Source organism: Streptomyces sp. NPDC044002 (assembly GCF_056434525.1).
Genome location: NZ_JBWKEZ010000022.1, coordinates 1 through 55,063 on the forward strand (window position 1 = coordinate 1; position 55,063 = coordinate 55,063).

Sequence of the window (55,063 nt, forward strand, 5' to 3'; positions counted from 1 at the left end):
ATCGAGGTCCGCTGGCGCGAAGCCCCCCCCCCCCCCCCCCCCCCCCCCTCCCTCCCCCCCCCCCTCCCCCCCCCCCCCCACCACCTCTTCGCCCGGGCCCTGGTCCGCCTGCTGCGGCCCTGACGGGCCGGGCTAGGGTGCCGTGATCACCACGCACCCCGGGAGGGTTCCTTGGCCACACCCCCGCCGCCGTACGGCGCCGGCCCGTACGGCCCGTACCCGCCACAGCAGGGTCCGTACCCGCGGCAGCAGGGTCCGTACGCCCCGCAGCAGGGTCCGTACGCCCCGCCGCCGGCGTACCCCTCGCAACCGGGCCCCTACGCCGCGCCGGCGGCGTACGCCGTGCCGCCGCAGCAGGCCGGGGCCGGCTGCCGGGTGTGCGGATGCTGGCCCGCGGCCCCCGCCACCGTGCGCGGCCACCAGGGACTGCTCGTGCTGATGCGGTTCCTCAGCCTGCCCGGGCCGTTCTGCCGCGACTGCGGCACGGCCACCTACCGCCGGATGTCCTCGGACACCCTCTGGCAGGGCTGGTGGGGGCCGCTGTCGCTGTTCATCACCCCGTTCACGCTGCTGCTCAACCTCGGACCCCGGGCGGCGTTCCGGCGCCTGGCGGAGCCGGCGGGCGGCTTCCGGCCCCCGCTGGACCCGGGGAAGCCGCTGTGGCGGCGCCCGCCCGCGCTGCTCCTGCTCGTACCGGCCCTGCTGGTCGCCGTCGGCATCCCGGCGCTCGTCGTGACGGGCCTGCTGATCCGCGAGGAGGCCCCGCCGGTGCTGGCGGTCGGCCAGTGCGTCCGCAACGCGGGCGACTGGAAGGACCAGGAGCTGGTGGTCACGGACTGCGGCTCGGCCCGGGCCGAGCTGCGGGTCAGCAAGCGGCTGACCGCCGGGGAGAGCTGCGCCGCGGGGGACTTCCTCTCCGACCCGAAGTACGGCGGCGACGGCTGGACCCTGAACTGCCTCACCCCGCTGCGCTGACGCGCGCCCGCCCCGCTCCCGGAGGACCCGGGAGCGGGGCGGGGGCACGAAAAGGGCCGCGGCTAGCGGATCGGCATGCCCGACAGGGTGCGGGCGATCACCAGGCGCTGGATCTCGCTGGTCCCCTCGAAGATCGTGTAGATGGCCGCGTCGCGGTGCATCCGCTCCACCGGGTACTCCCGGGTGAAGCCGTTGCCGCCGAGGATCTGGACCGCCTGGGCGGTGACCTTCTTCGCCACCTCGCTCGCGAAGAGCTTCGACATCGAGCCCTCGGCCGAGGTGAACGGCTTGCCCGCGACCGCCATCCAGGACGCCCGCCACACCAGCAGCCGGGCCGCGTCGATCTGGGTGCGCATGTCCGCGAGCTGGAAGGCCACCCCCTGGTTGTCGATGATCGGGCGGCCGAACTGGGTGCGGGTCTTCGCGTAGTCGAGGGCGACCTCGTACGCGGCGCGCGCCGTGCCGACCGCCATGGCGCCGACGGCCGGGCGGGAGGCCTCGAAGGTGGCCATGGCCGCGTTCTTCACCCGCTCGCCGCCGCCCGCCGCCGCCCGCTCGCGGGCCCGCGCGAGGCGCTCGTCGAGCTTCTCCTTGCCGCCGAGCAGGCAGGAACCGGGGATCCGTACGTCCTCCAGGACCACCTCGGCGGTGTGCGAGGCGCGGATGCCGTGCTTCTTGAACTTCTGGCCCTGGGACAGGCCGGGGGTGTTCGGCGGGACGATGAAGGAGGCGTGGCCCTTGGTGCCGAGCTCGGGGTCGACCACGGCGACGACGATGTGGACGTTGGCGATGCCGCCGTTGGTGGCCCAGGTCTTGGTGCCGTTCAGCACCCACTCGTCCTTGGCCTGGTCGTAGACGGCCCGGGTGCGCATGGCGCCGACGTCGGAGCCTGCGTCCGGCTCGGAGGAGCAGAACGCGGCGACCTTGACGTCGTCCGGGGTCCCGTACATCTGCGGGATCCAGGTGCCGATCTGCTCCTCGGTGCCGTTGGCGACGACCCCGATGGCCGCGAGGCCGGTGCCGACGATGGACAGGGCGATGCCGGCGTCGCCCCAGAAGAGCTCCTCCATGGCCATCGGGATGCCGAGGCCGGTGGGGTCGAAGAACTGCTGGGCGTAGAAGTCCAGCGAGTAGATGCCGACCTTGGCCGCCTCCTGGATGACGGGCCACGGAGTCTCTTCCCGCTCGTCCCATTCGGCGGCCGCGGGCCTGATCACGTCGGCGGCGAAGCCGTGGATCCAGTCCCGGACCTGCTTCTGGTCGTCGTTGAGCTCCATGGTGAACTCCGCCATGTCCCCTCCAGCTGTCTCACACGGTTACCGTTACTGCCGGTAACCCTCACCGTGGCCACAGTCTGTTACCGGCTGGTAAGCACTGTCAAGCGCCGCCGATTCGGTGACGGGGGTACGCGGGGTGTTACGTTGCGTGGGCGTCACGCACCATCGCAAGGGCGGGGAGAGAAACACGTCATGGAGACCAGTCAGCAGCCGGGCGAGCCGGGAGCGGGAGAACGCCGCCGGCGCGAGCTGCTCGAAGCGGCGGACCGCGTCGTGCTCAGGGACGGCCCCAAGGCATCGATGAACGCCATCGCGGCCGAGGCCGGCATCACCAAGCCGATCCTCTACCGGCACTTCGGCGACAAGGCGGGCCTCTACCAGGCGCTCGCCGTACGCCACACCGACGCCCTGCTCGACTCCCTGCGGGCCGCACTCGACGCCCCGGCCGAACGCCGCAAGCGGGTGGAGTCCACCCTGGACACCTACCTCGCCGCCATCGAGGCCCGCCCCCAGGTCTACCGCTTCCTGATGCACCCGGCCGAGGACTCCCAGAGCAGCGAGCGCGGCTTCGACGTCGGCCTGCACTCCGCCCCGCTGCTGCGCCGGCTCGGCGAGGAACTGGCGAAGGTGGTCGGGGAGCGGGTCGACCTCGGCCCCGGCCACGAACAGCTCGCCCGGATCTGGGGCCACGGCATCGTCGGCATGATGCACGCGGCCGGCGACTGGTGGCTCGGCGAGCGCCCCTGCGAGCGGGCCGCCCTGGTGGCCGGCCTCACCGACCTGCTCTGGGGCCGCCTGGCCACCGCCGGCAACCGCGAGGACGGCCCCGGCTTCTGACCCGCGCCGCTCAGGCCCGGGTCCCGCCCCACGGGGCCTTGGCGATGGCCCGGCGCAGCCGGCGGGCGCGCAGGCCGGTCACCCGGTCCGCGTAGACCGTGCCGTCGAGGTGGTCGCACTCGTGCTGGAGGCACCGGGCGAAGAACCCGGTGCCCTCCACGCGCACCGGGGCCCCGTCGGAGGTGACCCCCTCGACCACCGCCCGGTCGAAGCGGACGGTGCCCGCCTCCAGGCCGGGCAGCGACAGACAGCCCTCGGGGCCGCGGAACTCGTCGCCGTCCGCCTCGACCAGGCGGGGGTTGACTACGTGTCCCACATGGCGGACGTCCTCGTCGTCGGGGCAGTCGTAGACGAAGACCCGCAGCCCGGTCCCGATCTGGTTCGCGGCCAGCCCGACGCCCTGGGCGGCGTACATCGTGGCGAACATGTCCTCGACGAGCCGGTCGAGTTCGGGCCCGAAGTCGGTGACCTCGGCACAGGGAGAGTGCAGCACCGGTTCGCCCAGCAGGGTCATCGGGCGTACGGAACCGGTGGTACCGGGGAGGGGACGCTGTCGCATGGCGGTAAGGGTACGACGGGCGAATATATGAGGAGATCCGCGGCGACCTGGGGCGCCGCGGTCAAGGCCGCGGCCGGTACTGGATAGGCTGGGGCGACCGACGCTAGGAGGACAAGGGACGATGGCAGGCAACACGGAGCCGCTTTCGCCGCGGGCCAAGCTGGCCGTGACGGCGGGCAAGGCCGCGGCGGCGGTGTCGCGGGCCGCGGGACGCGGAAGCGGATCGGTGATCGGAGGCAAGGTCGCACTCAGGCTGGACCCCGATCTTCTCGGCGCGCTGGCGCAGCATCTCGATGTCGTCCTCGTCTCCGCGACGAACGGCAAGACCACGACGACCCGCCTGATCGCGGAGGCCCTGCGGGCCAGCGGTCCGGTCGTGTCCAACGCGCTGGGCGCGAACATGCCGGCCGGCATCACCTCGGCGCTCGCCGGCGGCTCGGACGCAAAGTACGGCGTCATCGAGGTGGACGAGAAGTACCTGGCCGGGGTGGCCCGGGACGTCACCCCCAAGGTGATCGCCCTGCTGAACCTCTCCCGCGACCAGCTGGACCGCGCGGCCGAGACCCGCATGCTCGCCGAGAAGTGGCGCGAGGGGCTCCAGGGCTCCAAGGCGGTCGTGGTCGCGAACTGCGACGACCCCCTGATCGTGTGGTCGGCGTCCTCGTCGCAGAACGTGGTGTGGGTGGCAGCCGGCCAGGAGTGGAAGGACGACGCCTGGTCGTGCCCCTCCTGCGGTGGCGTCATGCAGCGCCCGGGCGACGACTGGTTCTGCGGCGAGTGCGGCTTCCGCCGCCCCGCCCCGAGCTGGGTGCTCTCCGGCGACCACGTGCTCGACCCGCACGGCAGCGCCTGGCCGATCCACCTCCAGCTGCCCGGCCGCGCCAACAAGGCCAACGCCGCCACCTCGGCCGCCGTGGCCGCCGTGTTCGGCGTGCCGCCGCAGGTCGCGCTGGAGCGCATGTACCAGGTGCAGGCCGTGGCCGGCCGCTACGACGTGGTCAGCTTCATGAACCGCGACCTGCGCCTGCTGCTCGCGAAGAACCCGGCGGGCTGGCTCGAAACGTTTTCGCTGATCGACGGACCGCCCGCGCCGGTGATCCTCGCGGTCAACGCCCGCGGCGCCGACGGCACCGACACCTCCTGGCTGTGGGACGTGGACTACCCGCGCCTCGCCGGGCACCCGATCTTCGTGATCGGCGACCGCAAGCTCGACCTCGCGGTCCGCCTGGAGGTCGCGGGCCTGGACTTCCGCGTCTGCGAGACCCTCGACGAGGCCGTCCAGCTGGCACCGCCCGGGCAGATCGAGCTGATCGCCAACTACACGGCCTTCCAGGACGTGCGCCGCCGCGTCGGCAACTAGTACCCATACCTTCGAAGGACAAGAGCATGAGCGACAACAGCCTGCGTCTGGTGTGGGTCTACCCCGACCTGCTCAGCACGTACGGAGACCAGGGGAACTGCCTCGTCGTGGAGCGCCGGGCGCGCCAGCGCGGCCTGGACGTGCAGCGCGTGGACGTGCGCAGCGACCAGCCCATCCCGACCTCGGGCGACATCTACCTGATCGGCGGCGGCGAGGACCGGCCGCAGCGGCTGGCCGCGGAGCGGCTGGTGCGCGACGGCGGTCTGGAGCGCGCCGTCTCGAACGGGGCGATCGTCTTCTCCGTCTGCGCCGGGTACCAGATCCTCGGCAACGAGTTCGTCAACGACATGGGCGAGCGCCAGCCGGGCCTGGGCCTGCTGGACGTGGTGACCGTGCGCGGCGAGGGCGAGCGGTGCGTCGGCGACGTCATCGCCGACATCGACCCGCGCCTGGGCCTCCCGCAGCTGACGGGCTTCGAGAACCACCAGGGCGTCACGCACCTGGGCCCGTCGGCGCGGCCGTTCGCCCGGGTGACGATGGGCCGCGGCAACGGCACCGGCGACGGCACCGAGGGCGCGTACAACGACACCGTCTTCGGCACGTACATGCACGGCCCCGTGATGGCGCGCAACCCGCTGATCGCGGACCACCTGCTGAAGCTGGCCCTCGACGTGAACGCGCTGCCGGCCATAGACGACCGCTGGTACGACGCGCTGCGCGCGGAGCGCATGGCGGCGGCCACGCAGACCGCGTAAGGGCGCTCGCGCGCCTGCCGCACGGCTTCGGCTCCGGCTTCCGGCCCGGATCCCCTCGGGGGTCCGGGCCGGTGTGCGTTCGGCCGGTGTGCGTTCGTACGATCTTCTGTTTGTTCCGACCATCCTGTGGAGGATGGTTCAGTCCAGTGGGAAACCGCTTGTAGGGTGACGGGTAGTTCCAACCGGACGACGTGGTCCGGTCGTCGGCCCACGTTGCAAAGGTTCTTCCTGCCATGCGCATTGGTGTGCTCACTTCCGGCGGCGACTGCCCCGGCCTGAACGCCGTCATCCGTTCCGTCGTGCACCGCGCCGTCGTCGACCACGGCGATGAGGTCATCGGCTTCCACGACGGCTGGCGCGGCCTCCTGGAGTGCGACTACCGCAAGCTCGACCTGGACTCCGTCGCCGGCATCCTGGCCCGCGGCGGCACCATCCTCGGCTCCTCCCGGGTCCAGCCCGCGCACCTGCGCGACGGCGTGGAGCGGGCCCGCGGCCACGTCGCGGACCTCGGCCTGGACGCCATCATCCCGATCGGCGGCGAGGGCACCCTGAAGGCGGCCAACCTGCTCGCCCAGGGCGGCCTGCCGATCGTCGGCGTGCCGAAGACCATCGACAACGACATCTCCTCCACGGACGTCACCTTCGGCTTCGACACCGCCGTCGGCGTCGCCACCGACGCCCTGGACCGGCTGAAGACCACCGCCGAGTCCCACCAGCGCGTGATGGTCGTGGAGGTCATGGGCCGCCACACCGGCTGGATCGCCCTGCACTCGGGCATGGCGGCCGGCGCGCACGCCATCGTCGTCCCGGAGCGCCCGTTCGACATCGAGGAGCTGACGGCGATCGTCGGCGAGCGCTTCTCGGCGGGCAAGCGGTTCGCGATCGTCGTGGTCGCCGAGGGCGCCAAGCCCCTCCCGGGCACGATGGAGTACCAGGCGGGCGGCAAGGACCAGTACGGGCACGAGCGCTTCGCCGGCATCGGCAACATCCTGGCCGTCGAACTGGAGCGGCGCCTGGGCAAGGAGGCCCGCCCGGTCATCCTGGGCCACGTCCAGCGCGGCGGCACGCCCACCGCGTACGACCGGGTGCTCGCCACCCGCTTCGGCTGGCACGCGGTGGAGGCGGCGCACCGGGGCGAGTTCGGCATGCTGACGGCCCTGCGCGGCACGGACATCGTGATGGTCCCCCTCGCCGAGGCCACCTCGACCCTGAAGACGGTCCCGACGGACCGCTACGACGAGGCACAGACCGTTCTTTGACATCCTCCCCCTCGCATGTAAAGGGGATTCCTGCCTCACGCTGCCCGGCGGGCCGTCGGCCCGCCGGGTCTTCCACGATCAGCGGCAGCCGGGGTGAGACCAGCCCGGACGAGCATCACGCGTGCGGAGTTCTTGTCCCTCGGGGAGACGGCTCCGCACGCGGTGCACGTGTAGGTACGTTCCGACAGCGGGAGTGCGTGCTTGGTTCTCGCTCCGCACCGTCCGCAGTCCATGGTCGTGTGTGCAGGCTGCACCAGGTGGACGGCGCGACCGTACTTGCGGGCCATGTTTATCAGCTCGCGCTTGGTGGTGGCGATCGCCGCGTCGGCAGCCTTGCGGGCCATCGTCGACTTCGCGAGGAACGCCGGCCGGAAGTCCTCCACCGCCAGCTCGTCGAAGTCGTTGACGACCTGCCTGGCCCACCGTCGAGCCGTTTCCTGACGTTGCCGCGCGATCTTCTTGTGCGCCTTCGCGGCCTGCTGCGCAGCTTTCCCGTAGCCCTTGGAGGGCGCCCGGCCACGCGTGGGTTTCCTGCGGGCCATCATCCGCTGGCAACGGGCCAGCCGGCCGGCCGCCTTCCTCCCGTGTTCGGCGTGCGGCAGGTCGTGCGCATCACTGGTGGTCGTGGCCGTCACCTGCACCCCCCAGTCGATGCCGATCACCGCGCCCGTACCAGGCAGTGACTGCGCTTCGACCTGGACCACGAAGGACGCGTACCAGTGACCGACACTGTCCCGGTAGACACGGACGCTGGAAGGGTCGGAGGGCAGCGCCCTCGACCACACCACGGTGAGCGAGGTGCCGCCCGCCAGGTGCAGGCGGGAGTCCTTCAGCCGGAAGCCCCGCCGCGTGTAGTTCAGTGTCGGAGCCGCCACCGACTTCCTCTTGAGCCGGGGCATTCCCGCCCGCCGCCTCACGGGCGACCGTGCCTTCAGGTCCTTCAACGCCTTGGCCCGGGATGCAGAGAAGTCCCGGACGGTCTGCTGCTGCGGAACCGAACCGCCGGCACGCAACCACTCGTGCTCCGCACGCCAACGCGTCAGCATCCGGTCCAGCCCTGCGGGACCGCAGTTCTCCCCGGCCTTGTGCGCGGCCCGCGATGTGGCGACGCACTGGTTCCACACCCACCGACACCGGTCCCACTCGTCCAAGAGAGCGGTACGCGCAGCGGACGACATACGCAGCCGGAACGTGTACCGAGCGGTTCCGCCCCCTCCGCCCCCAGCAGATGCCGTCATGGCGCCAGCATGAGGCCGAGGTCCCGCCTCGCTGTCCGGAACCCCTCGACCTCACACGAACGAGTGATCGACCTCCGAGACCGCCCCCGGACGCGATCGCGTCCGGGGGCGGCATTACTGTGGTGGGGCGCCACAGTCAAGGGAGTGAAGGCATGGATCACAGCGGGCACGGCATGGACATGAACATGGACCTGCCGCCGTTCACTCTCGGGCGTGGGCTGGAGTTCTCCTTCGACGCCTTCTTCCTGTTCGGCTCGCTGCTGGGGCTCGCCCTGTACGGGTGGGGCGTGTGGCGGCTGCGCCGGCGCGGGGACTCCTGGCCGGTGGGCCGGACCGTCGCCTTCGTCACCGGTGTGCTGACGGTGATGCTGGTGATGTGCACCAAGCTGAACGACTACGGCATGGTCATGTTCAGCGTGCACATGGTCCAGCACATGGTGATCAGCATGGTCACCCCGATCCTGCTGCTGCTCGGGGCGCCGGTGACGCTGGCCCTGCGGGCGCTGCCGCCGGCGGCGCGCGGGCACAAGGGGCCGCGCGAGCTGCTCCTGATGCTGCTGCACAGCCGGTACATGCGGATCATCACCCACCCGGCCTTCACCATCCCGATGTTCATCGCGAGCCTCTACGCGCTGTACTTCACCCCGCTCTTCGACTTCCTGATGGAGAGCAAGGCCGGCCACATCGGCATGATGGTCCACTTCCTCGCCGTCGGCCTGATCTTCTTCTGGCCGATCATGGGCGTGGACCCGGGCCCGCACCGCCCCGGCTACGTGATGCGGATGCTGGAGCTGTTCGCGGGCATGCCCTTCCACGCCTTCTTCGGCATCGCCCTGATGATGGCGAGCGAGCCGATGATCAAGACGTACGCGAACCCGCCGGCCTCCCTGGACATCGACCCGCTACTCGACCAGCAGTGGGGCGGCGGCATCGCCTGGGCGTTCAGCGAGATCCCCTCGGTGCTGGTGCTGATCGCGCTGATCTACCAGTGGTACCACTCGGAGCAGCGGGTGGCGCGGCGCTCCGACCGGGCCGCCGACCGGGACGGCGACAAGGAGCTCGCCGCCTACAACGCGTATCTCGCCTCGCTCCAGCAGCGCGGCCAGTAGCGCGGAGCCCGCATCAGGCGCGACCATGGGGCATGACCGGATCCGTTAAGGCGATGGCCGTCACGACCTTCGCCGCTCTGGTGGCCGTCTCCACGTACTCGGTGGCGCTCGGCAGCAACGGCTGGCTGTGGTTCGGCTGGGTGGTGCTGGGGCTGCTCACGATGGGGCTGGCCGCCTCGCGCAGCGCCTGACCCTCCCGGCCCCGCGTTGACTGTCCGTAGGATGGCCGTGACATAGGGGCATCGACGGGAGCGGCCTGGTGTTCTACCACTTGCTCAAGCACGTACTGCTCGGTCCGCTGCTGCGGCTGCTGTTCCGGCCGCGGATCGAGGGGCTGGAGAACATCCCCCCGGAAGGCGCCGCGATCGTCGCGGGCAACCACCTGTCCTTCTCGGACCACTTCCTGATGCCCGCGATCCTCACGCGCCGGATCACCTTCCTCGCCAAGGCCGAGTACTTCACCGGGCCGGGCCTCAAGGGGCGGCTGACCGCCGCCTTCTTCCGCAGCGCCGGGCAGATCCCGGTGGACCGCTCCGGCAAGGACGCCGGGCAGGCGGCGCTGCGCGAGGGGCTCGGGGTGCTGGCCAAGGGCGAGCTGCTCGGGATCTACCCCGAGGGCACCCGGTCCCACGACGGGCGGCTCTACAAGGGCAAGGTCGGGGTGGCGGCCATGGCCCTGGGCGCGGGGGTGCCGGTGGTGCCGTGCGCGATGCTCGGGACCTTCGAGATCCAGCCGCCCGGCCAGAAGCTCCCGAAGATCCGGCGGGTCACGATCCGCTTCGGCGCCCCGCTGGAGTTCTCCCGGTACGCGGGCATGGAGGGCGAGCGGGCCGTGCTGCGCGCGGTCACGGACGAGATCATGTACGCGGTCCTGGGCCTCTCCGGCCAGGAGTACGTGGACCGGTACGCGGCCGAGGTCAAGGCCGAGGAGGAGGAGAAGCGGAAGAAGGCCCGGCGCTCCTCGCGCTGAGCCTTCTCCCGCTCGTCATAGCAGGTACTGCCGGGTCCTGACGGGTCCTAGCGGACGACCGCCGGGAGCTCCTCGTGCTGCGGCAGCGCGGCGGCCGGGGCCTCCGCGAGGGACTTCGCCGCGGCCGGGGCCGGGGGCACCGGAGTGGCGTGCGGGCCGCACTTCACGTCCTGGGCGTCGACCTTGCCGGTGAGCAGGTAGGCGTCCACGCGGGTGTTGATGCAGGGGTTCACCAGGCTGGTGACGCCGTGCGAGCCGGCGTTCTGCTCGGTGATCAGGCGCGAGCCCGCCAGGCGGCGGTGCAGCTCGACGGCGCCCTCGTACGGGGTGGCCGCGTCACGCTCGGACTGGACGATCAGGACCGGGGCGATGCCGCGCTTGGCGCCGACCTCGATCGGGGTGCTCTGCTTGGACTTCCAGGTCGCGCAGGGCAGGTTCATCCACGCGTTCGACCAGGTCAGGAACGGGTACTTCTTGTGCAGCTCGCTGTTGTCCCGGTCCCACTTGGCCCAGCTGGTCGGCCACTTGGCGTCGGCGCACTCCACCGCGGTGTAGACGGCGTTGGAGTTCTCCGAGGCGGCGTTGCCCTTGGTGTCGGACATGTCCGGGGCGATGGCCTCGATCAGCGGCTTCTCGTCACCGGCGGCCCAGGCGCTGAACGCCTGCGCGACCGGGACCCACGAGGAGTCGTAGTACGGGGCGCCCTGGAAGAAGCCGATCAGCTCGGCCGGGCCGACGACCCCGCCGAGCGGCTTGGCCTTGGCCTGGGCGCGCAGCTCCTGGTACTTGGCCTCGACCTTGGCGCGGGTGTCGCCGAGGTGGAAGACGGCGTCGTTCTTGGCGACCCAGTCCTGCCAGTCGTTCCAGCGCATCTGGAAGGCGACGTCCTGGTCCAGGTTGGCCTGGTACCAGATCTTCTCCTGCGCCGGGTTGACGACGCTGTCGACGATCATGCGGCGCACGTGGGTCGGGAAGAGGGTCGCGTAGACCCCGCCCAGGTAGGTGCCGTAGGAGACGCCGATGAAGTTGAGCTTCTGCTCGCCGAGGGCGGCCCGGATGACGTCCAGGTCGCGCGCGGTGTTCGGCGTGGTCATGTGCGGCAGCATCTCGCCGCTGCGCTCCTTGCAGCCGTCCGCGTACTCGGCGGCGAGCTTGCGCTGGGCGCGCTTGTCGGCCTCGCTGGACGGGACCGGGTCGGCCTTGGGGGCCTTGACGAACTCCTGCGGGTCGATGCAGGAGATCGGCGCGGAGTGGCCGACGCCGCGGGGGTCGAAGCCCACGAAGTCGTAGGCCTTGGCGGTGTTGACCCACAGCGGGCTCTTGGTGGTGATCCGGCGCGGGAAGCGCATGCCGGAACCGCCGGGACCGCCGGGGTTGTAGAGGAGGGCGCCCTGGCGCTCGTCCTTGGTGCCCGTGCTGACGGCACGGTCGACGGCGAGCTCGATGGTCTTGCCGAAGGGCTTGGTGTAGTCGAGCGGGACCTTGACCCAGCCGCACTGGATCGGCTTCTCGAAGCCCCAGTCGGCAGGACAGTCCTTCCAGTCGATGCCGGCGCGCGCAGCGCGGGCGGCGGCGATCTGGACGCCGATCGCCTCGGCACCGCCGTTGTCCCGGCCGGCCGGAGCGGCCGAGGCCGGCGGCGCGAGCAGCAGGCCCGCGGCCAGCGCACCGGTGATGAGAGTGGCGGCGCTCCCCAGCGTCGCATTGCGTATCACGTGGTTGATCCCCCTGGTCATGTGCCGCCCGGAGCGGCAGGTTTGGGACAGGGGGATCCTTTCGTCTGACCGGTACCCGGCAACAGAGCACGGTCTACTTCTTTGCCAACCCGATAACCGGAAACGTGTGTACCGCTGAGCGGTGTCCCATTGCCCCGCTTCTGTCCCCCCGTCACCACCCGTACGTGCGCAGCGCCGCGTCGAGGAGCTCGCGCAGCCGCAGCGCGTCCGGGGCGAGGGCCGTGACGAGCACTGCGGGTCCGGCCAGCGGGGTGGCGGCCGCGAACTCGCCCAGGACGGCTGCCCGGGGCGGGTCCTGTTCGAAGCGCGGGTCGACCACCAGGAGCTGGCCGAGGGCGCGGTGGCCCGCCGTGACGGCCGGGCCGTCCCAGCCGCCCGGTGCTCCGGGGCCGCAGGACAGCTCCTGGTCCAGCAGGGGCTGCCCGCCCCGGGTGACCGTGAGCCGGCTGCGCAGCAGGCCGGGGGGCTCGGCGCTGCGTCCCAGCACCTGTTCCTCGCGCAGCAGGAGGCGGGCGGCGGGGGCCAGTTCGGCGCGGGTGGTGGCGCGCAGGTCGCTGCCGCGCACGGAGACGAGCGGCTCCGGCAGCCAGCGCACCGCCGCACCGTCGGCCAGCTTCAGCCGTACGTCGTACCGCGCGGGCTCCGCGGTGCGGCCGGGCAGGGCCAGGGTGGCGGCCGCCGAGCGCAGGGCGAGGCGGGCGCCGGGTCCCGCCTCGGCCTCCACCGTGAGGTGGTCGCCGCCGAGGGGGGCGCTCATCGCGCCGACCAGCATCACTCCCGCCTCGGCGTCCTCGCTCCGGGTGCGGCGCAGGGCGAGCGGCCCCTCCCCGGCCAGCAGGGGCAGGGCGGTGCCGCCGCGCCCGTCGGCGGCGGCGCGGATGCGGGCGGTGGCGCGGAGGGAGGCAGGGTGGGGGGCGGCGGGGGGTGCGCTGGTCACCGTACGGCCCAGGCGGCGATCCGGCCGCGCACCCAGTCGGCGACCGGGGCGACGCCTTCGGGGCCGCGCAGGGACTGGAAGGCGACGGGCAGGTCGCCGCGCTGGGCGGCGGCGTCGCGGGCCATGCGTTCCAGGTCGGAGCCGACGTGCGGGGCGAGGTCGGTCTTGTTGACGATGAGGAGGTCGGCGGTGGTGACGCCGGGGCCGCCCTTGCGGGGGATGTCGTCGCCGCCGGCCACGTCGATGACGAAGATCTGGGCGTCGACCAGGCCCCGGGAGAAGGTGGCGGTCAGGTTGTCGCCGCCGGACTCGACGAGGATCAGGTCGAGGGGGGCGCTGCCGAGGAAGGCCTCTTCCAGTTCCTCCACGGCCTCCAGGTTGGCGGAGATGTCGTCGCGGATGGCGGTGTGGGGACAGGCTCCGGTCTCGACGGCGCTGATCCGCTCGGGGGGCAGGACGGCCTCGCGGAGCAGGAACTCGGCGTCCTCGCGGGTGTAGATGTCGTTGGTGACGACGGCCATGGACAGCTCGGTGCGCAGGGCCCGGCAGAGGGCGGCGACGGTGGCGGTCTTGCCGGAGCCGACGGGTCCGCCGAGGCCCACGCGCAGGGCGCGGCGGGTGCCGTCGGCGCGCTGCGGGGCGGCGGCGTGGGTGTGGCGGTGGGGGTAGGTCACGTCGTGGTCGAGGTGCACGGCAGGTCTCCTTGGGTACGGCGGTGGTCGGGAGGTTCAGGAGGCGAAGAGGCGTACCGCCCAGTCGGCATGTGCCTCCGCCGCGATTTCCAGCAGTGGTGAGGAGGCCGCGGGCAGTGCGTCCGCGCCCTCCGTGCGGGCGAGCAGGGCGGCCTCGGCCGCCCTGGCGGCGACGGCGTCGAGGTCGGGGGCGAGGCGGGCGAGGACGGCGCTGGCCTCGAAGGGGTCGAGGCCCAGCAGCCGTACCGTCGCCGTGGCCGGCCCGCTGACGCTCTCGTACGCCGCCACGTGCGCGGCGTCCAGGGCCCCGAGTCCGGCGGCCCGGGCGGCGAGGCCGAGCACCACGGGCTGGTGGGCCCCGCGCGGGAAGGCGGCGGCCAGCGCGTCGAGTTCGGCGGCGGGCCAGGTGGCGCGGGCGGCCCGCAGCAGCTGCCGGCCGAGCCGCCTGGCTGCGGCGCGCAGCGCGGGCGAGGGGGTGCGGGCGTCGGCGGCGGTGTCGAGCAGGGCCGGGTCGATGCCGAGGGCGGCGGCCGCGGCCAGACCGGCCGCGGTGAGCCCGGCGGTGTGCAGCCGGCCGCGGCAGAACTGCTCCAGGGTGGCGGCGTCGTGGATGCGGCCGGCCTTGCAGGCGGCCTCCGCCCCGCCGGAGTGGGCGTGCCCTCCGGCGGGGAAGCGGCCGTCCGCGAGCACGAGCAGCGCGGCGAGGCTCATCGTCGGGAGCCCCTCGGAAGTCGGGGGCCCATCAGAAGTCCGGGGCCCATCAGAAGAGGAAGTATCTCTGTGCCATGGGCAGTTCGGCCGCGGGTGCTGGCTCCACCGCCTCGCCGTCGATGGAGACGGTGAAGGTGTCGGGGTCGACCTGGACCCTGGGCATGGCGTCGTTGTTGCGCATGTCCGCCTTGCCGAGCTTGCGGGTGTTCTCGATGGCGGTGAACCTCTTGCCGAGGCCGAGGCGTTCGGGCAGGCCGTCGTCGAGGGCGGCCTGCGAGGTGAAGTTGAGGGAGTTGAGGGCGGGCGCGCGTCCGATGCCGCCGTACATGGGCCGGGGCAGGACCGGCTGCGGGGTGGGGATGGAGGCGTTGGCGTCGCCCATCTGCGCGTACGCGATCTGGCCGCCCTTGACGACGAGCTCGGGCTTGACGCCGAAGAAGGCGGGGGTCCACAGCACCAGGTCGGCGAGCTTGCCGACCTCGACGGAGCCGATCTCCCGGGCGAGGCCCTGGGCCACGGCGGGGTTGATCGTGTACTTGGCGACGTAGCGGCGGGCCCGGTGGTTGTCGGCGGGGCCGTCGCCGGGGAGGAAGCCGCGGCGCTGCTTCATCACGTGGGCGGTCTGCCAGGTGCGGAGGACGACCTCTCCGACACGGCCCATGGCCTGGGAGTCGGAGGAGATGATGGAGATGGCCCCGAGGTCGTGGAGGACGTCCTCGGCGGCGATGGTGGAGGGCCGGATCCGGGACTCGGCGAAGGCGAGGTCCTCGGGGACGGCCGGGTTGAGGTGGTGGCAGACCATCAGCATGTCGAGGTGTTCCTCGACGGTGTTGAGGGTGTGCGGGCGGGTGGGGTTGGTGGAGCTCGGCAGGACGTTGGACTCGGAGACCACGGTGATGATGTCGGGTGCGTGGCCGCCGCCCGCGCCCTCGGTGTGGTACGAGTGGATGGTCCGCCCGGCGATGGCCGCGAGGGTGTCGGCGACGAAGCCGGCCTCGTTGAGGGTGTCGGTGTGGATGGCGACCTGGGCGCCGGTCTCGTCGGCGACGCTCAGGCAGGCGTCGATGGCCGCGGGGGTGGCGCCCCAGTCCTCGTGGATCTTGAAGCCGAGCGCTCCGCCGCGCAGCTGGGAGAGCATGCCCTCGCGGGACATGGTGTTGCCCTTGCCGAGCAGGCCGATGTTGACCGGGTAGGCCTCCAGCGCCGCGAACATCCGGGCCAGGTGCCAGGGGCCGGGGGTGACGGTGGTGGCCTTGGAGCCCTCGGCGGGGCCGGTGCCGCCGCCGACGAGGGTGGTGATGCCGGAGGCGAGGGCCTCGTCGACGACGGTCGGGGAGATGAAGTGCACGTGGGCGTCGATGGCGCCGGCGGTGAGGATCTTCCCGTTGCCCGCGATGATCTCGGTCTCGGGGCCGATGACGAGTGCGGGGTCGACGCCGTCCATGGTGTCGGGGTTGCCGGCCTTGCCGATGCCGCAGATGCGGCCGTCCGCGATGCCGATGTCGGCCTTGACGACGCCCCAGTGGTCGAGGACGACCACGCCGGTGATGACCGTGTCGGGGGCGCCCTCGGCGCGCGTGGTGCGGGCCTGGCCCATGGACTCGCGGATGACCTTGCCGCCGCCGAAGACGGCCTCGTCGCCGGAGTTGCCGGGTCCGCCGCTGAGGTCCCGTTCGATCTCGACGAAGAGGGCGGTGTCGGCGAGCCGGATCCGGTCACCGGTGGTCGGCCCGAAAAGGTCGGTGTAGGCCCGGCGGGAGAGTTCAGCCATCGAGCGGCCCTCCGGTCTCGCCGCGCAGTCCGGGCACGGTGCGCAGTCCGCCGATCGGTACGAGTTCCACGGCGACGGGGATGCCCGGCTCGAAGCGGACGGCGGTGCCGGCGGCGATGTTCAGGCGCTGCCCGTGCGCGGCCCGCCGGTCGAAGTCGAGGCCGGGGTTGGCCTCGGCGAAGTGGTAGTGGGAGCCGACCTGTACGGGCCGGTCGGCGGCGTTGAGGACGGTGAGGCGGGTGACGGGGCGGCCCTCGTTGAGGCGCACCGGGCCGTCCCCGTGGACGATCTCGCCGGGGATCATGCTGCTGCTCCCCCTCAGACGATCGGGTCGTGGACGGTGACGAGCTTGGTGCCGTCGGGGAAGGTGGCCTCGACCTGGACGTCGTGGATCATCTCGGGGATGCCCTCCATGACCTCCGCCCGGGTGAGCACGGTGCGGCCGGACGCCATCAGCTCGGCCACGGTCCGCCCGTCGCGGGCCCCTTCGAGGAGGTGCGAGGTGATCAGGGCGACGGCCTCGGGGTGGTTGAGGAGGACCCCGCGCGCCCTGCGCTTCTCGGCCACGTCGGCGGCCACATGGATCAGGAGTCTCTCTTGTTCATGTGGTGTCAATTGCACCTGTATCACCAAGCTTCCGGGACATGGTCGTCGTCGCGCCGGGGAGTGACCGTACCGGCCGTCAACACGTTGTTGACCTGCGCTTATCCGTGCCAAGCGTCTCTTGCCCAACACAGGACGAGGCTTTCCGTCCCGATCACCACCGCTTTACCGGTGCGTGGGTGATCATTGGCGGAAGAGCGAGGACCATACCGTAGGGGCCGTACTTTTCCGCCGAGTTAACCCACGTTTCGGGAAGGCACTCGGTTCAACGCGGTCCCGGTTCCGAGGGTGCGGTTCGTATACGGGGTACGGCCGGCGGGCTCGGGTCAACAGCCCCTGAGGGTGCGCGCGGAGGCGTCGGCGGGCCAGGGCAGGGCGATCCACACGGTCTTGCCGCCGTCCTCGGTGGGGGTGACCGAGAGACGGCCGCCGGCCTCGGCCGCGAGCCAGCGGATGATGACCATGCCGCGGCCGTTGTCCTGCTGGACGGCGGCGGGGAGCCGCTTGGGCCAGCGCGGGTGGCTGTCCGTCACTCCGACGCGCAGCCATTCCTCGCGTTCGAGGCGGACGTCGACGGTGAAGGTGGGCGACTGGCCGAAGGTGTGCTGCACGGAGTTGGTGGCGAGTTCGGAGACGATGAGCCGGACGGTGTCCGCGGTGCCCGCGTCCTCGGGCAGTCCCCAGTCGCTCAGTACCCGCGCCACGTAGCGTCGGGCGGCGGCCACCGACACCGGATCGCTCGGCAGAGTGACGGATGCTTCCAGCTGATCTGCCATGGCGACGTCCCTTTCCCACCGGGACGGAGCCGCCCCGGATCTACGCTGAGCGCCAGAGTGCCACCCATCGTGCCGCCGTTTCCGCCGTTCCCCCAAGATATGCATATATCTGTCGCTCAATGCGGTGAACTCTGCTACGGAAGAGCGTATTTGGACGGCAGACTGGTGCGAGGTGTGCCGGTGGAAGGAGAGCGGGTATGCAGCACGGTCCCGCGGTACGTCGGCGCAAACTCGGCGAGGAGCTGCGCGCCCTGCGCGACCGCTCCGGGCTCACCAGTGGCGAGGTGGCCCGCATCGTCGGCTGGCACCAGTCGAAGGTCAGCCGGATCGAGACGGGCCGCAGCGGTGTGAAGACGGAGGACATCCGGCTGCTGCTGGACGCCTACGGGGACGCGGTGAGCGCCCAGCAGCGCGCGCTGCTGGAGGCCCTGGGCGCCTCGGCGGCCGGTCCGGCGGCGAGCGGGGACGCGGCGCGGGGGCGGCAGTGGTGGCACGACTACCGGGGCCTGCTCCCGCAGGAGTACCGGGACTTCATCAGCCTGGAGGCCGGAGCCCGGTCGGCGCGGACCGTCGAGCTGTCGGTGGTGCCGGGGCTGCTCCAGACGCCGGACTACGCGCGGGCGGTGACCCGGGCCGCGCTGGGCGGGCTGCCGGAGCCGAAGGTGGACGCGCTGGTCGACGTACGGCTGGCCCGGCAGGCGGTGCTGCGGTCCGATCCGCCGCTGGAGCTGAGCGCCGTGCTGGACGAGGCGGTGCTGCGCCGGCAGATCGGCGGACCGGGGGTGATGGAGGAGCAGCTGCGGCATCTGGTGGAGGTGGCGCGGCTGCCCCAAGTGCGGCTTCAGGTGCTGCCGTTCACCGTGGGGGGCCATCTCGGCCTGACCGGACCGTTCGTAATTTTCTCATTTCCGAACATCGCCGATCTGGATGTGGTGGTGCTCGACCATTTGACGAGTAGCCTCTATCTGGAGCGGAAGGAAGACCTAGAGGCGTACAGCGCCGCGTTCCGCACCATCCAGGCGCACGCCCTCCCGCCCCACGACTCGTCGGATCTGATCAGCTCTATCGCTGACGACGCGTAGAAGGAGGCACCCCCGTGTCCGCAACCCCCTTATCCACCAGCGGACTTCTGAACAGCGCGCGGTGGCTGCGGAGCAGCCGCAGCACCGGAATGAACAACTGCGTGGAAGCCGCCGCCCTGACCGGCGGCCTGCTGGCCGTCCGCGACTCCAAGCGGACGGACGGCCCGGCCGTGCTCTTCACCGGGCCGGCCTGGGACGGCTTCCTCGCCTCCGTAAGGGCGGACGTGCACGTGTGACGTGACGCCTAGCGGTCCGTGGCCCCGGCCGGAGCGGTCCCGAGGACCGTGCCGACGGCCCGGCTGATCTCGTCCCCCGTGAGATCCGCCCGAGCCGTCAGCCGCAGCCGGGAGATGCCGTCCGGCACCGACGGCGGACGGAAGCACCCCACGGACAGACCTGCCTCGCGGCAGTCGGCGGCCCAGCGCAGTGCCGCCGAAGCCGACGGGGCCCGAACCGACACCACGGCCGCGTCCGGCCGGGCCGCGGTCAGGCCGGACGCGGTGAGCCGCCCGTACAGCTCGGCGGCCACCTCCCGGACCCGGGCCGCGCGCTCCGGTTCCCGCTCCAGCAGGCGCAGGCTCGCCAGCGCCGCACCGGCGGCGGCCGGGGCCAGCCCGGTGTCGAAGATGAAGGCGCGGGCCGTGTTGACCAGGTGCCGGATGACCTTGGCCGGCCCCAGCACCGCGCCGCCCTGGCTGCCCAGTGACTTCGAGAGGGTCACCGTGGCGACCACCCCCGGCGCGCCCGCGAGCCCGGCGGCGTGCAGCGCGCCGCGGCCGCCCTCGCCCAGCACCCCCAGCCCGTGCGCGTCGTCCACCACCAGCGCGGCGCCCTCGGCCCGGCAGGCGGCGTGGTACCCGGCGAGCGGGGCGGCGTCCCCGTCGACGGAGAACACCGAGTCGGTCACCAGCAGCGCCCGGCCCCCGTGCCCGGCCAGGCTCTTGCGGGCCGTCTCCGGGTCGCCGTGCGGGGTGACCTCGACCTCGGCCCGCGAGAGCCGGCAGCCGTCGACGATGGAGGCGTGGTTCCCGGCGTCGGAGACCACGAGCGTGCCCCGGCCGCTGAGCGCGGTCACGGCGGCCAGGTTCGCGGCGTATCCGGACGAAAGCACCAGAGCGGACTCGAAGCCCGTGAACGCGGCGAGCTCCCGCTCCAGTTCGGCATGAAGTTCGGTCGAGCCCGTGACCAGGCGCGATCCAGTGGCACCGGCACCCCAGCGCTCGGCCGCGGCACAGGCACCCCGCACGGTCTCCGGGTGCCGGGACAGCCCCAGGTAGTCGTTGCTCGCCAGGTCCAGCAGGGGCGAGGAGGCGGGCCTCGGACGCAGGGTCCGCACCAGCCCGGCCTGCTCTCGGACGCGCTCCGCGCCGTCGATCCAGGCGAAGACGTCCTCGGGTTGCGGGGTGTGCTGGGTCATCGGCGGTCCTCGCGTCGCGTCTCGCGATGTGTCTCGCGTTTTGTCGGCAGTCGACAGATCTGCTCGACCCTATCCGCCGTGACGCGAGGGGCTGGTGTGGCGATCCACACACCTCCTTCCGGCCATGTTGTCCGATCTCTCCTTGGCCGGGAGTGGTCGCGTGGGACAGGATCGGGCGCATGGACCTGCTGAACACCCTGGTGGAAAAGGGACTGCGGCGCGAGCTGCCGACCCGCGAGGAGGCGCTCGCCGTACTGGCGACCTCCGACGACGAACTGCTCGACGTGGTGGCCGCTGCCGGCAAGGTGCGCCGCCAATGGTTCGGGCGCCGCGTCAAGCTGAACTACCTGGTCAACCTGAAGTCGGGGCTCTGCCCCGAGGACTGCTCGTACTGCTCCCAGCGTCTGGGGTCGAAGGCCGAGATCCTCAAGTACACGTGGCTGAAGCCGGACGAGGCCTCCAAGGCGGCCGCGGCCGGCGTCGCCGGCGGCGCCAAGCGGGTCTGCCTCGTGGCCAGCGGCCGCGGTCCGACCGACCGTGACGTGGCCCGCGTCGGCGAGACGATCGCCGCCATCAAGGAGCAGAACGAGGGCGTCGAGGTCTGCGCCTGCCTGGGCCTGCTCGCCGAGGGCCAGGCCGAGAAGCTCCGCGAGGCGGGTGCGGACGCCTACAACCACAACCTGAACACCTCCGAGGCCACGTACGGCCAGATCACCAAGACGCACACCTACGCGGACCGCGTCGACACGGTGCAGAAGGCGCACGCGGCGGGCCTGTCGGCCTGCTCCGGCCTGATCGCCGGCATGGGCGAGAGCGACGAGGACCTCGTCGACGTCGTCTACTCGCTGCGCGAGCTGGACTCGGACTCCGTCCCGGTCAACTTCCTGATCCCCTTCGAGGGCACCCCGCTGGCCAAGGAGTGGAACCTCACCCCGCAGCGCTGCCTGCGGATCCTCGCGATGGTCCGCTTCGTCTGCCCCGACGTGGAGGTCCGGATCGCCGGCGGCCGCGAGGTGCACCTGCGCTCGATGCAGCCGCTCGCGCTGAACATCGCCAACTCCATCTTCCTCGGCGACTACCTCACCAGTGAGGGCCAGGCCGGCCAGGCCGACCTCGACATGATCGCGGACGCCGGTTTCGAGGTGGAGGGCGCCGGTACGACCACCCTGCCCGCCCACCGCGCCGACGCCGCGGCGGCCGCCGCCCCCGCGGGCGGCATGTGCGGTTCCTCCGCCGGCGGCTGCGGCTCCGCGGCCGGTGCCGAGGCCGAGGACGGCGCCGGTGCCCACGGCTGCGGCTCCGCCTGCGGCGGCTGCTCCGGACACGCCGCGCAGGCCCCGGCGCCCGCCCAGGCGGAGGCCGGAGAGGTGCGTTCGGACCTGGTGGCGGTGCGCCGCCGCGGCGCGGGGACGGACATCGCCCCCAATGCGTGACCGGTTCCCGCTGCACGACCCGCTCGACCCCTCGTCGGACACGGCGGACCTGCTCGCCCTGGACCGGCAGCACGTCTGGCACCCGTACGGCCCGATGCCCGGGCGGCAGGAGGCCCTCGTGGTCTCCTCCGCCTCGGGGGTCCGGCTGCGGCTCGCCTCCCCCGCCCAGGGGCGGGAGGAGCTGGTCGACGGCATGTCCTCCTGGTGGTCGGCGATCCACGGCTACAACCACCCGGTGCTCAACGAGGCCGCGGCCGCGCAGCTGGGCCGGATGTCGCACGTGATGTTCGGCGGGCTCACCCACGAGCCCGCCGTCCGGCTGGCCGCCCGGCTGGTGGAGATCACCCCGGCCGGACTGGAGCACGTCTTCCTCGCCGACTCCGGGTCGGTGGCCGTCGAGGTCGCCGTCAAGATGTGCCTGCAGTACTGGCGTTCGCTCGGCCGCACCGGCAAGACCCGGCTGCTGACCTGGCGCGGCGGCTACCACGGCGACACCTGGCAGCCGATGGCCGTGTGCGACCCCGACGGCGGCATGCACGAGCTGTGGCAGGGCCACCTGCCCCGGCAGGTCTTCGCCGACGCCCCGCCCGGCGGCTTCGACACCCCCGTGGACCCCGCGTACGCGGACCACCTGCGCGCGCTCGTCGCCGCGCACGCCGACGAACTGGCCGCGGTGATCGTGGAGCCGGTGGTGCAGGGAGCGGGCGGCATGCGCTTCCACCACCCGGGCTATCTGCGGGTGCTGCGCGAACTGTGCGACGAGTACGGGGTCCTGCTGATCCTGGACGAGATCGCGACGGGCTTCGGCCGCACCGGCGCGCTCTTCGCCGCCGACCACGCGGGCATCACCCCGGACGTCATGTGCCTGGGCAAGTCCCTGACCGGCGGCTACCTCACCCTCGCGGCCACCCTGTGCACCGAGCGGGTCGCCGACGGGATCTCGCAGGGCGAGGTCCCGGTACTGGCGCACGGGCCCACCTTCATGGGCAACCCGCTCGCCACGGCCGTGGCCCTGGCCTCGATCGACCTGCTGCTCGGCCAGGACTGGGCCGGCGAGGTCAAGCGGATCGAGGCGGGCCTGCGCGAGGGCCTCGCCGAGGCCTCCGCCGTGCCCGGGGTCAAGGACGTGCGCGTGCTCGGGGCCATCGGCGTGATCCAGCTCGACCACCCGGTCGACGTGTGGGCGGCCACCCGCGCGGCGGTCCGCGAGGGTGTCTGGCTGCGCCCGTTCCGCGACCTGATCTACACCATGCCCCCGTTCGTCACCGGCGACGCCGACGTGGCCCGGATCTGCCGCGCGGCCGTCGCAGCGGCGCAGGAAGGCTGAGATGTCCGTAGTCGTCGTGTCCGGTACCGGCACGGAGATCGGCAAGACTGTGGTCACCGCGGCCGTCGCGACCGCCGCCCTGGCCGCCGGGCGTTCGGTGGCGGTGCTCAAGCCCGCCCAGACCGGGGTCGGCCCGGACGAGCCCGGGGACGCCGCCGAGGTCGTGCGGCTCGCCGGCCCGGGCGTGACGGCGCGGGAACTGGCCCGCTACCCCGAGCCCCTGGCCCCGGACACCGCCGCGCGGCGCTCCGGGCTGGCGACGCTGACCCCCGCCGGGATCGCGGAGGCGGCCGCGCGGCTGGCCGCCGAGCACGACCTGGTGCTCGTGGAGGGCGCGGGCGGGCTGCTCGTGCGCTTCGACGAGGAGGGCCGCACCCTGGCGGACGCGGCGCGGCTGATGGCGGCGCCGGTGCTGGTGGTGGCCCCCGCGGGGCTGGGCACGCTGAACGCCACCGACCTGACCGCGGAGGCCCTCGCGGCCCGGTCCGTCAGCGCGCTCGGGGTGGTGGTCGGCAGCTGGCCCGCCGCGCCCGACCTGGCCTCCCGGTGCAACCTCGCCGACCTCCCCAAGTCCGGGCTCCCGCTGCTGGGGGCCGTGCCGGAGGGGGCCGGCGCCCTGGAGCCCGCCGCCTTCCGCGCGGCCGCGCCGGGGTGGCTGGGCGCGCCGCTGGACGGCACCTGGTCGGCGGAGTCCTTCCTCGCCGAGTGGCCCGCCTGAGGTGACCCGGCGGCGGGGTGCCGGTGGCGGGGCCGGGCCGCCGCTTCAGTGGCCCCCCGCCGGCTCCCTGCAGCCGCCCTCCAGGTAGACGCCGTGCGCCTCGGCGCGGGCGGGGGCCGGGGAGGGGCCCGCGGTGGCGGGGGCCTGCGCCCGCCCCGACACGCAGGGGCCGGCGCCCGGGAGCAGCAGCGCGAAGCCCGGTCCCTGGACGGAGTTCCCCTCGTACACGTCACCGCTGCCGGCGGGGTAGCCCAGGCCGCGCAGCAGCGCGGTCAGTCCGGCGGGGTCCGTCACGGGCGCGGCGGCCAGCTTCGCCCTGATCCGGGCCGCGTGGGCCTCCCCGCGGCAGCGGGCGGCGGGGCTCAGCTCCGTCTGCTGCCGGTACGCGTGGTTCTCCGCGTACTTGCGCGACTCCGGATCCGCCGGCGCGGCACCGTCCCCGGCGGCGCCGGAGGCGGCGGCGGCCGTCGGCGAAGCGGTGGCGGTGGCGCAGCGCGCGGCCACCTCCGCGAGGAACGCGGCGTTCGGGTCGGCCGCGGGCGCCTCGGCCCGGGGCTCCGGCGCCGGCGCCGGGGCGGAGTCGCAGCCGGCGAGCAGGAACGCCGCGGCGGCGAACGCAGCAGCGGCGAACGGGGCGGCGGCCGCGCCCCGGAAGGGGGCCGTACGGGATGTCAAGGTTCCGATCCTCCTGTGCGCGGCCCCAAGTGCGGTGCCCGGAGGCTCGATTATGGCCTCCGCCGCCCGGCCGGAGACGGTTTCGGGACGGGGCCGGGTGGGGAACAGCCCCGAGGGGCACGCGCAGCCGTGTCGTCCGTCCGCCGCCCGTCCGCGCCCGGAGGCCCGCCATGCCCAGCCCCGCCCCCGATCCGGTCCACCACCCGTACTTCGCCCGGTTCTACGCCCGCGCCAGCACCGCCGCCGAGACCCGCGCCGGCATCGGCGCCCTGCGCCGGGAACTGCTGGAGGGGGTCTCCGGGCGGGTCGTCGAGATCGGCGCGGGCAACGGCCTGAACTTCGCGTACTACCCCGCCGCCGTGTCCGAGGTCGTCGCCATCGAGCCGGAGCGCACCCTGCGCCGGCTCGCCGCGGCCGCCGCGCTGCGCGCCGAGGTGCCGGTGGACCTCGTACCGGGCGTCGCCGAGGCGCTCCCGGTCAAGAGCGAGGCCTTCGACGTCGCGGTCGCCTCGCTGGTGCTGTGCACCGTACGCAACCTGCCGCGCGCCCTCGCCGAACTGCACCGGGTGCTCCGCCCGGGCGCCGAACTCCGCTTCCTGGAGCACGGGCTGGCTCCCGGCCCGGGGATGGCGGGCGTCCAGCGGGCGCTCGACCGGACGGTGTGGCCCCGCCTGTTCGGCGGCTGCCACACGGCGCGCGACCCGCTCGCCGCGATCGAGGCGGCCGGCTTCCGGATCGCCTCGCACCGCTCCTTCCGCCTGCCCGAGCGCGGCCCGGCACTGCCCACGTCGTACTGCGTCATCGGCTCGGCACGCCGCCTGGACGGCTGAACCGCCGGGCCGTTCCCGTACCCATTCCGGCGGACCGGCGGTCAGACGCGCCCGGCAGGCACCACAATCGAGCCGGAGCCGTGTCGGGAGCGGAACGTGCGGAGGGGGAACGCGTGGCACACGGGGCGCAGCCCGGACAGCTGGTCAACCACCGGTACCGGCTGGTCCGGGCCCTTGGGTCCGGCGGGATGGGGCGGGTCTGGAAGGCGCACGACGTACAGCTCGACACCCATGTGGCCGTCAAGGAGCTGCTCCTTCCCTCGGGGCCCTCGGCCCCCGACGCGGCGGACCGGCTGGAGCGCGCCCTGCGGGAGGCCCGCAGCGCGGCCAGGCTGCGCGACCACCCGAACGTGGTCACGGTCCACGACGTCGTCCTCGTGGGCGGGGTGCCGTGGATCGTGATGGAGCTGGTCAGCGGCTCGACGCTGCAGGAACGCCTGCGGGTGGGGCAGCGGCTGCCGGTGGAGGACGTCGCGGAGGTGGCCTCGGCGCTGCTGAAGGCGCTCGGCGCGGCGCACGCGGAGGGCATCGTCCACCGCGACGTCAAGCCGGCCAATGTGATGCTGACCGAGGACGGGCGGATCCTGCTGGCCGACTTCGGGATCGCCCTCAACGAGGCGGACGACGGGCTGACCGGAACCGGTGTGGTCATCGGTTCGATGCCGTACCTCTCGCCGGAGCGCGCCCGGGGTGAGAAGGGCGGCGCCCCGAGCGACCTGTTCTCCCTGGGGACGACCCTGTACGAGGCCGTCGAGGGCGTGTCGCCGTTCAAGCGGGAGACCAAGGTCGGCTCGCAGTACGCGGTGGCGCACGGGGCCGTCCCGCCGCCGCGGCACGCGGGGCGCCTGGAGCCTCTGATCATGGGGCTACTGGAGCGGGACCCGGACGCGCGGCTGACGGTGGCCGGGGCCCTGGAGCTGCTCGCGCCGCCCGCGCCCACGGAGCCCGCGTCCCCGCCGCCCGCGCCGAAGCCGACGGAGCGGCCGGAGCCGCGGCCCGCACCGGCACCCGCGCCGGGGGGCCGTGCCGCCGCCCGCCGCCGCGCCAGGACGGCGGCGGGGCAGGCGCCGTCCCCGCCGCCGCGACGGGCCCCGCGCGGCCTGGCGCTGTTCGCCGTGGCGGCGGTGCTGATCGCCGGGGGCTCGTACGCCGGCTACCAGTGGACCCGGACGCAGTACTTCGTCGGCGTGAACGACGGGCACGTCGCGGTGTTCCGGGGCATCAGCCCGAAGCTGGCCGGCATGGCCCTGTCGGAGCTGGAGACCGATCACCCCGAGATCGAGCTGCGCTACCTGCCGCCGTTCAAGCGCAAGCAGGTCGAGGCGACGATCACGACCGACGGTCTCGACGACGCGCGGGCCCGGGCGGCGCAGCTCGGCCTCCAGGCCTCGGCCTGCGCCAAGAGCGCCGGGGAGAACGGGGAGGACTCCGTCCTCACGGAGGAGGAACGGCCCCTGACGGCCCTGTGCGCCAGTTGAGCCGCCCGGCCGGATCGCCTACGGGGCGACCTTGCCGATGCCTCCCGGGGCCTGTGCGGCGCGCCGGTCGATCTGCCACAGCTGGCCCTCGCGGTTGCTGACGTAGATCCAGCCGCCCTCCAGCGCGAGCCCCTCGCAGGTCCCGAGGCCGGAGGCGACCACCCGGTGTGCGCCGTCGGCGAGGGTGATCTCGTGGAGGAGGCCGTTCGCGTGGTCGATGGTGTACGCCCGGCCCGCGCCGTCGAGTTCGACGCGGATGGTGCGCGCCCCGGCGGGGAGGGTGGCCACCACGCGGGCGGCGCCGCCGTCCAGGGTGATCTCGTACAGCTTGGCGCCGTTGTCCTTCTGGCCCACGTACGCCTTGCCCCTGCCGTCCAGGGCCACTCCGGCGATGCCCTGTCCGAGGCCGGTGGCGATCGTGGTCTTCCGCCCGCCCGGCAGGTCGACGGCGATCAGCTGCCCGTCGGTCCAGCTGGTGACGTAGGCCCTGCTCGCCGCCGCGTCGAGCGCGACGCCGTAGGCCCCCGGCACGTCCGCGACCTTGCGGGAGGTGCCGTCGGACAGGTTCACCGCGAGCAGGCGTCCGCCCGCCCAGTCCGTGGTGTAGGCGGTGCCCTGACCGTCGGTCGCGACGTCGCCGATGTCGCCCAGGGCGCTCGCCGCCACGCGCTGGGCGCCGGTGTCGGCCTTCACGGCGGACAGCCGCTGGCCGCCCCGGTCGGCGACGTAGAGCGTGCCGTTCGCCGGGTCGGCGGCCACCCCTTCGGAGATGCCCAGCCCGGTCGCGACCAGGGTGTGGCTGCGCTTGTGGGAGATGAGCTTGGACAGGTCCTCCAGTTTGGGCATGTCCTCGTCGCTGATGCTCACCCTGGGCGGTCCGAAGGCCTTCGCGGTGGACAAGGCCATCCCGGATGCCGACGCCGGGTCCTGGGTGACCTGGAGTTGCGCGGCGGCCGCGGCGCGGGTGCTCTGGAAGAGCGGACCGAGGAAGCCCATGACGTCGAACGCCCCGTGGGCGGTCTGGCGTACGAGCCAGGGGTCGCGTTCGCTCTCCAGCCGGCGCGCCTCTTCCGAGACGCTCCCCGCTCCCGGGGTGTCCTTGCCGAGCTTCTGGCCGGCCTGGTCGGCGGAGCCGGCCTGGTCCCCGCCGTTGTCGAAGATGTTCTTGAAGGACATGGTCTCTCCCCTAGAGCGGCTGCGGCTGCGTCTGGTAGTCGAGTACTTCCGGCTGGAACACCCGGTGTTCCCCGGCGCGGACCACGACCCTCTCGGCCGTCCCCTGCTGCATGAAGCGCTTTCCCTCGTCGGCCAGGTCGAAGCGGCTGGAGTCGAGGGCGGCCTCGCCGAGCTTCCAGGCCAGGACCTTGGAGTGCCTCGGCTCGGCGCCCTGCTTGGCCGTCTCCTTGACCTCGACCGGCTCGGGGTAGTGCAGGGCGACCCAGCCGCCGAAGGTGACGGGGAACTCGTAGTCGAACTGGCGGACCTCGCGGCGGGTCGTGGCCATGACGTCGGCCCGGCTGCTGATCTCGAAGCTCACCGTCGACACGTGCTTCCATTCGGTGGTCAGCGAACCGCTGACGGAGCCGGTGATCCCGAGCGCGAGCTCGCCCCACAGTTCCCCGGTGCCAGTGACGGAGCTGGTGGCGGTGGTGGTGCTCGTCGCCTCGGTCTGCGTCTCCGTGTTGACGCCCTGGTTGTCCTTGCTGTTGAGCAGGGTGGTCTTCTGGTACTGCTTCATCTCCATGCTCTTCGCCAGCTGCTGCTGGAGCGAGGCGATGGACTTCGCCCCGAAGGTGAGCTTCACCTCCCCCTGGAGCGACCAGCTGATCGTGTTCGAGATCGTGAACTCGACGGTGTCCGTCACCGTGATCACGATGGGGTCGGTGCCGTTGACGTACGTCTGCTTGGACACCATGTCGGGCGGCGGCTGCCGGATGTCGGCGCGCTCCTCGATGACGGGGACGCCGACGTTCATGAAGGCGCGCCAGCCGCGCTCCTGTGCCGTCGGTTCGTCCGTGGGGAACGTGCCGTAGCGCTCCTTGTTCAGTGAGAACCCGATGGGGTCGAGCGGCTCGCCCCCGCCCTGGCGGTTGCGCCTGAACGCGCCGCGGCGCAGGTTGCGTTCCAGGATGCCGACGGCCCTGGCGGCGATGTCGAGCTCCTGCTGGTTCTTCGTGGTCAGCGGGTGCCGCATGAACACGTCGTTGATGTAGGCCGTGCCCACGTCGTTCCTGGCGCTGCCTTGCCCCATGCCCCGTTCCCCTCCCTGTGTGGTCGACCGGTGACGCTACGCAACCGGAGGAGGGGTGGGCAGGGGCCGGAAGTCGCCACTGGGCGACAACCGGACAGATGCCGCCGACCAGGCATTCGATCATGCCGGGGCGCGGGCGCGGCAGGGGCGGCCGGCCGCCCCGGGTGCGTGTTTGCATGATCCACTGAGGCCGGGGTCCGGGGCGCCGCGCGGGGCCGGCGGCCCGGACGGGTCCGCAGCGTGTCCGGATCCGTGCGCCCGGGGCCGACCGGGCGTAGCCGGGGCGGCGTTTCCGGCTCGAATTGGCCCCGGCCGCGCGTTCGAGGGGCGGGGGCCCGACACCCGGGGCGGATCAGGGGCCGGCCGGGGCGTTCACCCGGACGGCCGTCCGGGCGGCGGCGGGTCAGCCCGCGAGCGGCTTGACCCAGCGGGTCCAGATGTCCTCGGGGCCGTAGCCGGCCGCCCGCCACGCCCCGTGCGCCTGCCCGTTCCCGTCGAGCACCATCGCGTCGGCGCGGCGGCCGCCCAGCGCCGCGAACCGCTCTTCGGCGGCCGCCAGCAGCGCGGAGCCGATGCCCTGCCGGCGGTGGTCCGGGTGGACGGCGAGCCGGTACAGGTGGCAGCGCCAGCCGTCGAAGCCCGCGATCACGGTGCCGACGAGCTCGCCGTCGCGCCGGGCGAGCAGCAGGGCCTCGGGGTCGCGCGCGTGCAGCCGTTCGACTCCGGCCAGGTCGTCGCTGATGCTCGCACCCTTGGCGGCGCCCTTCCAGAAGTCCAGGACGGCTGGCAGGTCGGGGGCCGAAGCGGGGATGATGTGCACATCGTTCATTCCGGGATCCCACCATCCGCGCCAGCTCGCCCAAAAGGATGACCCCTTCCCTTTGCCTTTCCTTTACCATGTGGTGAACGGTTTCCCCGATCCACGACGAAAGGTGTGAGCGTCCGCCCATGGGCGAGCCTCCCAGTCACCGACATCCCGGTACGCGACATCGCGCGGCCCCCCTCCTCCTGACCGAACATGGGACGGAGGTGAACGACCGATGACCGAGGTACTCCTGCTCATCGTGGCGCTGCTGCTCTGTCTTGCCTGTGGAGTGTTCGTCGCCGCCGAGTTCTCGCTGACGACCGTCGAGCGCAGCGAGCTCGAACGGGCCGTCGAGCGGGGCGAGCGCGGAGCGGACAGCGCCCTGGCCGCGGTCCGCAGCCTCACCTTCCAGCTCTCCGGAGCGCAGCTCGGCATCACCGTGACCGGCCTGGTCATCGGCATGATCTCCAAGCCCTCGATCGCGGCCCTGCTCACGGGCCCGTTCCAGGACATGGGCCTGTCGGCCGGCGCCGCGTCCTCCACCGCCCTGGTCCTCGGCACCGTCCTGTCGACGGTGGTCCTGATGGTCGTCGGCGAACTGGTCCCCAAGAACTGGGCGATCTCCTCGCCGCTGGCGATCGCCAAACGCGTGGCGACCATGCAGCGGGTCTTCTCGCGCGCGTTCAGGCCGCTGATCAGCCACCTGAACACCACCGCCAACCACATGGTCCGGCGCATGGGCATGGAGCCCGCCGAGGAGCTGGCCTCCGCCCGCAGCCCGCAGGAGCTGGTGGCGCTGGCCCGGCACTCCGCCAAGGCCGGCGCGCTGGAGAAGGACACCGCCGAGCTGTTCGTGCGGACCCTGAACCTCGCCGACCTGATCGCGGAGAACGTGATGACCCCGCGCGTCCAGGTCACGGCCCTCGACGTGCACACCACCGCCGAGGACGTGGCCAACGCGACCATGGCCACCGGACTGTCGCGCTTCCCCGTCTACCGGGGCAGCCTCGACACCGTGGTCGGCATCGTCCACATCAAGGACGTACTGGCCCTGCCCGCCGCCGAGCGGCACCGCCATCCGGTGTCCCGGCTGCTGCGCGAGCCGCTCCTGGTACCCGAGTCGCTGACCGTGGACCGGCTGCTGGACCGGCTGTCGGGCAGGCAGACGATGGCCGTGGTGATCGACGAGTACGGCGGCACGGCCGGAGTCGCCACGCTGGAGGACATCGTCGAGGAGGTCGTCGGCGAGGTGCGCGACGAGCACGACCCGCACGAGACCCCCGACCTGGCCCCGGCCGGCACGGACGAGGCGGGCCGCACCCTGTACTCGGCCGACGGCGCCGCGCGCACCGACCAGCTCCGGCGGATCGGCCTGCGGGTGCCCGAAGGCCCCTACGAGACCCTGGCCGGGCTGATAGCCACCGAACTGGGCCGCATCCCGGCCGTCGGCGACCGCCTGGAGCTGGACGGCTGGCGCCTGGACGTGGTCGACGCCAGCGGACGCCGGGCCGCCCGCGTGCTCCTGCACGAGCCGGCCGGACCGGCCGGCGGCGAGACCGCGGAGGAGACCCGATGACCGCGATCCAGCTGCTGATCGGCCTGGCGACCCTGGTCGTCAACGCCTTCTTCGTCGGCGCGGAGTTCGCGCTGATCTCGGTCCGGCGCAGCCAGATCGAGCCGTACGCAGAGCAGGGCGACCGCCGGGCCCGCGCGGTGCTGTGGGGCCTGGAGCACGTGTCCGCCCTGATGGCGGCGGCGCAGCTCGGCATCACCCTGTGCACCCTGGTGCTCGGCGTGGTGGCCGAGCCGGCCATCGCGCACCTGCTGAGCCCGCTGCTCGACGCGCTCGGGGTGCCGTCCGGAGTGACGCACGCGATCTCCTTCGTGATCGCCCTGGCGCTGGCCACCTACCTGCACATGCTGTTCGGCGAGATGGTCCCGAAGAACGTGGCGCTGGCCGAGCCGGTACGCACCGCGCTGGCGCTGGGGCCGCCGCTGGTCGCCCTGACCCGGGGGCTCAAGCCGGTGATCTTCGCGGTGAACGCCTTCGCCAACGCCCTGCTGCGGCTGCTGCGGGTGGACGTGAAGGACGAGGTCGCGGCGACGTTCTCGGACGACGAGCTGGCCCGGATGGTCAAGGACTCCAGTGACGCGGGGCTCATCGACGACCGGGCGAGCGAGCGGCTGCACGACGCCCTCGAACTGGGCCGGCGCCCCGTCACGGACGTGGTGCTGCCCGTGGACCGCGTCGTCACGGCCCGGCAGGGGATCACCGCTGCCGCTCTGGAGGCCCTGTCCGCCGAGTCGGGGTACTCCCGCTTCCCGGTGGTCGACGCCCGGCAGCGGATCCTGGGGTACCTGCACGTCAAGGACGCCCTGGACGTACTGGAACGGGACGAGCCCTTCCCGCTGTCCGCGCTGCGCCCGATCGCGCAGGTACGGGCGGAGACCCCGCTGGACGACGTGCTGACCGCCATGCGGCGCAGCCGTACGCACCTGGCGGCGGTCCTCGGGGCGGACGGGGCGCTGGCGGGGCTGGTGACGATGGAGGACGTGCTGCGCGAGCTGTTCGGCCGGCCCGCCTCCACGTAGGCCCTACCGCGCGGTAGCATCGCTCCGCCATGGAGATGAATGCGCCATACACCAGTTTCGTCGCGGTCGGGGACTCCTTCACCGAGGGGATGTCCGACCGGCTGCCGGACGGCTCCTACCGGGGCTGGGCCGACCTGCTGGCCGCCCGGCTCGCCGCGCGCGAGCCGGGCTTCCGCTACGCGAACCTGGCGGTGCGCGGCAAGCTGATCGGCCAGATCGCCGAGGACCAGGCCCCGGCCGCCGCCGCGATGGGCGCGGACGTGGTGACCCTGGTGGGCGGTCTCAACGACGCGCTGCGCCCCAAGGTGGACATGGGCCGGGTCCGGGCGCACCTGGAGGGCGCGGTGGAACTCCTCGCCCCGTCGTGCAAGCACCTGGTGCTGATGCGCTCGCCCGGCCGCAACGGACCGGTGATGGAACGCTTCCGGCCGCGCATGGAGGAGCTCTTCGGCATCCTCGAAGAACTCGCCGCACGGCACGGGGCGCTGCTGGTGGACCTGTACGGGGCGCCCGTGCTCGGGGACCCGCGGCTGTGGGACGTCGACCGGCTGCACCTGACCCCGGAGGGCCACCGCAGGGTGGCCGAGGCCGTCTGGCAGACTCTGGGACTGCCCGCCGAGGAGGACTGGCGGGCCCCGCTGCCTCCCGCCACCGCGCCGGGCTGGCCCGTGCGCCGGGCCGAGGACCTGCGTTTCGCCCGGCAGCACCTGCTCCCCTGGATCGGGCGCAGGCTGACGGGCCGCTCCTCGGGGGACGGCCGCCCCGCGAAGCGGCCGGAGCTGCTGCCGTACGGGACCCCACCGCTCTCGTAGCAACCCACAATCCCGAGGGCTGCCCCTACCTGCGTAAACGCACAGCCCCGGCCCAAGTAGAATCCCTACACGTGACTGCCAAGCCCCGCATCCCCAATGTCCTGGCCGGCCGCTACGCCTCCGCGGAGCTCGCCGTCCTGTGGTCCCCCGAGTACAAGGTCACGCTGGAGCGGCGGCTGTGGCTCGCCGTGCTGCGCGCCCAGAAGGACCTCGGCATCGAGGTCCCCGACGCCGCCCTCGCCGACTACGAGCGCGTCCTGGAGACCGTCGACCTCGCCTCCATCGCCGAGCGCGAGAAGGTCACCCGGCACGACGTGAAGGCCCGGATCGAGGAGTTCAACGCCCTCGCCGGCCACGAGCACGTCCACAAGGGCATGACCTCCCGCGACCTCACCGAGAACGTCGAGCAGCTCCAGATCCGGCTCTCGCTGGAGCTGGTGCGCGACCGCACGGTCGCCGTCCTGGCCCGCCTCGGCAAGCTCGCCGGCGAGCACGCCGAGCTGGTCATGGCCGGCCGCTCCCACAACGTGGCCGCGCAGGCGACCACGCTGGGCAAGCGCTTCGCGACCGCCGCCGACGAGCTGCTCGTCGCCTACGACCGCCTGGAGAACCTCCTCCAGCGCTACCCGCTGCGCGGGATCAAGGGCCCGGTCGGCACCGCCCAGGACATGCTGGACCTGCTGGGCGGCGACGCCTCCAAGCTGGCCGACCTGGAGCAGCGGATCGCCGCCCACCTCGGCTTCGCCCAGGCGTTCACCTCGGTCGGCCAGGTCTACCCGCGCTCGCTGGACTACGACGTGGTCTCGGCCCTGGTGCAGCTGGCCGCCGCCCCCTCCTCGATCGCGAAGACGATCCGCCTGATGGCCGGCCACGAGCTGGTCACCGAGGGCTTCAAGCCCGGCCAGGTCGGCTCCTCCGCGATGCCGCACAAGATGAACACCCGCTCCTGCGAGCGCGTGAACGGCCTCATGGTCATCCTGCGCGGCTACGCCTCGATGACGGCCGAACTGGCCGGCGACCAGTGGAACGAGGGCGACGTCTCCTGCTCCGTCGTCCGCCGGGTGGCCCTGCCCGACGCGTTCTTCGCCTTCGACGGCCTGCTGGAGACCTTCCTGACGGTCCTCGACGAGTTCGGCGCCTTCCCGGCCGTCGTGGCCCGCGAGCTGGACCGCTACCTGCCCTTCCTCGCCACCACCAAGGTGCTGATGGGCGCGGTGCGGGCCGGTGTGGGCCGCGAGGCCGCGCACGAGGTCATCAAGGAGCACGCCGTGGCCTCCGCCCTGGCCATGCGCGAGCAGGGCGCCGAGCGCAACGAGCTGCTGGACAAGCTGGCGGCCGACGAGCGGATGCCGCTGGACCGTGCGCAGCTGGACGCCCTCATGGCCGACAAGCTCTCCTTCACGGGTGCCGCGGGCGACCAGGTCGCCGCGGTGGTCTCCCGTATCGAGGCCATCGCCAAGGAGCACCCGGAGGCCGCCGGTTACGCTCCGGGGTCGATCCTCTGACCCCCGACGAGCTCGAAGCCGCCCGCGGCCGCGTCCTCCCGGACGTGGTCGCGGGCGGTCTGCGTGTGCTGTTCTGCGGGATCAATCCGGGTCTCCTCTCCGCCGCGACGGGCCACCACTTCGCCCGCCCCGGCAACCGGTTCTGGCCGGTCCTGCACCTGTCGGGCTTCACCCCCCGCAGGCTCGCCCCCGAGGAGCAGCAGGAGCTGCTGACCTACCGCCTGGGCATCACCAACGTGGTCGCCCGGGCCACCGCCCGCGCCGACGAGCTGAGCGCCGAGGAGTTCCGCGAGGGCGGCCGGATCCTGACGGCCAAGGTGGAACGGCTGCGCCCCCAGTGGCTCGCCGTGGTCGGCGTCACCGCCTACCGCACCGCCTTCGCAAGCCGTAGCAACCTGCATGTGACACTGGCCGCCTGACCTGCGGACACGCGGAAGCCCCCACCGCGTCGGTGAGGGCTTCGCGAGGCACACGTTGACTTCGGGGCGGCCAACTCCCCTTCTGACAGCGCCGCAGACTGCTCTGTCCCGACTTTCCAGCTACGCGAACTGGATGCTGTGCGGAACCGGTTCGCCGAAGTCCCTCACACTGTGGGGGGTGAGCGGCGAGCCGAGGACGTCCTCACAACCATGGTCTGAGTACACGGTGGCCACACTGCCCGTGGCGTTTTCGACATGCGTCGCTCCTGACACCAGAAGGAAGCATTCACCGCTTGCGGGGTTCTCGGTGGTGAAGTCGTCACCATTTACATTGACATAGTGGAGCGTGCCATTAGCAGCACTGGCTGAGGTGGGGACAGCCACGGCGAGTGCAACCACTCCGAGAGCGGCAATGAGGGTGCGGCGAAGACGCATAGGGGCAACTCCGTGCATGGTGGACTGAGGACGTCACGAACCTACGCACGGTTCTCCCCTTTCAATCAGGTCGCGTCTGATGTAACGATTCCCCGTCATTCTTTCGGGCCACCCACCCCTCAGCGGGTGTCGGAGTTCTTCGAGTTGAGGTTCACCACGTCCCTCACGCCGACGTTGTTGCAGTCGAGGGCTTGCGCATTGACGTCGATCGGAACCACTGCATTGATGGCGCCATTGACCAGGGCGACCAGAGGGTTGGCAGGCTGTGCGTTGTTTGAGGTGGTGGTCGACCCCGTTTGACCGAAGCTACACGTATTGGTCAGGTCGTCCGTGGCGGTGCCGATCGCACTGGCCAGAGTCTGATCGGCGTGTGCCGTGGCAGAAAGCGGCAGTGCGACCGTACTGAGGGCCACACCCAAGAGTAAGCGTTTGGTCCTGTTCATGTCCTGCCAACGATCACCGCTCGTCAGGGGTTACGCCGGCCCCTTCCGTACCGTCCACCACGTTGCGGCAGCTGAGGAAGGTACGGTCGTCACCCACGACATGCCGTTGCTGTCTTCGCCCTCGCCAGGACGTACCGCGATCGCCCGGACTCGCCGCGCCTGTCTCGATGCCCGGGGCCGTATTCCGAGCCTGGCCGGCGCACCCGGTCGGGCGTGCATCACCGTCAGTGCGACTCCAGTCGGCCTTCGCAAGTCGTAGCAACCTGCGTGTGATGCTGCGTACGTGACCTGCGGGAACGTATAAACCCCGCCGGAGGGTGCGGGCCAGTGCCCGCCACGTCGTCCCAGTATTACGAGGCAGCTCCGCGTCTCACTTCAGGGCGGGAAAGGTGACAGAGGCACTACGCACCTCTGGCTGCACCTGCTTCTTCTCCTGCCCCTTGTCGCTCCCCTTCGCGGGGCTCTCCGGCACGGCCTTGCGCGGGGCTTTCAGAGGCTTCTTCAGTTGCTTCTTCGCCACGGCGACGCTCCTGACTCCCGGGACTCTCAGCGTGTCACCGACGCAATCCGCTCGCATGCCGTACAGGTCGGCCCATTGGGACACCATCACACCAAGGCACCCCGCCGACTGATCACTGGTGCCGAGGTAGCCGCTTCACAGGCCGGAGTGGCACGGGATCAGCTGCTGACCACCCAACCAGGCATGGCCGGCTCACTCACCGCCCCATCCACCACGTCCCCGCGATTCCCGCGCCCGTCGTGACGAGGCCGACCAGCCACGCCGGGAAGCGAGAAATCGTCAAGTGCAGTCCGCCGCAACGAAGTTCAAACTGTGGGCGCTGTCGAACTGTCTCAGTTCGCTGGGTCATTCCTCAATTCAAGCACCCTTCACCCCCATCCCGTCACGGTCCGCATCTGTACAATTCCAGGGTTGCAATTTTGACACTCTGGACAGCGACACGACGTCATGGAGTCTTGCCAGTTCCGATCGGACTTGGTAAAAGCGCACTTGACGCGAAGGGACTTCGCTGGTCAACGGCATGGAGACGGCTGGGTCGTCGTGCCAGAGCGGGCCCCGCCAGCCAACCACGACGTGGATCGAGGACTCGGCGAAGGTGCCGTCCCTACCGGCCGCCGAGGGGACAGGGCGTCCGCGACGACAGCACCCCCTCCACCAAGTCCCCGACCCACGCCGCCCCTGGTAGATGGGTGAGTCACGGCCTCTGCCAGGTCGCCCACGACCTGCAGCCCGGCTGGTTCCGACTTCTGCGACTGCGCAAACCAACTGCCCGGACACCCACTCGGGCGGCGCCACACGCATCGCCCACGGCGTCCCCGATGAGGACGGCACGTCACCCGATTCGAAGGAGGTGTTGGTCGAGGCTATGACGCATCGATGCCGTGCAGCAGCGCGCCGAGTCCCCGAAGTGTGCGGGGCCGAAATCTCTGGCCCCCGCACCAGGGCAGGTCGCGGTCTTTACCGGGCACGGAGTGGGGAGTCTGGGTAGGACACGGCGGCACCTCCTGGCGGGCCTGTGCGCAGGAACGGCATGTCGTGGGTGACAACCTCACCTTCCTCGACTATCGGCACGGCGGTGGACAGCACCGAAAGCCCTGAGCTGCCCCGGACATGCGGACTCGGATGGAGAGGCACCATCGTCAGTGCGGCTGTGGTGGCCGTTCGGGGAGCGGAAGGCCGTGATCGGCCCCCAGGAGCGCACCATCGGCGCCACCCGGATCTGGGCCCTGCCCAACCCCAGCGGGCTGAACGCCCACTGGACCGCCGAGTCCATGGCCGAGGAGTACGCCCGCCTGCGTCTGGCCGCGAGCTCCGAAGGCCCCTGAGTCCCGCCGCCGGCTACGGCGGGTCGACGACGGTGACCCCTGCCATCAGCATGAGGGGGAACTCCTTGTCCCATTGGGCGACGCAGACCACCAGCCACCTGTCCCCGGCCCGCCACAGGTGCACATGGTCGGTGATGTTGCACAGCTCGTCCCACGGTTCCGGTATCTCCTCCCCGTCGAACCCCCGGTCCAGCAGCGATCCCAGGGCGAATATCTGAGGCGGCCCCCACCGGTGGGTCACCGCCTGCGTGATCGCCGCGTACTCGGCGCTGATCTGGTCCTCGGCCTCCTCCCACCCGGAGCCGTCGTCGTCCCAGAAGTCCCGGGTCCGGCTGAGCTGGACCAGGTGGTGACCCGGGCCCGCGCTCTGCTCGCCGGACACGGCCGGCCCGGACGGGAACTCCCGCGTTCGCAGCCGGTCGATCGTGTCGAGATGGTCTGCCGTGGTCATGCCGTCAGTATCGGGCGGGCCACTGACAACTGGCCCGGCGTCACGCGTCGCGCCGCCGCACGGCCAGCCAGCCCGCGGCCAGGGCGGCGAGGGCCCACAGCCCGGCCACCGCGAGACCGCTCCAGGGCCCCAGCGACCCGTCCGCGTGCGCCCTCATCACCGTCTGGCCCGCCCGGTCCGGCATGAACTGCATGGCCCCGCCCGCGACCTGACCCACCACGAAGGGCACGATCAGCAGGAAGGGTATGAGCAGGCTCATCACCAGGGTGCCGCTGCGCACCAGGGCTGTCAGGCCGGCCGACAGCAGGGCGATCAGGGTGAGGTAGGCGCCGCTGCCGAAGACGGCGCGCACCGTCCCGGGGTCGCCGAGGGACAGGGCTTCGTCCCCCATGAACGCCTGCCCGGCGACGAAGGTGACGAGACCGGTGACCTGTCCGACGACGAAGGCAAGTCCGGCCACGGCGGCGGCCTTGGACAGGTACAGCCGGGTCCTGTTGGGCACGGCGGTCAGCGAGACCCGCAGGGCGCCGGCCCGGAACTCGCCCGCGAAGGCGGTCGCGCCGAAGGCGATGGCCGCTATCTGACCGAAGTTGATGCCGAAGAATGCTCCGAGCAGGCGGTCCTCTCCCATGGCTCCGGGCTCGGAAGTGCCGATCGCGGCGGCGGTGAGGACGGTGACGCCCGCGGTGGCGGCGAAGACGGCCACCAGCGATCCGAGGACCGCGCGGGCGGACCGTATCTTGATCCATTCCGAGTGCAGGACGGGGACGGTGGGCAGGGCGGCGGCGGTCACGGCAGTGGCTCCCATCGGGGTCAGGCGGCGGTGGCGGAGTAAGGGGTGCGGTCGGCGGTGAGGTCGAGGTAGGCCTGCTCCAGTGAGGCCCGCTCGTCGGAGAGTTCGAGTACGGCGATGCCCTCCCGGGCGGCGAGGGACCCGATCCGTTCGGCCTGTACGCCGTCGACGGTCCAGCGCCCGTCCTCGGCGGCGGCCATGCGCAGGCCATCGCGGGCCAGGGCGGCCGCCAGCCGGTCCGGCTCGGCGGTCCGCAGCCGCACCCTGGGCGCGCTGCGTGCGTCGATGAACTCCTGGAGGGGGGTGTCGGCGAGCAGTCTGCCCTGCCCGAGGACGACGAGGTGGTCGACGAACGAGGCGGACTCGGCCATCAGGTGGCTGGAGACGAAGACCGTGCGCCCCTCGGCGGCCAGGCTTCGCATCAGCTCGCGGATCCAGATGATCCCTTCCGGGTCGAGGCCGTTGGTCGGCTCGTCCAGCAGCAGGACTCCCGGGTCGCCCAGCAGGGCGGCGGCTATGCCCAGGCGCTGGCGCATGCCGAGTGAGAAGGTGCCGATCCGGCGGCGGGCGACCGCCGCGATGCCGGCCTGTTCGAGGACCTCGTCCACCCGGGCGGCCGGGATGCCGTTGCTGACGGCGAGGGCGAGGAGGTGGTCCCGGGCCCTGCGCCCGGCGTGGGGCGCCTGTGGGTCGAGCAGGGCGCCCACCTCGCGCAGCGGGGTCCGCAGGTCGGTGAACCGGCGCCCGGCGATGGCGGCGCTGCCGGCGGTGGGCCGGTCCAGGCCCAGGATCAGGCGCATGGTGGTGGACTTGCCGGCGCCGTTGGGCCCCAGGAACCCGGTGACCCTGCCCGGCAGGACGTCGAAGGTGAGGTGGTCCACGACCCGTCGGGTGCCGTGGTCCTTGGTCAGTTCGCGGATCTCGATGCGGTTCATGGCTCAAGATTCGCCGTCCGCCCCGGTCCCCTCCCTCCCCCGTGCGGGGGTGCCGTCTCCCCCACGTGGGGGAGACGGCACCGGCCCGTGCGCTGCCACGATGGGGGCATGATCCGACTGCTCCGTGCCCCGTTCCGGCCGGTGACGTACTCGCGCTGGCTGCACCTGTGCGTCCCGGTGCTGCTGCTCGCCCTGTGGATGTTCATCAACCCGCGCGCCCCGTGGATGCCGCTGCTCATCGTCATACCGTTCGGGTTCGTGCCGTGGGTGCGGCTGGCCGAGGGGCTCCAGGCGCAGTTCCTGCTCACCCCGCAGGACCGTGGCGACGAGGACGGCCTCATCGGCACCGCCCCGTCGGCGCGTTGGGCGGACCGGTGGCGGACCGTGCTGTGGCTGGAGATACGCCTCGTCGTCGCCGGTGCGGCCATGTTCGCCACGGTGTGGCTGCCGGTCCAGGCCATCGAGCTGATCGCGATCGCCCTCGGGCATCCGCTCGGCTCGGACCTCGCCGTGCCGTTCACCCCGCCGCGCTGGGCGGCGGCCCTCCTCGTGCCGGTGCCGTTCCTGCTGCTCGTCCTGATCGTGGTCCTGCTCGGCGAGCTGATCACCACCATCGCCCGGCGCCTGCTGGGGCCGTCGGCCGCCGAGCGGCTGACCGCGCTGGAGGCGCGGACGGAGCAGCTGCTGGAGCGGACCCGGATCGCGCGCGAGCTGCACGACTCCATCGGGCACGCCCTGACGGTGGCGGTGGTCCAGGCGGGTGCCGCGCGGGCCGCGGGAGACCCCGAGTTCACCGACCGCGCGCTGAGCGCGATCGAGGAGACCGGCCGGGCCGCGCTGGAGGATCTGGAACGGGTCCTGCTGGTGCTGCGGGAGTCCGCGCAACCGCCGTCGCAGCGGCCGACCCTGATGGAGGCGGACCGGCTGCTGGAGTCGGCCCGCGCCTCGGGGGCGGAGGTCGACGCCCGGCTGACGGGCCCGCTGGAGAAGTTGCCCGGACCGGTCACCCGTGAGGGGTACCGGATCCTGCAGGAGGCGCTCACGAATGTGCTGCGCCACTGCGGTCCCGTTCCCGTCCGGGTGCGGGTGGACATGGCCGCGGGCCGGCTGGAACTGGAGGTGACGAATCCGCTGCCGGAGCGTCCGTCCGTCACGCGGGGCGGCGGGAGTGGTCTGCGGGGCATGAGGGAGCGGGCGGCGCTGCTCGGGGGCGAGGCCGAAACCGGGCTCCACGAGGGTGGTTGGCGGGTGTGCGCGCGGCTTCCGCTGGAGCGAATACCCTGACCGGATGCCGGTTACCGTACTGCTCGTCGACGACGAGCCCCTGGTGCGCGCGGGTCTGCGTGCCGTCCTGGAGGCCCAGCCCGACATCGAGGTGGTGGGTGAGGCCGCGGACGGGGCGTCCGTCATCCCCCTCGTGCGGCAGCTGCGGCCGGACGTGGTGGCGATGGACGTACGGATGCCGCTGCTCGACGGGATCGAGGCGACCAGGGCGGTCCTGCGGTCGGTGGACTCGCCGCCGAAGATCCTCGTGGTCACCACCTTCGAGAACGACGAGTACGTCTACCAGGCGCTGCGCGCCGGAGCCGACGGCTTCCTGCTGAAGCGGGCCCGCCCCTCGGAGATCGTCCACGCGGTGCGGCTCGTGGCCGAGGGCGAGACCCTGCTCTTCCCCGCGGCCGTACGGGCCCTCGCCGCCGAGTACGGGAACCGGGCGGCCCGAGCGGTCCTGGAGCGGGCCGCGCTGACGGAGCGGGAGGAGGCGGTGCTGCGGCTCATGGCCCGGGGGCTGACCAACGTGGAGATCGCCCGCGAGCTGATCGTCGGGACGGAGACCGTGAAGTCCCATGTGAGCGCGGTCCTGGGCAAGCTGGGGGCGCGCGACCGGACCCAGGCGGTGATCGCGGCGTACGAGTCCGGCTTCGTCTCGCCGGCCTGAGGCGGGAGCCGGTTCCCGTCGGCGGGGGGCCGCTTCTCGCCGCCGCGCCGGAGGCGCAGTACGATCCGCCTGACAAGGTCGTTAGCTGGGAGGACACACGTTGGGGCAGCTGACCGGCGGGGATCCCTCTCTGCTCCGGCGCATCAATTCGGCCGTGGTGCTTCGCGCGCTGCGGGCGGCCGGATCGCCCACGCTCACCGACCTCACCCGGGTGACCGGGCTCTCCCGGCCGACCGTGGAGGGGGTCGTGGAGGGGCTGATGGGCACCGGCCTGGTGGTCGAGGCGGTCGCCGAGGAAGGCGCCCGCCGCCAGGGCCGGCCGGCGCGGAGGTTCCGTTTCCGCGCCGAGGCGGGGCACCTGCTCGGCGTCGAGATCGGCTCGCACCGGATCGCGGTGCTGTTGTCCGGGCTCGACGGGCGGGTCATCGGGGCCGGCACCAAGGACGTCTCGGAGACCGCTTCGGCCGATGAGCGTCTGGAACGCGTCAGGACGGCGGTCGCCGATCTGCTGCGCCGGGCCGGTATCCCCCGCGACTCGCTGCGCGCGGTCGGTGTCGGCAGCCCCGGCATCGTCGAGGCGGACGGGACGGTCCGCCTGGGCACGGCCCTGCCGGGCTGGACGGGGCTGCCGCTCGGCGAGCGGCTGCGGCGTTCCTTCCGCTGCCCGGTCCAGGTGGAGAACGACGCCAACGCGGCGGCGCTCGCCGAGCACTGGAAGGGCGCGGCGCGCGACATCGACGACATGGTGTTCGTGATGGCCGGGCTCAGCCCGGGCGCCGGTTCGCTGATCGGCGGCAGGCTGCACCGGGGCTTCGGCGGGGCGGCGGGCGAGATCGGCGCGCTGCACCTGCTGGGCCGGGAGGCGACCCCGGAGCGGCTGCTGTCGACGACGGGCGAGCCCCTGCACCCCCTGGACGAGCCTGCGGTCGCCGAGGTCTTCGCGATGGCCAAGCGGGGCGACGAGCGGGCGGTGGCCGCGGTGGACCGGTTCCTCCAGCGGCTGGTGCACGACGTGGCGGCGCTGGTGCTGGCGATGGACCCGGAGCTGGTGGTCGTGGGCGGCTGGGCGGCCGGACTGGACGGGGTCCTGGAGCCCCTGCGCCGGGAGCTGGAGCGGTACTGCCTGCGCCCGCCCCGGGTGGCGCTGTCCATGCTCGGCGAGGCCGCCGTGGCGACGGGCGCCCTGCGCCTGGCCCTGGACCACGTGGAGGAAGAGCTCTTCGCGGTCGAGCGGACGGTCACCGCCCGCCGCTGACACGGCGGGGAACGCGTCCGGGTACGGAAAACCCCGGGGCCGTGGGGCTCCCGGGGTCCGTGTGCGGGGCGGTCAGGAGGCGGCGCGGGTCTCCGTGATCTCCACGCCCGAGTCACCGAAGGTCAGGCGGCAGGTGTCGGCGCGGTACGTGGCCACCGAGACGGCGGCGGTGCCGGCGGCGGTGAAGTAGCGGGTGGTCACCAGGAGCACGGGCGCGCCGGGCAGCCGGTCCAGCTCCTTGGCGTCGTCGGCGCGGGCGGAGCCCAGCTCGACCGAGCGGTCCTGCCCCTCCAGGGGGAGCCGCTGGAGTTCCCGCATGACGGCGCGGGCCCGGGCGGGGCCGGTGGGGGCGTCGATGGCGGAGAGCCCGGGCACGGAGGCGGCGGGCACGTACAGCAGCTCGGCGGCGACGGCCTGGCCCTGCGTGACGCGGGTCCGGCGCACGGTGTGCACGGGCTCGTCGGCGGCGGTCCCGAGGACCCCGAGGACGGCGGCGGCGGGGACGGTCTCGACGGCGTCGACGGCCTCCCAGCCGTCGGCGCCCTCGCCGGGCCAGCCCTGCTGCGCGCTGCCGACGGCGACGCCCACGCGCGGCGGGGCCACGGTGGTGCCGACGCCGCGGCGGCGCTGCAGGCGGCCTTCGAGTTCGAGCTGCTCCAGGGCCTGGCGCAGGGTGGCTCGGGCGACTCCGAAGCGCGCGGCGAGCTCACGCTCGTTCGGGAGGACCTCGCCGACCGCGAAGTCCTGGTCCAGCGCGTCGCTGAGCACGGTCTTCAGGTGCCAGTACTTCGGCTCCGGCACCGATTCGAGCTGCGTCGTCCCCACCCTGACTCCTCCTGCAATCACCGCTGTCACCGTGTCCGGCATCGCCGTGTTCCAGCGGCGTTTTCGCGCCGCAGTTCCGCGCCCTTGTTTATTAAAGGTTCCTGCACTATCCGCGACGATAGGACGACGCACCCCCTTGGTCAAGACCAATCCTCGCCGCTTTGCCGGGCAGATCGGGCATATGTAGCAACCCGTTCACAGGATGTTCTCGCCCGGCACCCGCGCGTCGCCCGGGCTTCGCAAAGGCTTGTAGCCGGACGCTACTCGACGGTAATCATGGACGCAGTCATTACTGACGGCCTGTCTCATACCCGTCCACCCGACGAGGAGCAGCATGACCGCCACGGTCTCCTTCACGATCGATTCGCCGCTGGGCCCCCGCACCGCCACCGTCGCCTACGAGCGCAAGGGCGCCGGCGAACCACTTCTCCTGCTGCACGGCATCGGCCACCACCTCCAGGCCTGGCACCCGGTGACCCAGGTCCTGGCCGCCGACCACGACGTCATCGCCGTCGACCTGCCCGGCTTCGGCGCCTCCGGGCCCCTGCCCGCAGGCGTCCCCTACGACCTCGCCACCGTCACCCCGGCCCTCGGCGCGCTCTGCTCGGCACTCGGCGTCGAGCGCCCGCACGTCGCGGGCAACTCCCTGGGCGGCCTGCTCGCCCTGGACATGGGGCGCACCGGTCTCGCCCGCTCGGTCACCGCCCTCTCCCCCGCCGGGTTCTGGTCGGAGCCCGAGCGGCTCTACGCGTTCACCGCGCTGCGCGCCATGCGCGCCGGGGCCAGGGCGCTGCCGCTGCCGGCCCTGGACCGGCTCTCGCGCAGCGGACCCGGCCGCGCCGCCCTCACCGGCAGCATCTACGCCCGCCCCGCCCACCGCGCCCCGGAGGCGGTGGTGGCCGAGACCCTCGCCCTGCGGGAGGCCACCGGCTTCGAGGAGACCCTGGCGGCGGGCGGCTCCGTACGCTTCACCGACGACGTGCCCGGCATCCCCGTCACGATCGCCTGGGGCACCCGGGACCGGCTGCTGCTGCGCCGCCAGGGCGTGCGGGCCAAGCACACCGTCCCCGGGGCGCGGCTGGTCCGGCTCCCGGGCTGCGGTCACGTGCCGATGAACGACGACCCGGCGCTGGTGGCACGCGTCATCCTGGACACGGCGAAGGCCCGGCAGGACGGCAGGACGACGGGTGCAACGGCGCGCCGCACATGACCGGCTGACGGCTGTTCATCCACGGTTCGCATGGGCGACGCGGTCGGTCCCGTGTGCGAAGGCACACTGGTCCGGCCCGCCCCCGCCGGCCCCTGGAGACGCAACCCATGGCACCGATGCCGCACACCCGCCGGACCCTGCTCGGCGGTTCCCTGGCCGTCCCGCTGGGCCTGGCCCTGTCCACCGCGCTGGCCTCGCCCGCCCTGGCCTCCCCCCGACGGGCCGCCGCCTTCGTCCGCTCCGGCCGCCCGGCAGCGCTGTGGGGCACCCAGTCGGGAGAGGTCACCTCCCACTCGGCCGCCATCTGGACCCGCTCCGACCGTCCCGCCCGGATGTACGTGGAGACCTCCCCGAGCGAGTCGTTCCGCTACGGCGTCCGCCGCCACGGCGGCTCCTTCCTCGGCCCCGCCACCGACCACACCGGCACCACGACCCTGCGCGACCTGCCGCCCGGCCGGCACATCCACTACCGGGTCGTGCTCACGGACCCCGACGACCCGCGCCGCTCCGGCGAGCCGGTGCACGGCAGCTTCCGTACCACCCCCGCCTCCCGCCGCCACGACGTGCGCTTCCTGTGGTCCGGGGACCTGGCGGGCCAGGGCTGGGGCATCAACCCGGAACTGGGCGGCTACCGCGTCTTCGACGAGATGCGGCTGCGCGACCCCGACTTCTTCCTCTTCAGCGGGGACACGATCTACGCGGACGGGCCGATCAAGGCCGCCGTGCCGCTGCCCGACGGCCGCGTCTGGCACAACGTGACCACGGAGGAGAAGTCCAAGGTCGCGGAGACCCTGGACGAGTTCCGCGGGAACTTCCGGTACAACCTGCTGGACCGCAACCTGCGCGACTTCTACGCCCAGGTCCCCGTGGTCGCCCAGTGGGACGACCACGAGGTGCGCAACAACTGGTACCCCGGCCAGCTGCTCGACGACCCCCGCTACACCGTCAAGGACGTCGACACCCTCGCCGCCCGCGCCCGCCAGGCCTTCGGCGAGTACTTCCCGGTCACGGACCTGCGCGGCGGACGCACCGAGGGGCGGATGTACCGGGTGCTGCGGCACGGCCCGCTGCTGGACGTGTTCGTGCTGGACATGCGGACGTACCGCGACGCCAACTCCCCCGGCCGCCAGACCGAGGACCAGATCGGCATCCTCGGCGCCGAGCAGCTGGCCTGGCTGAAGCGGGAGCTCTCGCGCTCCCGCGCCACCTGGAAGGTGATCGCCGCGGACATGCCGCTCGGCATCGTCGTCCCCGACGGGGCGGTGAACTTCGAGGCGGTGGCCCAGGGCGACCCGGGGGCGCCTCTGGGGCGCGAGCTCCAGATCGCCGACCTCCTGCGGCACGTCAAGCACCAGCACATCACCGGCACCCTCTGGCTCACCGCCGACGTCCACTACACCGCCGCCAACCACTACGCGCCCGAGCGCGCGGCCTTCTCCGACTTCGCGCCGTTCTGGGAGTTCGTGTCCGGGCCGATCGGCGCGGGCGGCTTCCCGGCGGGCCGGCTCGACGCGACCTTCGGCCCGAAGACGGAGTTCGTCCAGTCGGCGCCGGTCGCCAACATGTCCCCGGCGGAGAACCCCCCGTACTACGGCGAGGTCGAGATCGACGGCGGCAGCGGGGAGCTGACCGTCCGGCTGCGCCGCCAGGGAGGCGGCGTACTCTTCACCCGGGTCCTCCAGCCGGGCCGCGTCGGACAGTCGTGACCGACGCCGGGTGACCGACGCCTGGCGGCCGACGCCTCGTGACCGACCGACCCCTGGCGGCCGACACCTGGCGGCCAACACCTGGCGGCCAACACCTGGTGACCGGCCGGCGGCTCACCGCCCACCGGCCGGTCTCCAGTGGAAATCCGCTGGAAAACCAGGCGAAACCGACCAGATCGACGCTTAACCAGTCGGTCACAGATCGTTCGCGATCACGCAACACCCCTGAGCCAGAGTGGTGTGCATGACTGACCGTAACCCTCTCTCCGCCGCCCAGCGCCCCCACCGCCACCACTGGCGCCGGGACCTCGTCGAACTCGCCGCCCTCTTCTGCGCCGTCGCGGTCGCCGACGGCATCGCCAACCTCGTCGCGCACGGCCCGGACGGCCCCGTCCTGCTGGTCGCCTCGGCCGTCGCGCTCCTGGTCACCGCGGCCTTCCACACCTGGTGGGCACGCCGGCACAGCCATGCGCCGCCCCCGGCGGCCAAGGCCCCCTCCGATACCGCCGCCTCCGGTCCGGCCGCCCCCGCCCCGGGGGCCGCGCCCGCCAACCCCGCGCTCTGGCGGATGCGGACGACCGTGCGCGACGAGCCCGGCAGCCTCGCCGCGCTGTGCACCGCGCTCGCCCGCGAGGACGTCGACATCCTGACCCTCCAGACGCACCCCCTCCCCGAGGGCGGCACGGTCGACGAGTTCCTGCTGCGCACCCCGCGCGAACTGGCGGCCGCCGACCTGACCCGCGCCGTCGCCCAGGCCGGCGGCCGCAGCACCTGGATCGAGCGCGCCGACGCCCACGACCTGGTGGACGCCCCCACCCGGGTCCTGGGCCTGGCCACCCGCACCGCCCTGGACGCCGCCGAACTCCCGCTCGCGCTGCGCCAGCTGCTCGGCCGCTGCACCATCCAGTCGATCCCCGCGACCACCCTCTCGGGCCGCCCCAACACGGGCGCCGACGCCCCCGTCGAAGGCGTCCTGGAGGCCACGGTGATGCGACTGCGCGACCCCGCGGGCGGCGCGATCACCGTGGAGCGGCCCTACCTGCCCTTCACCCCGACCGAGTTCGCCCGCGCCCGCGCCCTCGTCGAGCTCGACGCGCGCCTCGGGCACCGGATGCCCCGGAGCCAGGACGTGCTGACCCTGCCCGAGGGCAACGAGATCACCGTGCGCCGCGCCGACGGATCCGACCTCGCGGCCGCCCGCGCCATGCACGAGCGGTGCAGCGAGCGCACCCTCGGCCTGCGCTACCACGGCCCGGTCGCCGACGCCGACCGCTACCTCGGCCACCTGCTGAGCCCCCGCTTCGGCCGCACCCTCGCCGCCACCACCGCCTCCGGCAAGCTCGTCGCCCTCGGCCACCTGCTGTGGGACGGGGACGAGACCGAGGTGGCGCTGCTCATCGAGGACGACTGGCAGCGCCGCGGCATCGGTTCACAGCTGCTGCGCCGCCTCATCGCGATGGCCGTCGAAGCCGGCTGCGACAGCGTGTACGCCGTCACGCAGGCCTCCAACACCGGGATGGTCGCGGCCATGCGCGGGCTCGGCCTGCCCCTCGACTACCAGATCGAGGAGGGCACCCTGGTGATCACCGCCCGTCTCGACGCGACCCCGGTCGTCTCGCGCCTGCCGTACGAACTCCCGCGCGCGCAGGCCCCGTACGGGAGCCGGCAGCACCCCGGGCGCTGACCGGGGGCCCTCGTCCGGAGGTCTTGGGTCCGTGGCCGCCCAGCCGTTCCGTCAGGAGGTTGAGCGGCTATGGTGATGACGAAGGCACCCCCCGCGTACGAAGATGTGCGCATGCCAGACACCCTCCAGACCGACAGCGCAGCGCGTCTGCCCCGCCAGGTCGCCGACGCCTACGTCGACGACCTCATCGCACTCGACCCGATCCAGGGCACCTACCTCGGTGTCGCCGCCAGCTCCGGCCGGCTGCCCGACTACTCCCCCGCCGGCCGCGCCGCGGTCGGCGAACTGCTGCGGGCCACGCTCGCCCGGCTGGACGCCGCCGAGCGGATGCCCGGCGCCGAATCGGACGCCGAGCGCCGTTGCGCCCGGCTGCTGCGCGAGCGGCTGAACGCCGAGCTCGCGGTGCACGAGGCCGACGAGGACCTGCGGGCCGTCAGCAACATCCACTCCCCCGCGCACGCCGTCCGCGAGGTGTTCACCCTCACCCCCGCCGACACGGAGGAGGAGTGGTCCGCGATCGCCGAACGGCTGCGCGCCGTACCGGCCTGCTTCGCCGGCTACCGCGAGAGCCTCGCCCTCGGCCTGGAACGCGGCCTGCACGGCAGCCCGCGCCCCGCCGCCACCTTCGTCGAACAGCTCACCACCTGGGCCGGCCAGGACGGCGACGGCTCCCGCGACTTCTTCGGCGAGTTCGCCTCCGCCGGGCCCGAGTCCCTGCGCGCGGAGCTGGACGGGGCGGCGGCCGCCGCGACGGCCGCCGTGGCCGAACTGCGCGACTGGATGCGCGACGTGTACGCGCCGGCCGTCGCCGGCGGGCCGGACCCGGTGGGCCGCGAGCGCTACGCCCGCTGGTCCCGCTACTTCAACGGCACGGACCTGGACCTGGACGAGGCGTACGCCTACGGCTGGGCCGAGTACCACCGGCTGCTCGCCGAGATGAAGGCCGAGGCGGCCAAGATCCTGCCGGGCGAGCCGAACCCGTGGGACGCCCTGCGCCACCTGGACGAGCACGGCACCCACATCGAGGGCGTCGACGAGGTCCGCGCGTGGCTGCAGGGCCTGATGGACGAGGCCATCGAGAACCTCGACGGCACCCACTTCGAACTCGCCGAGCGGGTCAAGCGGGTCGAGTCGATGATCGCGCCGCCCGGCGGCGCCGCGGCCCCGTACTACACCAACCCCTCCGAGGACTTCTCCCGGCCGGGCCGCACCTGGCTGCCGACGATGGGCCAGACCCGCTTCCCGGTGTACGACCTGGTCTCCACCTGGTACCACGAGGGCGTTCCGGGCCACCACCTGCAGCTCGCGCAGTGGACGCACGTCGCCGACCAGCTCTCCCGCTACCAGGCGACCGTGGGGCTCGTCAGCGCCAACGCCGAGGGCTGGGCGCTGTACGCGGAGCGCCTGATGGACGAGCTCGGCTACCTCAAGGACGCCGAGCAGCGGCTGGGCTACCTGGACTGCCAGATGATGCGCGCCACCCGCGTGATCGTGGACATCGGCATGCACCTGGGGCTGGAGATCCCGGCGGACTCGCCGTTCCACCCGGGCGAGCGCTGGACCGTCGGCCTGGCGCAGGAGTTCTTCGGCCTGCACAGCGGCCGGCCGGCGGACTTCGTGGAGAGCGAGCTGACCCGCTACCTGTCGATGCCCGGCCAGGCCATCGGGTACAAGCTGGGCGAGCGCGCCTGGCTGCTGGGGCGGGACAACGCCCGTGCCGCGCACGGTGAGTCCTTCGACCTGAAGAAGTGGCACATGGCGGCGCTGTCGCAGGGCTCGCTGGGCCTGGACGACCTGCTGGACGAGCTGTCGCGGCTCTGACCGCGCACCGGCGGGCCGCCCGTTCCCAGGTGGGGGGCGGGCGCCCCGCCGTCGTCGCGCGGGCGGTGCGGGTTCAGCAGCCGCAGTCGTCCGAGTCGGTGGGGGCGGTCAGCGGGTCGGCCTCGGCGCGCTGCCGGCTGCCCTCCCAGGTCTCCACCTCGAAGCCCTCGCGGATCCAGTACTCGATGCCGCCGAGCATCTCCTTGACCTGGAAGCCCAGTTCGGCCAGGGCGAGGGCGGAGCGGGTGCCGCCGTTGCAGCCGGGGCCCCAGCAGTAGGTCACCACGGGGACGTCCTTGTCGAGGAGCTTCTCGGCCTGCTCGGGGATCAGCGCGGTGGGCAGGTGGATCGCGCCGGGCACGTGGGCCTGGTCCCAGGACGGCGTGGAGCGGGAGTCGATCAGCTGGAAGCCGAGGTCGGCGCCCTGCTCGCGGTGGGCCTTGAAGGCGGCGGCGACGTCCGACACGTCCGCGTGGAAGGCCAGGCTCGCGGCGAAGTAGGCGGCCGCGGCGGCCGGGCTCGCCGGGGGGACCCGGAGCACGGGGTTGACGGTGGCGGGGGTGCTGGTCTGGTTCTGCGTCGTCGTCATGGCTCAAAATCTACGAGCAGACGATCAAGGCGAGAAGTGGATTTCCCCGGCCTTTCCCTTGTTCCCCCGGGGATTCCCCTGCTAGACCTCCGGCATGACCGGTTATTCCCCCGACGCCACCGACTGGCGGATCCTCGCGGCGCTCCAGCAGGACGGCCGCGCCAGCTTCACCGAACTCGCCCGCACCGTCTCGATGTCCGCGAGCGCCGTCACCGAGCGGGTCCGCCGCCTGGAGGAGGCCGGGATCATCACCGGCTACACGGCGGTGGTCGACCACGAGAAGCTGGGCAAGGCGATCCTGGCCCTGGTGCGGCTGCGCTATCCGCACGGCAACTACAAGCCGTTCCACGACTTCCTGGAGGCCACCTCCGAAATCCTGGAGGCCCACCACGTGACCGGGGACGACTGCTTCGTCCTCAAGGTGGCCGCCCGTTCGATGGCCCACCTGGAGGAGGTCACGGGCCGGATCGCCGGGCTGGGCCCGGTGACCACCAGCGTCGTGTACTCCTCCCCGCTCGCCCGGCGCCCGCTCAGTCCGTGACGCCCGCCGTGCGGTGGCGCACCACGGAGCCGCCGCGCTGCTTGACGATCTCCAGCTGCGCCTGGACGCGGGTGCGCAGGTCGCCGACGTGGCTGACGATGCCGACGCTGCGGTCCCGCTCGCGCAGCGAGTCCAGTACGTCGAGCACCTCGTCCAGCGCCTGGTCGTCGAGGCTGCCGAAGCCCTCGTCGATGAAGAGGGTGTCCAGCCGCATGCCGCCGGCCTCGTCGGTGACCACGTCGGCCAGGCCCAGCGCGAGGGCGAGGGAGGCGAAGAAGGTCTCGCCGCCCGACAGGGTGGCGGTGTCCCGCTCGCTGCCGGTCCACGCGTCCAGCACGTGCAGCCCGAGGCCGGAGCGCCCGCGTGCGCCCGACCGGGCGTCGGAGTGGACGAGGGTGTAGCGGCCGCCGGACATCCGCAGCAGCCGTACGGTCGCGGCGGCGGCGACCTGCTCCAGCCGCGCGGCCAGCACGTACGCCTCCAGGCGCATCTTGCGCTCGTTGTCGGCGGAGGTGCCCGCGGTGAGCCCGGCCAGCCGGGCCACCCGCTCGTACGCCTCGCGCAGCGGGCCCAGGGCGCGCAGCTCCTGCTCCGCCTGGCGCGAGAGCCGGTCCAGCTCGGCGCACCGCACCCGGGCGGCGTCCACCGCCGAGCCGGCGGAGCGCAGCCGTGCGGCGGCCCGCTCCTCGGCGGCCGCGGCGGCGGCCGGCTCGGCGGGGGGCAGGGCGGCAGCGGCGGCGGTGTCCTGCTCGGCGCGCCGGTCGGCCAGCATCGCCTCCTCGGCCTGCCAGGCGTCGAGGCGGTGCTGGAGGGCGGTGCGCTCGTACTCGGGGAGCACGGCGTCGGCGGCCTGCTCGGTGGTGTCGAACCCGGCCTTGAAGGCGGCGTCGGCGAGCTGGTCGTCGGCCTCCTTCAGCCGGGCGGCGGTGGTCTCGGCCCGGCGCAGCGCGGCGGCGGCCGTGGTGACCATCCGGATCCGGTCCTCCAGGGTGCGGGCGCGGGCGGCGACGCTGGGCGAGTCGGCGCGGACGAGGACCAGTTCGGCTTCGAGGGAGGCCTGCTCCTGGTCGAGGGCCTCGCGCCGGGAGGCCCGGGCGGCGGCGCGGCGCTCGGCTTCGAGCCGGTCGGAGCTGCGGGCCTGGTGCTCCCGTTCGGCGCGGGCGAGCCGCTCGCGGGCGGTGTGGAGCGCGGCGGCGTCCGCGTGGGCGGCGGCGTGGCGGGCGCTCAGGTCGGCGGTGAGGGCGAGGAGTTCGGCGGTGGTGGCGTCCCCGGCGGCGGAGGCGGCCTCGGTCTCGGCCTCCCGGACGGCGGCGAGCCGCCGCTCGACGGCGGCCCTGCGCTCCTCGGCCTGCTCGAAGCGGGCGTGGGCGGCGTCCTCGGCGGCGCGGTCGACGTGCCCGGGGGCGGGGCGGGCCGGGGCGGGGTGCTCGGCGGACCCGCACACCGTGCAGGGCTCCCCGGCGGTCAGCGCGCCGGCCAGCTCGGCGGCGATGCCGCGCAGCCGGGCCTCCTTCAGCTCCAGCCAGGTCTCCCGGGCGGTGGACGACGCCTCGCGCGCCCGCAGCAGTTCGCCCGCGGCGGCTTCGGCGTCGGCGGCGAGGGAGTCCCGGCGCCGGGCGGCGGTCAGCTGCATCCGGGCGGGCTCCAGCCGCCCCGCCAGCTGCTCGGCGAGGGTGAGGGCCTGCTGCGCGGAGTCGGCCTGCTCCTGGAGGGCGGCCCGGGTGGCCTCCCAGCGGGCGAGCCACTCGGCGGACTCCTGGTACCGCTCGTCGGCGTCCCGGGACTCCCGCTCCAGCGTGGCCCGCTCCCGGCCGATCTCGGCGCTGCGCTGTTCCGCGCGCTGGGCGGCGCCGGCCGCGCCGAGGTCCTCGCGCAGCCGCTGCTCGACGGCGGCGAGCTGTTCGGTGCCGGCTCCGGCGAGCGGCGGGGGCAGTTCCGCGCGGGCCAGGGTCTCGGCGTGCGCGGCGGTGAGGTGTGCGGCGGCCGCGGCCCCGCGCAGTTCCAGGGCGGGGGCCACGAGGGCGCCCCGGCGGGCCCGGTCCAGCAGGGCCCGTACCCGCTCGCGCTCCGGCGCGGCCTGCGCCAGCAGCTCCGCCCGGCGGGCGGTCTCGGCGTGGCGGTGCTGGAGCCGGTCGAGTTCCCGCGCCTCCTCGGCGTGGCGCCGGGCTGCGGCGTGGCGTCCCTCGACGGCGGCGAGCGCGTACTCGGCGACGGTGAGCCGTTCCCGGGCGGAGCAGCGGGCGACGGCGGCCCAGGCGCGGACGGCGTCGGCGAGGCCGGGGTCGCCGGGCTGGTGGCCGGGCAGCGGCCAGGCCCGCAGGTCGGCGCTGTGCCCGGCGGCCTGTGCGAGGCGCTGGGCGGCGGCGAGGACCTTCTCGTCGCCGGCCCGGACCTTGGCCTCGGCGGCGCGGCGCCGTTCGGCGAGCAGGGTCTCGACGGCGGCGAAGCGGCGGGTGTCGAAGAGCCGGCCGAGGAGCCGGCCGCGGGCTTCGGCGCCGGCCCGCAGGAACTGGGCGAACTCCCCCTGGGGGAGCAGGACGACCTGGCAGAACTGCTCGCGGCTCATGCCGAGGAGCTGTTCGACCTCCTCGCCGATCTCCTGGTGGGAGCGGCTGAGCGCGGTCCAGCCGTCGCCGGTGTGCTCGCGGAGCCAGGACTGGGCCTTGTCCTTGGTGGTGCCGGTGCCGCGCTTCTTGGGGCGGTCCTGTTCGGGGCGCCGGGTGATCTCCAGGCGGCGGCCGCCCGCGGTGAGTTCGAGGGTGACCTCGGTGGGGGTGTCGGGGGCGGCGTGGTCGCTGCGCAGGGTGGTGCCGGGGGCCTGTCGGGAGCCGGGGACGGATCCGTAGAGGGCGTAGCAGACGGCGTCGAGGACGGAGGTCTTGCCGGCGCCGGTGGGGCCGTGCAGCAGGAAGATCCCGGCGCCGGAGAGGGTGTCGAAGTCGATGGTCTGGGGTTCGGCGAAGGGGCCGAAGGCGGTGATGTGGAGCCGGTGCAGCCTCATCGGCCGGCCTCCTGGCGGCCGTCCTCGGCCCGTACGGCCTCGAAGGCGCCGCGCAGCACGGCCCGCTCGGCCTCGTCGGCGCTGCCGCCGCCGCGGACGTGGGCGACGAAGTCCTCGGCGATCTCCTGGTCGCTGCGGCCCTTGAGGCGCTGGGCGTAGGAGGCCGTGCCGTCCTCCTCGCGGCCCTCGGGGTCGAAGGCGAGGCTGAGGGTGTGCGGGAAGCGGGCGGCGAGGCGGGCCATGGGGTCCTCGGGGCGGGCGGGGTCGGTGAGGGTGACCTCGATCCAGGAGTCCTCGTACGCGGTGTGGGCGGGGTCCTCCAGGAGGTCCTCCAGCCGTCCGCGCAGCCGGGCGAGGGGGCGGGGCACGGGGGTGTCGATCCGCTCGGCGGTGATCTCACCGGCCGGGCCGAGGTCGATCAGCCACATGGTCTTGCGGTGGGCCGCCTCGGAGAAGGAGTAGGCGAGCGGGGAACCGGAGTAGCGGACCCGTTCGTTGATCGTCTGGCAGCCGTGGAGGTGGCCGAGGGCGGCGTAGTCGACGCCGTCGAAGACGGAGGCGGGTACGGCCTCGACCCCGCCGACGGCGATGTCGCGTTCGCTGTCGCTGGCCTGCCCGCCGGTGACGAAGGCGTGGGCGAGGACCACGGAGCGGGTGCCGGGGGCGCGGCCGGCCAGGTCG

General features: G+C 73.0%; 52 protein-coding genes and 2 pseudogenes (1 of these 54 cut by a window edge). 29 read left to right on the plus strand and 25 right to left on the minus strand.

Going from position 1 to position 55,063, the window contains the following annotated elements; translation table 11 throughout:
• Positions 1 to 171: 171 nt before the first annotated feature.
• A complete protein-coding gene (locus tag AC07A6_RS18185; protein WP_478777715.1) occupies positions 172 to 975 on the plus strand; it encodes an LppU/SCO3897 family protein in 804 nt (267 codons plus the stop codon).
• Between the two features lie 62 nt (positions 976 to 1,037).
• Here AC07A6_RS18185 and AC07A6_RS18190 read toward each other — a convergent pair whose 3' ends face one another.
• Positions 1,038 to 2,267, minus strand: a complete 1,230-nt coding sequence (locus AC07A6_RS18190; protein WP_362463744.1) for an acyl-CoA dehydrogenase family protein — start codon at positions 2,265 to 2,267, stop codon at positions 1,038 to 1,040.
• Positions 2,268 to 2,444: 177 nt separating this feature from the next.
• Here AC07A6_RS18190 and AC07A6_RS18195 point away from each other — a divergent pair, with 177 nt between their 5' ends.
• Entirely contained in the window at positions 2,445 to 3,089 is a 645-nt protein-coding gene (locus AC07A6_RS18195; RefSeq protein ID WP_362463747.1) for a TetR/AcrR family transcriptional regulator, read from the plus strand.
• 10 nt (positions 3,090 to 3,099) lie between these two features.
• Here AC07A6_RS18195 and def read toward each other — a convergent pair whose 3' ends face one another.
• On the minus strand, positions 3,100 to 3,648 hold the full coding sequence (def, locus tag AC07A6_RS18200; RefSeq protein WP_362463750.1) for a peptide deformylase: 549 nt from the start codon (positions 3,646 to 3,648) through the stop codon (positions 3,100 to 3,102).
• Between the two features lie 121 nt (positions 3,649 to 3,769).
• Between def and AC07A6_RS18205 the strand changes: the two genes are divergently transcribed.
• The 3 genes from AC07A6_RS18205 (at position 3,770) to AC07A6_RS18215 (ending at position 7,022) form a co-directional block, all read left to right on the plus strand.
• Complete coding sequence (locus AC07A6_RS18205) at positions 3,770 to 5,008, plus strand: MurT ligase domain-containing protein (protein ID WP_362463753.1); 1,239 nt, start codon at positions 3,770 to 3,772, stop codon at positions 5,006 to 5,008.
• Positions 5,009 to 5,034: 26 nt separating this feature from the next.
• Entirely contained in the window at positions 5,035 to 5,763 is a 729-nt protein-coding gene (locus tag AC07A6_RS18210; protein WP_362463756.1) for a type 1 glutamine amidotransferase, read from the plus strand.
• Positions 5,764 to 5,996: 233 nt separating this feature from the next.
• Positions 5,997 to 7,022 (plus strand): 6-phosphofructokinase, encoded by a 1,026-nt coding sequence (locus tag AC07A6_RS18215; protein WP_362463759.1) that lies wholly within the window; start codon positions 5,997 to 5,999, stop codon positions 7,020 to 7,022.
• A 35-nt stretch (positions 7,023 to 7,057) separates the two neighbouring features.
• Here AC07A6_RS18215 and AC07A6_RS18220 read toward each other — a convergent pair whose 3' ends face one another.
• Positions 7,058 to 8,260 carry an RNA-guided endonuclease InsQ/TnpB family protein gene (locus tag AC07A6_RS18220; RefSeq protein WP_478777716.1) on the minus strand — a complete coding sequence of 401 codons (1,203 nt, stop codon included), beginning with the start codon at positions 8,258 to 8,260 and terminating at the stop codon, positions 7,058 to 7,060.
• A 152-nt stretch (positions 8,261 to 8,412) separates the two neighbouring features.
• Between AC07A6_RS18220 and AC07A6_RS18225 the strand changes: the two genes are divergently transcribed.
• From AC07A6_RS18225 to AC07A6_RS18235, 3 genes are all read left to right on the plus strand, one after another.
• Complete coding sequence (locus AC07A6_RS18225) at positions 8,413 to 9,369, plus strand: cytochrome c oxidase assembly protein (protein ID WP_386270738.1); 957 nt, start codon at positions 8,413 to 8,415, stop codon at positions 9,367 to 9,369.
• Positions 9,370 to 9,401: 32 nt separating this feature from the next.
• Positions 9,402 to 9,560, plus strand: a complete 159-nt coding sequence (locus AC07A6_RS18230) for a hypothetical protein (RefSeq protein WP_185911042.1) — start codon at positions 9,402 to 9,404, stop codon at positions 9,558 to 9,560.
• A gap of 68 nt (positions 9,561 to 9,628) precedes the next feature.
• Complete coding sequence (locus AC07A6_RS18235) at positions 9,629 to 10,339, plus strand: lysophospholipid acyltransferase family protein (RefSeq protein WP_386270736.1); 711 nt, start codon at positions 9,629 to 9,631, stop codon at positions 10,337 to 10,339.
• Between the two features lie 47 nt (positions 10,340 to 10,386).
• On the opposite strand, the gene AC07A6_RS18240 is transcribed toward AC07A6_RS18235, so the two are convergent.
• The 8 genes from AC07A6_RS18240 to AC07A6_RS18275 all read right to left on the minus strand — a co-directional run bounded on the left by AC07A6_RS18240 (position 10,387) and on the right by AC07A6_RS18275 (position 17,565).
• Positions 10,387 to 12,054, minus strand: coding sequence for an alpha/beta hydrolase (locus AC07A6_RS18240; protein WP_362463768.1), 1,668 nt, complete (start codon positions 12,052 to 12,054; stop codon positions 10,387 to 10,389).
• A gap of 172 nt (positions 12,055 to 12,226) precedes the next feature.
• The gene (locus AC07A6_RS18245) at positions 12,227 to 13,012 is read right to left on the minus strand and encodes an urease accessory protein UreD (protein ID WP_478777717.1); all 786 of its coding nucleotides are present in this window, start codon (positions 13,010 to 13,012) and stop codon (positions 12,227 to 12,229) included.
• Positions 13,009 to 13,704: an urease accessory protein UreG gene (gene ureG, locus AC07A6_RS18250; RefSeq protein WP_478777718.1), complete on the minus strand. Its 696-nt coding sequence runs from the start codon at positions 13,702 to 13,704 to the stop codon at positions 13,009 to 13,011. Before ureG ends, AC07A6_RS18245 begins: the two co-directional genes overlap by 4 nt.
• A 36-nt stretch (positions 13,705 to 13,740) precedes the next feature.
• Positions 13,741 to 14,415: an urease accessory protein UreF gene (locus AC07A6_RS18255; protein ID WP_478777719.1), complete on the minus strand. Its 675-nt coding sequence runs from the start codon at positions 14,413 to 14,415 to the stop codon at positions 13,741 to 13,743.
• Between the two features lie 49 nt (positions 14,416 to 14,464).
• Positions 14,465 to 16,186, minus strand: coding sequence for an urease subunit alpha (locus AC07A6_RS18260; RefSeq protein ID WP_478777720.1), 1,722 nt, complete (start codon positions 16,184 to 16,186; stop codon positions 14,465 to 14,467).
• Positions 16,179 to 16,490: an urease subunit beta gene (locus AC07A6_RS18265; protein WP_362463782.1), complete on the minus strand. Its 312-nt coding sequence runs from the start codon at positions 16,488 to 16,490 to the stop codon at positions 16,179 to 16,181. The genes AC07A6_RS18260 and AC07A6_RS18265 overlap by 8 nt, the downstream gene beginning before the upstream one ends.
• Positions 16,491 to 16,504: 14 nt before the next feature.
• Positions 16,505 to 16,807, minus strand: a complete 303-nt coding sequence (locus AC07A6_RS18270; protein ID WP_361610790.1) for an urease subunit gamma — start codon at positions 16,805 to 16,807, stop codon at positions 16,505 to 16,507.
• A 308-nt stretch (positions 16,808 to 17,115) separates the two neighbouring features.
• Positions 17,116 to 17,565: an ATP-binding protein gene (locus AC07A6_RS18275; protein WP_125603067.1), complete on the minus strand. Its 450-nt coding sequence runs from the start codon at positions 17,563 to 17,565 to the stop codon at positions 17,116 to 17,118.
• A 197-nt stretch (positions 17,566 to 17,762) separates the two neighbouring features.
• On the opposite strand from AC07A6_RS18275, the gene AC07A6_RS18280 reads away from it, so the two are divergent.
• Positions 17,763 to 18,647 (plus strand): helix-turn-helix domain-containing protein, encoded by an 885-nt coding sequence (locus AC07A6_RS18280; protein WP_362463786.1) that lies wholly within the window; start codon positions 17,763 to 17,765, stop codon positions 18,645 to 18,647.
• A 14-nt stretch (positions 18,648 to 18,661) separates the two neighbouring features.
• The gene (locus tag AC07A6_RS18285; RefSeq protein WP_362463789.1) at positions 18,662 to 18,883 is read left to right on the plus strand and encodes a DUF397 domain-containing protein; all 222 of its coding nucleotides are present in this window, start codon (positions 18,662 to 18,664) and stop codon (positions 18,881 to 18,883) included.
• An 8-nt stretch (positions 18,884 to 18,891) separates the two neighbouring features.
• Here AC07A6_RS18285 and AC07A6_RS18290 read toward each other — a convergent pair whose 3' ends face one another.
• The gene (locus AC07A6_RS18290) at positions 18,892 to 20,064 is read right to left on the minus strand and encodes an 8-amino-7-oxononanoate synthase (RefSeq protein WP_478777721.1); all 1,173 of its coding nucleotides are present in this window, start codon (positions 20,062 to 20,064) and stop codon (positions 18,892 to 18,894) included.
• Between the two features lie 179 nt (positions 20,065 to 20,243).
• Here AC07A6_RS18290 and bioB point away from each other — a divergent pair, with 179 nt between their 5' ends.
• From bioB to bioD, 3 genes are read left to right on the plus strand one after another with little or no spacing between them, the layout of a single operon-like run.
• Positions 20,244 to 21,497, plus strand: a complete 1,254-nt coding sequence (gene bioB, locus AC07A6_RS18295; RefSeq protein WP_386270728.1) for a biotin synthase BioB — start codon at positions 20,244 to 20,246, stop codon at positions 21,495 to 21,497.
• Positions 21,490 to 22,824 carry an adenosylmethionine--8-amino-7-oxononanoate transaminase gene (locus AC07A6_RS18300; protein WP_362463797.1) on the plus strand — a complete coding sequence of 445 codons (1,335 nt, stop codon included), beginning with the start codon at positions 21,490 to 21,492 and terminating at the stop codon, positions 22,822 to 22,824. Before bioB ends, AC07A6_RS18300 begins: the two co-directional genes overlap by 8 nt.
• A 1-nt stretch (position 22,825) precedes the next feature.
• The gene (gene bioD, locus AC07A6_RS18305) at positions 22,826 to 23,542 is read left to right on the plus strand and encodes a dethiobiotin synthase (protein WP_362463800.1); all 717 of its coding nucleotides are present in this window, start codon (positions 22,826 to 22,828) and stop codon (positions 23,540 to 23,542) included.
• Positions 23,543 to 23,587: 45 nt separating this feature from the next.
• On the opposite strand, the gene AC07A6_RS18310 is transcribed toward bioD, so the two are convergent.
• On the minus strand, positions 23,588 to 24,217 hold the full coding sequence (locus AC07A6_RS18310; RefSeq protein ID WP_478777722.1) for a hypothetical protein: 630 nt from the start codon (positions 24,215 to 24,217) through the stop codon (positions 23,588 to 23,590).
• A gap of 170 nt (positions 24,218 to 24,387) precedes the next feature.
• On the opposite strand from AC07A6_RS18310, the gene AC07A6_RS18315 reads away from it, so the two are divergent.
• Both AC07A6_RS18315 and AC07A6_RS18320 read left to right on the plus strand, forming a co-directional pair.
• On the plus strand, positions 24,388 to 25,047 hold the full coding sequence (locus AC07A6_RS18315) for a class I SAM-dependent methyltransferase (RefSeq protein ID WP_386270726.1): 660 nt from the start codon (positions 24,388 to 24,390) through the stop codon (positions 25,045 to 25,047).
• 113 nt (positions 25,048 to 25,160) lie between these two features.
• A complete protein-coding gene (locus AC07A6_RS18320; RefSeq protein ID WP_478777723.1) occupies positions 25,161 to 26,525 on the plus strand; it encodes a serine/threonine-protein kinase in 1,365 nt (454 codons plus the stop codon).
• 18 nt (positions 26,526 to 26,543) lie between these two features.
• Here AC07A6_RS18320 and AC07A6_RS18325 read toward each other — a convergent pair whose 3' ends face one another.
• The 3 genes from AC07A6_RS18325 to AC07A6_RS18335 all read right to left on the minus strand — a co-directional run bounded on the left by AC07A6_RS18325 (position 26,544) and on the right by AC07A6_RS18335 (position 29,605).
• The gene (locus AC07A6_RS18325; protein WP_478777724.1) at positions 26,544 to 27,701 is read right to left on the minus strand and encodes an outer membrane protein assembly factor BamB family protein; all 1,158 of its coding nucleotides are present in this window, start codon (positions 27,699 to 27,701) and stop codon (positions 26,544 to 26,546) included.
• 10 nt (positions 27,702 to 27,711) lie between these two features.
• The gene (locus AC07A6_RS18330; RefSeq protein WP_478777725.1) at positions 27,712 to 28,776 is read right to left on the minus strand and encodes a gluconolaconase; all 1,065 of its coding nucleotides are present in this window, start codon (positions 28,774 to 28,776) and stop codon (positions 27,712 to 27,714) included.
• Positions 28,777 to 29,179: 403 nt separating this feature from the next.
• Positions 29,180 to 29,605 carry a GNAT family N-acetyltransferase gene (locus AC07A6_RS18335; protein ID WP_478777726.1) on the minus strand — a complete coding sequence of 142 codons (426 nt, stop codon included), beginning with the start codon at positions 29,603 to 29,605 and terminating at the stop codon, positions 29,180 to 29,182.
• A 211-nt stretch (positions 29,606 to 29,816) separates the two neighbouring features.
• Between AC07A6_RS18335 and AC07A6_RS18340 the strand changes: the two genes are divergently transcribed.
• The 5 genes and pseudogenes from AC07A6_RS18340 to mug all read left to right on the plus strand — a co-directional run.
• On the plus strand, positions 29,817 to 31,157 hold the full coding sequence (locus AC07A6_RS18340; RefSeq protein ID WP_478777727.1) for a hemolysin family protein: 1,341 nt from the start codon (positions 29,817 to 29,819) through the stop codon (positions 31,155 to 31,157).
• Positions 31,154 to 32,173 (plus strand): hemolysin family protein, encoded by a 1,020-nt coding sequence (locus tag AC07A6_RS18345; protein ID WP_478777728.1) that lies wholly within the window; start codon positions 31,154 to 31,156, stop codon positions 32,171 to 32,173. The genes AC07A6_RS18340 and AC07A6_RS18345 overlap by 4 nt, the downstream gene beginning before the upstream one ends.
• A gap of 29 nt (positions 32,174 to 32,202) precedes the next feature.
• A complete protein-coding gene (locus AC07A6_RS18350) occupies positions 32,203 to 32,985 on the plus strand; it encodes an SGNH/GDSL hydrolase family protein (protein WP_478777729.1) in 783 nt (260 codons plus the stop codon).
• 71 nt (positions 32,986 to 33,056) lie between these two features.
• Complete coding sequence (gene purB, locus AC07A6_RS18355; RefSeq protein ID WP_007262806.1) at positions 33,057 to 34,490, plus strand: adenylosuccinate lyase; 1,434 nt, start codon at positions 33,057 to 33,059, stop codon at positions 34,488 to 34,490.
• Positions 34,487 to 34,879, plus strand: a pseudogene (gene mug, locus AC07A6_RS18360) (G/U mismatch-specific DNA glycosylase); the annotation flags it as partial. The gene purB and the pseudogene mug, both read left to right, overlap by 4 nt.
• 584 nt (positions 34,880 to 35,463) lie before the next feature.
• Here the strand turns inward: mug and AC07A6_RS18365 are convergent.
• Positions 35,464 to 35,757, minus strand: a complete 294-nt coding sequence (locus AC07A6_RS18365; RefSeq protein ID WP_478777730.1) for a hypothetical protein — start codon at positions 35,755 to 35,757, stop codon at positions 35,464 to 35,466.
• Between the two features lie 400 nt (positions 35,758 to 36,157).
• Positions 36,158 to 36,307, minus strand: a complete 150-nt coding sequence (locus AC07A6_RS18370; protein ID WP_478777731.1) for a hypothetical protein — start codon at positions 36,305 to 36,307, stop codon at positions 36,158 to 36,160.
• Positions 36,308 to 37,467: 1,160 nt separating this feature from the next.
• Between AC07A6_RS18370 and AC07A6_RS18375 the strand changes: the two are divergent.
• Positions 37,468 to 37,632, plus strand: a pseudogene (locus tag AC07A6_RS18375) (mismatch-specific DNA-glycosylase); the annotation flags it as partial.
• A 13-nt stretch (positions 37,633 to 37,645) separates the two neighbouring features.
• On the opposite strand, the gene AC07A6_RS18380 reads toward AC07A6_RS18375, so the two are convergent.
• The 3 genes from AC07A6_RS18380 to AC07A6_RS18390 are packed head-to-tail and all read right to left on the minus strand — an operon-like array spanning position 37,646 to position 39,811.
• On the minus strand, positions 37,646 to 38,083 hold the full coding sequence (locus AC07A6_RS18380) for a hypothetical protein (RefSeq protein WP_478777732.1): 438 nt from the start codon (positions 38,081 to 38,083) through the stop codon (positions 37,646 to 37,648).
• A 40-nt stretch (positions 38,084 to 38,123) separates the two neighbouring features.
• Positions 38,124 to 38,861 carry an ABC transporter permease gene (locus AC07A6_RS18385; RefSeq protein ID WP_478777764.1) on the minus strand — a complete coding sequence of 246 codons (738 nt, stop codon included), beginning with the start codon at positions 38,859 to 38,861 and terminating at the stop codon, positions 38,124 to 38,126.
• Between the two features lie 35 nt (positions 38,862 to 38,896).
• Entirely contained in the window at positions 38,897 to 39,811 is a 915-nt protein-coding gene (locus AC07A6_RS18390; protein WP_478777733.1) for an ATP-binding cassette domain-containing protein, read from the minus strand.
• A 108-nt stretch (positions 39,812 to 39,919) separates the two neighbouring features.
• Here AC07A6_RS18390 and AC07A6_RS18395 point away from each other — a divergent pair, with 108 nt between their 5' ends.
• From AC07A6_RS18395 to AC07A6_RS18405, 3 genes are all read left to right on the plus strand, one after another.
• On the plus strand, positions 39,920 to 41,095 hold the full coding sequence (locus AC07A6_RS18395; protein WP_478777734.1) for a sensor histidine kinase: 1,176 nt from the start codon (positions 39,920 to 39,922) through the stop codon (positions 41,093 to 41,095).
• A 4-nt stretch (positions 41,096 to 41,099) separates the two neighbouring features.
• The gene (locus tag AC07A6_RS18400; RefSeq protein WP_125815448.1) at positions 41,100 to 41,750 is read left to right on the plus strand and encodes a response regulator; all 651 of its coding nucleotides are present in this window, start codon (positions 41,100 to 41,102) and stop codon (positions 41,748 to 41,750) included.
• Between the two features lie 100 nt (positions 41,751 to 41,850).
• Entirely contained in the window at positions 41,851 to 43,005 is a 1,155-nt protein-coding gene (locus AC07A6_RS18405; protein WP_362463842.1) for an ROK family transcriptional regulator, read from the plus strand.
• Positions 43,006 to 43,077: 72 nt separating this feature from the next.
• Here the strand turns inward: AC07A6_RS18405 and AC07A6_RS18410 are convergent, their stop codons facing one another.
• Entirely contained in the window at positions 43,078 to 43,830 is a 753-nt protein-coding gene (locus tag AC07A6_RS18410) for a GntR family transcriptional regulator (RefSeq protein ID WP_362463845.1), read from the minus strand.
• Positions 43,831 to 44,164: 334 nt separating this feature from the next.
• Between AC07A6_RS18410 and AC07A6_RS18415 the strand changes: the two genes are divergently transcribed.
• The 4 genes from AC07A6_RS18415 (at position 44,165) to AC07A6_RS18430 (ending at position 50,251) form a co-directional block, all read left to right on the plus strand.
• Positions 44,165 to 45,040, plus strand: coding sequence for an alpha/beta fold hydrolase (locus AC07A6_RS18415; RefSeq protein ID WP_478777735.1), 876 nt, complete (start codon positions 44,165 to 44,167; stop codon positions 45,038 to 45,040).
• 107 nt (positions 45,041 to 45,147) lie between these two features.
• Positions 45,148 to 46,746 carry an alkaline phosphatase D family protein gene (locus AC07A6_RS18420; protein WP_478777736.1) on the plus strand — a complete coding sequence of 533 codons (1,599 nt, stop codon included), beginning with the start codon at positions 45,148 to 45,150 and terminating at the stop codon, positions 46,744 to 46,746.
• Between the two features lie 244 nt (positions 46,747 to 46,990).
• Positions 46,991 to 48,430: a GNAT family N-acetyltransferase gene (locus AC07A6_RS18425; RefSeq protein ID WP_362463851.1), complete on the plus strand. Its 1,440-nt coding sequence runs from the start codon at positions 46,991 to 46,993 to the stop codon at positions 48,428 to 48,430.
• Between the two features lie 111 nt (positions 48,431 to 48,541).
• Positions 48,542 to 50,251 (plus strand): DUF885 domain-containing protein, encoded by a 1,710-nt coding sequence (locus AC07A6_RS18430; RefSeq protein ID WP_478777737.1) that lies wholly within the window; start codon positions 48,542 to 48,544, stop codon positions 50,249 to 50,251.
• Between the two features lie 73 nt (positions 50,252 to 50,324).
• Here AC07A6_RS18430 and AC07A6_RS18435 read toward each other — a convergent pair whose 3' ends face one another.
• Entirely contained in the window at positions 50,325 to 50,840 is a 516-nt protein-coding gene (locus tag AC07A6_RS18435; protein WP_362463856.1) for a rhodanese-like domain-containing protein, read from the minus strand.
• 94 nt (positions 50,841 to 50,934) lie between these two features.
• On the opposite strand from AC07A6_RS18435, the gene AC07A6_RS18440 reads away from it, so the two are divergent.
• On the plus strand, positions 50,935 to 51,381 hold the full coding sequence (locus tag AC07A6_RS18440; RefSeq protein WP_007262840.1) for an Lrp/AsnC family transcriptional regulator: 447 nt from the start codon (positions 50,935 to 50,937) through the stop codon (positions 51,379 to 51,381).
• Here the strand turns inward: AC07A6_RS18440 and AC07A6_RS18445 are convergent.
• Entirely contained in the window at positions 51,371 to 54,382 is a 3,012-nt protein-coding gene (locus AC07A6_RS18445; RefSeq protein ID WP_478777738.1) for an AAA family ATPase, read from the minus strand. The genes AC07A6_RS18440 and AC07A6_RS18445 overlap by 11 nt on opposite strands.
• On the minus strand, positions 54,379 to 55,063 hold the 3' portion of the coding sequence (locus tag AC07A6_RS18450; RefSeq protein WP_478777739.1) for an exonuclease SbcCD subunit D. It continues 482 nt past the right edge of the window; 685 of the gene's 1,167 nt are visible here — the last part of the coding sequence; its start codon lies beyond the right edge, outside the window; its stop codon occupies positions 54,379 to 54,381. Before AC07A6_RS18450 ends, AC07A6_RS18445 begins: the two co-directional genes overlap by 4 nt.

What these genes read in the sequence shown, in the direction of transcription:
- AC07A6_RS18190 (WP_362463744.1), bottom strand. Translation starts at nt 2,267, where the DNA reads ATGGCGGAGTTCACCATGGAGCTCAACGACGACCAGAAGCAGGTCCGG.
- AC07A6_RS18195 (WP_362463747.1), top strand. Translation starts at nt 2,445, where the DNA reads ATGGAGACCAGTCAGCAGCCGGGCGAGCCGGGAGCGGGAGAACGCCGC.
- def (WP_362463750.1), bottom strand. Translation starts at nt 3,648, where the DNA reads ATGCGACAGCGTCCCCTCCCCGGTACCACCGGTTCCGTACGCCCGATG.
- AC07A6_RS18205 (WP_362463753.1), top strand. Translation starts at nt 3,770, where the DNA reads ATGGCAGGCAACACGGAGCCGCTTTCGCCGCGGGCCAAGCTGGCCGTG.
- AC07A6_RS18210 (WP_362463756.1), top strand. Translation starts at nt 5,035, where the DNA reads ATGAGCGACAACAGCCTGCGTCTGGTGTGGGTCTACCCCGACCTGCTC.
- AC07A6_RS18215 (WP_362463759.1), top strand. Translation starts at nt 5,997, where the DNA reads ATGCGCATTGGTGTGCTCACTTCCGGCGGCGACTGCCCCGGCCTGAAC.
- AC07A6_RS18220 (WP_478777716.1), bottom strand. Translation starts at nt 8,260, where the DNA reads ATGACGGCATCTGCTGGGGGCGGAGGGGGCGGAACCGCTCGGTACACG.
- AC07A6_RS18225 (WP_386270738.1), top strand. Translation starts at nt 8,413, where the DNA reads ATGGATCACAGCGGGCACGGCATGGACATGAACATGGACCTGCCGCCG.
- AC07A6_RS18230 (WP_185911042.1), top strand. Translation starts at nt 9,402, where the DNA reads ATGACCGGATCCGTTAAGGCGATGGCCGTCACGACCTTCGCCGCTCTG.
- AC07A6_RS18255 (WP_478777719.1), bottom strand. Translation starts at nt 14,415, where the DNA reads ATGAGCCTCGCCGCGCTGCTCGTGCTCGCGGACGGCCGCTTCCCCGCC.
- AC07A6_RS18260 (WP_478777720.1), bottom strand. Translation starts at nt 16,186, where the DNA reads ATGGCTGAACTCTCCCGCCGGGCCTACACCGACCTTTTCGGGCCGACC.
- AC07A6_RS18265 (WP_362463782.1), bottom strand. Translation starts at nt 16,490, where the DNA reads ATGATCCCCGGCGAGATCGTCCACGGGGACGGCCCGGTGCGCCTCAAC.
- AC07A6_RS18275 (WP_125603067.1), bottom strand. Translation starts at nt 17,565, where the DNA reads ATGGCAGATCAGCTGGAAGCATCCGTCACTCTGCCGAGCGATCCGGTG.
- AC07A6_RS18280 (WP_362463786.1), top strand. Translation starts at nt 17,763, where the DNA reads ATGCAGCACGGTCCCGCGGTACGTCGGCGCAAACTCGGCGAGGAGCTG.
- AC07A6_RS18290 (WP_478777721.1), bottom strand. Translation starts at nt 20,064, where the DNA reads ATGACCCAGCACACCCCGCAACCCGAGGACGTCTTCGCCTGGATCGAC.
- bioB (WP_386270728.1), top strand. Translation starts at nt 20,244, where the DNA reads ATGGACCTGCTGAACACCCTGGTGGAAAAGGGACTGCGGCGCGAGCTG.
- AC07A6_RS18300 (WP_362463797.1), top strand. Translation starts at nt 21,490, where the DNA reads ATGCGTGACCGGTTCCCGCTGCACGACCCGCTCGACCCCTCGTCGGAC.
- bioD (WP_362463800.1), top strand. Translation starts at nt 22,826, where the DNA reads ATGTCCGTAGTCGTCGTGTCCGGTACCGGCACGGAGATCGGCAAGACT.
- AC07A6_RS18315 (WP_386270726.1), top strand. Translation starts at nt 24,388, where the DNA reads ATGCCCAGCCCCGCCCCCGATCCGGTCCACCACCCGTACTTCGCCCGG.
- AC07A6_RS18325 (WP_478777724.1), bottom strand. Translation starts at nt 27,701, where the DNA reads ATGTCCTTCAAGAACATCTTCGACAACGGCGGGGACCAGGCCGGCTCC.
- AC07A6_RS18330 (WP_478777725.1), bottom strand. Translation starts at nt 28,776, where the DNA reads ATGGGGCAAGGCAGCGCCAGGAACGACGTGGGCACGGCCTACATCAAC.
- AC07A6_RS18335 (WP_478777726.1), bottom strand. Translation starts at nt 29,605, where the DNA reads ATGAACGATGTGCACATCATCCCCGCTTCGGCCCCCGACCTGCCAGCC.
- AC07A6_RS18340 (WP_478777727.1), top strand. Translation starts at nt 29,817, where the DNA reads ATGACCGAGGTACTCCTGCTCATCGTGGCGCTGCTGCTCTGTCTTGCC.
- AC07A6_RS18345 (WP_478777728.1), top strand. Translation starts at nt 31,154, where the DNA reads ATGACCGCGATCCAGCTGCTGATCGGCCTGGCGACCCTGGTCGTCAAC.
- AC07A6_RS18350 (WP_478777729.1), top strand. Translation starts at nt 32,203, where the DNA reads ATGGAGATGAATGCGCCATACACCAGTTTCGTCGCGGTCGGGGACTCC.
- AC07A6_RS18380 (WP_478777732.1), bottom strand. Translation starts at nt 38,083, where the DNA reads ATGACCACGGCAGACCATCTCGACACGATCGACCGGCTGCGAACGCGG.
- AC07A6_RS18390 (WP_478777733.1), bottom strand. Translation starts at nt 39,811, where the DNA reads ATGAACCGCATCGAGATCCGCGAACTGACCAAGGACCACGGCACCCGA.
- AC07A6_RS18395 (WP_478777734.1), top strand. Translation starts at nt 39,920, where the DNA reads ATGATCCGACTGCTCCGTGCCCCGTTCCGGCCGGTGACGTACTCGCGC.
- AC07A6_RS18400 (WP_125815448.1), top strand. Translation starts at nt 41,100, where the DNA reads ATGCCGGTTACCGTACTGCTCGTCGACGACGAGCCCCTGGTGCGCGCG.
- AC07A6_RS18415 (WP_478777735.1), top strand. Translation starts at nt 44,165, where the DNA reads ATGACCGCCACGGTCTCCTTCACGATCGATTCGCCGCTGGGCCCCCGC.
- AC07A6_RS18420 (WP_478777736.1), top strand. Translation starts at nt 45,148, where the DNA reads ATGGCACCGATGCCGCACACCCGCCGGACCCTGCTCGGCGGTTCCCTG.
- AC07A6_RS18425 (WP_362463851.1), top strand. Translation starts at nt 46,991, where the DNA reads ATGACTGACCGTAACCCTCTCTCCGCCGCCCAGCGCCCCCACCGCCAC.
- AC07A6_RS18430 (WP_478777737.1), top strand. Translation starts at nt 48,542, where the DNA reads ATGCCAGACACCCTCCAGACCGACAGCGCAGCGCGTCTGCCCCGCCAG.
- AC07A6_RS18435 (WP_362463856.1), bottom strand. Translation starts at nt 50,840, where the DNA reads ATGACGACGACGCAGAACCAGACCAGCACCCCCGCCACCGTCAACCCC.
- AC07A6_RS18440 (WP_007262840.1), top strand. Translation starts at nt 50,935, where the DNA reads ATGACCGGTTATTCCCCCGACGCCACCGACTGGCGGATCCTCGCGGCG.
- AC07A6_RS18445 (WP_478777738.1), bottom strand. Translation starts at nt 54,382, where the DNA reads ATGAGGCTGCACCGGCTCCACATCACCGCCTTCGGCCCCTTCGCCGAA.